Origin of the sequence: Bradyrhizobium sp. th-b2 (assembly GCF_000426785.1) — a bacterium.
Classification (GTDB): Bacteria; Pseudomonadota; Alphaproteobacteria; order Rhizobiales; family Xanthobacteraceae; genus Bradyrhizobium; species Bradyrhizobium septentrionale.
In genome coordinates, this window is the sequence record NZ_AUGA01000003.1 from 226902 (window position 1) to 284572 (window position 57671).

Sequence of the window (57671 nt, forward strand, 5' to 3'; positions counted from 1 at the left end):
CCATGATCACGACTGCTGCGGTCTGCGCGATGTCGACCTCCGCCGGCAGCTCGGACAGGAAATAGAGCTCGGGCGGGAACAGTTGGATGCCGGTCAGCCATGACAGGAATTGGCGGATCGCTTCGACATGGCGGCATACGAAAAGGCCGACCGCGAAGCCGACCAGCGTCCCCACCACGCCGATCGAGGCTCCGGTGATCAGGAAGATCCGCATGATCGCGCCCTGAGAGGCGCCCATCGTCCGCAGGATCGCGATGTCGCTGCCCTTGTCCTTCACCAGCATGATCAGCCCGGACACGATGTTGAGCGCCGCCACCAGCACGATCATGGTCAGGATCACGAACATCACGTTGCGCTGGACCTGAAGCAGGCCAAAGAAGGTCGTGTTGCGCTGACGCCAATCCACCAGGAAGACCGGCCGCTCGGCCGCTTCCGTCACCGTCTTGCGAAACTGGTCGACCCGATCGGGATCGGTGGTGAAAACCTCGATCCCGGTGACGTTCTTGCCGCGGTTGAAATAGGCCTGCGCTTCGATGATCGGCATGAAGATCAGGCCAGAGTCATACTCGGACATGCCGATCTCGAACACGGCCGATATCGGGTACTTTTTGATCCGCGGCATGATGCCCATCGGCGTGGTCGCGCCGCGCTGCGCGACCAGCGTGATGCCGTCGCCGACATGCGCCGAGAGTTGATCGGCGAGCCGGCGGCCGATGACGATCCCCTGGCCCTCGTCAAAATGCTCGATCGATCCCTTGATGGTGTTGCTGACCGAGGGCAGGCGGGAGAGGTCGGCGGCGCGAATACCGCGCACGAGAACACCGGAGGCGTTGGACGACGATGCCAGTGCCATGCCGTCGACCACGGGGACAGCGAGGCGGATGCCCTGCAACTGGCTGATCCGCTCGGCAACGTCCTGCCAGTCGGTCAGGGGCCTTTCCACCGGCTGAATCAGAATATCGCCGTTGAGGCCGAGGATCTTGCCCAGCAGCTCCTTGCGAAAACCGTTCATGACGGCCATGACGATGATCAAGGTGGCGACGCCAAGCATGATGCCCAGAAACGAGAACCCGGCGATCACAGAGATAAAGCCTTCCCTGCGCCGCGCCCGCAGGTAGCGCGCGGACAGCATCCATTCGAACGGTGCGAAGGGCGCAGTTTGCGATGGCTCTGCCAAAGTCCTGCTCATTGACCGGAGGGACCGGCATTCTGTCTGCTTGCCGGGGGATTCGCCAGCGCTCCTGCCGCCGCCTCAGCTCTTGCCGGCCCAGGTGGTGATCGCCGCCGGTGCGATCACACGCCTTGGGGTGTGCGGGTTGATCGTTCCGGCGCTGACGTCCTGCGCCTGATCGAGCAGGGTGCGCGCGAATGCCTTGGCGTCCAGCTCGCTCGCGAAGGTGCGGGTCTGGCGTGGGAAGCGGTGGTGTCCGGCGTCGGAATTTCTCACCGCGAACGAGACGTACCAGATGGCCTTGTCCGTCTTCATCGCGCGTCTCTGACGGCGGTGATCCGCCTGCGCGATCGGGACGTCGTGCCCGGTGCCTGATATGCAAAAAGTGCCAAAGTGAAGGATCCTGAAATTCAACAGATGACGACTAAATGAATCTCTCGGCGGACAGGCAACACGACGGGATCGGCACACATACCGAACACTGACGGGTGTTACCTTTCAACCGGTGGATGAAGTGACAATGCGCCGCACCGACGTTGGTTCCTGCGATCCGACGCCGCGGTTTCCAGTGGAAGACGGAGCCACCATCGGCCGCCCGGCTACGCGTCCGGGAGATCGCCGAACACCTCGACCAGGCGAAAGCGTTCGCACATCAGCATCATGTCTTCGCTGAATCGTCCGAGGCGGCCGAAATAGGCGCGATGCGCATCACGCCAATAAGCCAGGCTTCCGTCGCCTTCGCCCTCGTCACGTGCGAAGCCGGCATCGACCTCGCTGAAGCGCCGATACGTCACCTCGGTGGTTTCGATCACGCAGCGGGGCTCGCCGCGACCATCGAGCACGATCCAGCGCTCCCCGGGCGCCGAGGTGTTCGGCTCGTCTTCCGTGCTGCAGGTCGCGGTCTTGACGCCGTCGGTCACGAGTTCGAGGAGTTGATCGGCGAGGGCGGGATTGTCGCCGAAAGCGAACGCGCGGAGGTGCTGGTACCGTTCGGGGATCGGCTTTGCCATGGGGACAGCGTAGCCGGCCCGGACCGGCGCGCAAGCGTTGCGCGGGACGAACGTCTCTGGCCCGGGCACTGTCAGCTTCGCAACGCAAGAACACGCAGAAGAATGGCGCGGCCGCCACGCGACAGGCGATCGTGAAACAATTCGGAGAGCCGGTCTCCTCGCTTCCGCAGCGAGAGCCGCCTCCGCAACTCGTGGGCGCGAGGCAGCGAGCAAAAGAGAAAGTCCCGGCGGAGCTGGCGAAGGCGCTCGCCATAGCCTCTCACATCGGTGCTCGCATAGGCTTCCATCAAGGTGCGGATCAAATAGTCATCGCTCGGATCTGGATTGGATTCGTAGGCAACGCTCGATGATCGCATGGACACGGGTTCATCGGTCGTCGACAGGAATATGTTCATGCGGATCAGCCCATCTGATACGCCGGTCGCTTCCTTGTTGAAACTTCCGTAGTTCACAGAGGGCAAGGCGGCGAGTTGCCGGCGCAAATTTTCGAGCGTCGCCGCCGGAATCTTCACGCCGTTGCCCGCGCTGGTGTCGAGCCTGTTGGCGCGCAGCGTGGCGTACAAGTCGCCCCAGAACTTGTCCCAGGCGGCTGTGCCGGTGCGGTTAGCCGATGGATTCTTGCGCACGCTATAGGTCGTTTGAGTGAGATAGGCCGCCAATTCGCCCATGTGACGCGTAACGGTGCCATCAGGATCATAGACGTCGATCATGGCGTGGACGCATTCATGCAGCAGCAGCGCCCGATCGCCGTCATTTGCGGGCGGCGACTTCTTCTGTGTCAACAGAACCTCCGCCGTTTGATCGTAGAAAGCGAGATCCTCGGTGCCGCCCTTGACCAGGATATTGCCGGCGCGAATGTGGTCGCGAACTGTCGTCAAGTATTCGCCTTTAATGTGAATCTTATCCACGTAGAACTCGATGCCAAGCGCTACCGGGTCGCTCAGTGTATCCAGGACGTCGCCTTCGGTCAGTGGCATGACCTGCTTCCCTTGCCAGATTGAGCAATGATGGTCCGGCCAATCTCTGGTAAAAGAAAACCCTTCCTCTCAGGAGGAGGATCATCAAACTGCGCCTCTCCGATACCGCTTTTGGGCAGGCTTGGCGGCGTGCGGGGCGTGTCATTTTGATGCGGCAACCTCACCTGAGATTGCGTTTAAATGTGTCTGGCCAGGCGCACCAGGGTTCAAATTGTATGCTGTGCCGTCGTATGAACGTTACCTTTCACAATCACTGAGGACACCGTCATGCCGGAGAAGTCTGCAAAAGGCATCGATCGCCGCGATCTGATAATGGCATCCATTGTCACGGTCGGCTCCGCCGTCGCCGTCAACGCCGGTGCCGCGAATGCCCAGGGCGCAGCGGCACCCCCTGGCAATCCGGCATCAGGAACGGTCTACACCGGTGATGTTATCGAAGGCAAAAAGGTCGTCAGTGCGCTCGACGTCAACGACCTTGAGCCCGGGAAGAAACACCGTTTGTATTTTCAGGGCGTTGAGATGCCAACCGGACAGCACTGGTATGTGTCTGTGACGGTCGCCAAGGGAGCAAAGCCGGGCAAGCGCGGCATCCTGACCAGTGGCGTGCATGGCGACGAGATGAGTTCCGTGCATACGGTCCAGACCGTGATGAACCAACTCGACCCGGCGCAGATGTCGGGCACGGTGATGGCGGTCACGGACGTGTCCCGCCCGGCCCTGGAAAGCATGCAGCGCAGATGGCCCAACCAGGGCAGAGGCATCGATCTGGTAGATATGAATCGGGAGTGGCCCGGGAACGAGAACGGCGCCACCGCACCCAGCCGACACGCCGGGCTTCTGTTCAAGCGGCTGCTGCGGCCGAACGCCGACTTCGCGATCGACTTCCACACAGGGACAACCGGATTCGAAGTTACCGCATTCAATATTGGCGGCATGGATGTGCCCGCGGTCAAGGCGATGGTTGAGCTCTATCCCGTCGGCCAGATCTTCGACAATCATGTGTATCCCGGTGTCCTGCACAACGCGTTTATGGACGTCGGCATCCCGTCCTTCACACCGGAAATCGGCGCTGCGCGCGTCCTGGACCCTGAGATGATCTCGCTCTTCGTGGAAGGCACAATGAACGTCCTCAAGCATCACGGCATCGTTGCCGGGCCAATGGGACGTACAGGCAAGGACGTGACTGTCTTTGTCGGTAACAGCGCGTACCCGATCCTGGCCACCGCGGGCGGTCTCGTTGAGCATCTGGTCAAACTCAACGGCAAGGTCGAAGCCGGACAGAAAGTTGCGATCCAGCGCAATAGCTTCGGCGAGGTGATTGCGGAGTATACAAGCGGCGTGGCCGGAGAGATAACGGGCCAGCGCAGCGATGCAATGTCCGAGCCCGGCAACCCCTTGGTATTTATCCTTTTCAACAAGCCGGGGCCAAAGGACGTTCAGGTCTATCCCGAGTAGTTGCGTCACGCGCGAAGCCGGCATCGACCTCGCTGAAGCGCCGACGTGTCACCTCGGTGGTTTCGATCACGCAGCGGGGCTCGCCGCGCCCATCGAGCACGATCCAGCGCTCCCCGGGCGCCGAGGTGCTCGCCTCGTCTTCCGTGTTGCAAGTCGCGGTCTTGACGCCGTCGATCACGAGTTCGAGGAGTTGATCGGCGAGTGTTGCGCTCAGCTGTTTTCCGAATTTGCAAACGGCAAGATGCGAATGCGCCTGCCGGTCGCCTTGAACATCGCATTGGCCACCGCTGGTCCGATCGGCGGAACGCCGGGTTCGCCGACGCCGGTTGGCGGAGCCGACTTTGACGATGTGAACTTCGACCGATGGCATTTCGTTGATTCTCAATACGTCGTAGCCGTCGAAATTGCCCTGGACGACCCGGCCCTTGTCGAGCGTGATCTGTGATTTCAGGATTGCACCAAGCCCGAATCCGATACCTCCCTCCATCTGTGCGCGAACCTGATCGGGGTTCACGGCTATGCCGCAATCGACGGCGCAGACGACGCGGTGGACCTTGGGCAGTCCCTTGTTGTCGACCGAAATCTCTGCCACTTGCGCGACATAGGAGTGGAACGACTCGGCGACGGCGACGCCGCGAAAGCGTCCCGCAGGGGGCGGGGTGTTCCAACCGGCTTTTTCGGCGGCAAGCTGCAGGACCGCCGCGTGCCGCGGCTTGTCCTTCAATATGGCCAGCCGAAACTCCACCGGATCCTTGCCGACTGCATGCGCGATCTCGTCGATGAAGGCCTCGAGCGCGTACGCTGTGTGCGTGGATCCCACCGCGCGCCACCACAGCACGGACACCGGGGAAGTTGTTGTTGTCAGGTCGACGCGCAGATTTGGAATGGCATAAGGCTGGTTGGCCATCCCCTCCACCGATAGCACGTCCACTCCGTTCTTGACGAGACCCGCCTCCATCACCGTGCCTTTGGAGATGGACTGGCCAACGAGTGTGTCGCGAAGAGCGATCAGATTGCCGTTCTCGTCGAGCCCCGCCCTCATTTTGTGGATGAAAGCTGGACGATAGTGACCGGCGCGCATGTCATCTTCGCGGGTCCACTGAACCTTGACGGGCGCCTTCCATCCGATCGCTTTCGCCGTCGCGACCACCTCGACAATGATGTCGGAATCGACGGAAGCGCGTCGACCGAAACCGCCCCCGGTCTTCATCACGCGCAAGATCACCTTATCCGGTGCAATGCCGGCAACCTTGGCTGCAACCGCCTGATAAAGGTCGGGCATCTGATGGCCGCCCCATACTTCGAGAGTCCCATCAGGATTCATTCTTGCGGCAGCGTTGATCGGCTCCAACGGAGCATGCGCCAAGTACGGGAATTCATACTGCGATTCGATCACCTTCGTTGCTTTCACAAACGCCGTATCGACGTCGCCGACATTGGCTGCAACGACTTCGCCCCCCTTCTGGGCGGCAGCGCGATATTCTGCGGTGATCTCGCTAGAACCTCGCTTCTCGGCGTTGGTATCCTCCCACTCAACGGTGACGACCTCGCGGGCTTTCATGGCCTCCCACATTCCCGTCGCAACGACCGCGACGCCCCGCGGGATTTCGACAACGTCGACAACGCCCTTCATCGCCTTGGCTTTCGATCCCTCGAAGGATTTCAACGTCGCGCCGAAGAGCGGCGGATGGATCACCACCGCCGTGAGGATGCCAGGCTCGCGCAGGTCGATCGTGTACCGCTGCGTGCCGTTGGATTTGGGCCGGGAGTCGTATCGAGGCAGCGCTACGTTGCCGATGTATTTCCATTCGCTGGGCTGCTTCAAGGCGACGCTCGTCGGAACCGGACCACTCGCGGCACTCGCGGCCAGCGCACCATAGGTCGCCGACTTGCCGGACGCGTGGCTCACAACGCCGTTCTCCGCCTTGATCTCGGCGACCGGCACATTCCAGTGTTCCGCGGCAGCCGCGATCAGCATCGTGCGCGCGGTCGCGCCAGCACGGCGATAACGCTCCCAGGACGAGGCGGTCCCGCTGGATCCGCCGGTCATCTGAATCTTCCCGCCAAAGGGAATGTTGCCGTACAGCGCTGTATTCCCGGCCTCGCCGACAACGGTCACTTTCGACCAGTCCGCATCGAGCTCTTCCTGAACCAGAGTGGCAATGCCGTGATAGATACCTTGGCCCATGTCCATTTGCGACGAGTGGATCGTCACAGTGTCGTCTGGCGCGATCTGCACATATCCGACAAATGGGTTCGCGCCCGGCTTGGCGGCATCCGGTACTGCATCAGACTTCGCCGAGAAGCCGACGACGAGGCTCGAACCGAGCGCTGTCGCCCCGATGAGGAACGAACGACGAGATGGCTCCGAGCCGGGCGGGAGCGAAGCAAGAGATGAGTCGTGCATGTCAGGCCTCCAGCAGCTTGGCGGCTTCGTGGACGGCAGCTCTAATGCGATGATAAGTGCTGCAGCGGCAGAGATTACCACTGAGCGCGTCATCGATGTCGGTGTCGGTCGGCTTCCGGTTTGCTGTCAGCAGGGCGATCGTAGCAACCACCTGACCCGACTGACAGTAACCGCACTGCGGGACGTCGAATTTGGTCCAGGTCGTCTGAACGACCTCGGCCACCTTTCCGGAGACGCCCTCGATGGTGACGATGCTTCGGCCTTCAGCATCAGCGATCGTCGTCTGGCAGGCGCGCGCGGGTTGTCCGTCGATGAGAACGGTGCAGGCCCCGCAAAGAGCCTGGCCGCAACCGTATTTGGTGCCAACCAAACCGAGATCATCTCGCAAAACCCAGAGCAGCGGCTTGCCGGCGTCGACGTCAATATCCGTCGTCTGCCCGTTCAAGGTCATTCGCATACTGACTCCTCCCGATTCATTGCCACATCAAGTCCACGTCGGCTCTGGCGCGGTCTACGGCTCCACTTGGTGCTCAACCTTAGCGAAACGCATTGGCGCCCGCGGCTGTGTCCGTGTACTCGTGGAAGGCTCCGATCTGACCGCCGCGAACGGTGAAGACGTGCGCGAAGTCGCTCTCGTAGGTGCGCCCGTTGGCCTTGACCTGCCAAACGTAATGACCGAGCACGACAACCTTGTCGCCCTGTGCAATGAATTCACGTGGCTCGAATGAACGCGCATCCTGTAGGCTGGCGAGGGTCGAAAAAAAACTCGCCGACCGCGCCGCGCCCCTGTCGCTTGCCGGCAAAAGGCACGTTCTCAATCTCTGGCAACGTCCACGTGATGTCCTCTGACATGGATTGTAACAGAGTGGGGATGTCACCTGCTTTGAAGTTGGTGTAAGCCTGCTCGACAAGCTGTCGGTTCTCATGTTCGCTCATCGCGCCCTCCTAAAGCATTTTGGGTGAAATACCGTCATTTCAAAACTTATATGCGAACCTGTCAATGCGCGGCGGTTAGCGGCCATTCCGTCTGTGTGACTTCGACGCCGCTATCATGTTGCGTTCCTATGGACGCCGGGTGCCAAGCCTAATCCTGGATTGCTCATTGCACGGACTCGAATAGCGGTTCGATTAACCGCCGGATTATCGGCAAGGCAACCGGGAGTCAGTCATCAAGGCTTACGCAATGGCATTGCTCGCAGGTGTCACCATCGGAGCCATCGCAGTCCGCAGGTTGTTCAAATTGAGGGTGGCCGCCTCCCAAGAGTGCGGCCATCGTCGAATGAGACAGCATGGATGACGCAGTAGCATTCTACAAGTCGAAGGCCTGGGCGGACCTTGTACCCCAGCGGGACAAGGCAACCGAGGTCGTACGGCGGTACATCGTCGAAACCGAACAGGAGCCTGTTGCGCGAATAACGCTGCTGATTTCCACCGGGCAACGTGCGCCCCGGTATCCGCGTGCGTAACGAGGGAGGAAATGTCGATGACATCAAACTACAAAATTGCGGTGGCTGTAATCGCCAGCTTTTTTCTGGGGGTTGGCGCGGTCAGCGTATTGCACGCGCAGGTCAGGCTACCGGCTTATGTGGTAGCTGAGATCGATGTCAAAGATCAGGATGGTTACGCCAAGGACTTTTTGCCCAAGGCGCAAGCCAACATCAAAGAACACGGCGGCAAATACCTCGCCGGCGGCCTTAACAAAGCGGTCAGCTTGGATGGATCGCCCCCACCAAATCGCGTGGTGCTCTTGCAGTTTGCCGATATGGACGCGGTCAAGGCATTCAATGTCAAACAGAGGCAGCTTGAGGCAGACGTTGGCGACAAATACGCCAGCTTCCGCGCGGTCGGGATCGAAGGCGTCGAGCAGAAGTAACAATGCGGAAGGCGGCGGGCTGCGCTAGCGGCCCGCCGTTAGTCGGCCACCTTGCGGGCCGCGGCAATGGCCTTCTCGACTTCCGCGGCGAGGGCCGCAAGATCCTCGGCAAGCTTGGCAAACAGTTCACGCTTCTGGATGTCCGTGGTCAGGTCGCGGATCAGGGCGCACTCCGCGGCGTCGGTGCGAAGTTTCTCGAGATGCGTCAGCATATCCTGCATTTTTTCTGTCCCGCTGCCGTTTTCGGCGAACGGTAGGCGGCACCGAACCCGGCGACAATAACGTGTGATAGTGCCGGGCATGGGGCCGCGCGCCGGCTGGTGCCTCCGCGAGCGGCCTCGACGACGGGCAACCCGGCATAACCTGCCCATCTCCAGCGAATGAGGGATTTCGCGGTTTCGGAAATTTTTCTTGACGCGGCCCCCAACTCAGCAGTCTAATGCCGCCGTCTCACCCGATCGAGGGGCGCTTCGCGATCGTCACGAACGCGGTGTGGGATGCGGTGGACGCCGAGCGTGTGACTGACGAGAGCACGTGAAGCGGACGGTGAAGTCGTGTGGTCCTGACGCCCTAGCGGCAGGTGTCTCGTCGCAACACGCGAAGGCGTGATGCGGGGGCGGTGACAAGCAAGCCCAGTCTCGCCGGGGAGAGCACGAAGTAAGCCGTAACCCATCGCGCAGGGAAAGCCGGGTTGTTTCCGGTTTCACCTGTGGTCCTACCCCCGAGCTTTCTACCTTTGCTCGGGGCCCATGGGTGCGATCGGCACCCGGCTTTCCCTGCGCCCTCTGCGAGAGGAGGGCGATACGAAGAGCAAGCCTCGGACAAATCATGTCGCGAGAATGCGGATGTATGACCCGGATGTCATGTGGTTCGAAGTGATGCGTGCGTCAGCGCGCCGGATCAAACAGCTTCATCGCCTCGACGACGATGATCTCGCCCGCCTCCTGCACGAAATGCCCGGCGTCTGGCAGTTCGAGCGGCGGCGGACAGTTTCGGATCACCTGCCGCAGCACGCTCATCACCGGCGGACCGAGCACAGGGTCCTTCATGCCAACCGCCATGAAGCTTTGTCCGGTCCAGCGCTGCGACCAGAAGCCCCGCGCGCGCCGCGAAAGCGCTGCGCCTCCAGCGTCCGGCCGATCGGGCACCAGATTGGGAAAGCGCCGGACGCCGGCCTTATATCGCTCGTCCGGATAGGGTGCGGCGTAGGCGGCGGCTTCCTTGTCTGCGAGACCAGGGACCGCTCGCTGCATCAGCGCCGCGATATCCATGTCCGGGCTCCGATTGGAGAAGGCCCGCCACGCGAGAAAGCCTTCGCCGAGCGGCACATCTCCGGTGCCGAGCATCGTATTCATCACAAGCAGTCGATCGAAGCGATCGCTCATGTCCATGGGGATCGTCAGTCCGATCAATCCGCCCCAGTCCTGGCACACTAGCATGATGCGGTGCAGGTCGAGCGCTTCGACCAGGGACATGACCGAGGATCGATGGAAATCGAAAGTATAGATGTCCTCGTCGACGGGCTTGTCGGAACGGCCGAAGCCGAAGAAGTCCGGCGCCACGACGCGGAACCCCGCGGCGACAAGCGCCGGGATCATTTTTCGATAGAGGTAGGTCCAGGTCGGCTGGCCGTGCAGGCAAAGCGCCACCGGCGCGGTCCTCGATCCCTCGTCGAGATAGTGCATTTGCAACGGACCGATCTGCATGTAACGCGCCGCGAAGGCAAACCCGGGCAATCCGGCGAAGCGCTCGTCCGCTGTTCGAAGCGTCTGCATGTCTCTCCCTTTTTCGATTCGTCATTCGGCTGCGCGAGGACGTCGCGCGATGTTTTCCATGCTAGTCTATCACACGACCCGACCCGGGAGAGGAAATGACTGTTATAGCGTCAATGATCGACGACACGCTTCTCGTGACCATCGATCGGCCGCCCGTCAACGCGCTCGACCTCGATGCGATTACGTCGCTCGAACAGTCGTTTGCCGCGGCTGCCGCTGACGCTCCGCCGAACGGCGTCGTGCTCACCGGCGGCGGCCAGGCATTTTCGGCGGGGGTCGATACGCGCGCGTTCGCGAGCTACGCCCGCGAGCAGCGCCATGCCATGGTGCGTGCGATCACGCGGATGCTGGCGCGCTTGCTGGCGATCCCTGTTCCCGTCGTGGCGGCAATCAATGGCCACGCGCTGGGCGGCGGCTTCGTGCTCATGCTCGGATGTGACTATCGCCTCGCGGTCGACAGCACGGCCGTAAAGCTCGGCATGACCGAGGCGCAGGCCGGCATTCCGTTCCCGTCGGGGCCCCTCGAAGTGATGCGCCATGAGCTTTCGCCGGAACTGCTGCGCCGCTTGACGCTGACGAGCGCGGTGCTCAGCCCGCGCGAATGTCTCGACCAGCGAATATTCGATGCGCTTTGCGCGGGTGCAGATCTGCAATCCAAATCGATCGCGGCCGCTAAAAGCCTCGCCGCCCAGCCAGGGTTTCGCGCAGTGAAGCGGCAAATCCGCGGCGGACTTGCCGAACGCCTCGAGGGCCTGGCCTTGACCGGGCACGACGCGTCTCTCGCTCTGTTCGGCTGATCGCGGAAACTAGAATCTGCGAGTTGTTGGCAGTTGAAGCGCACAACAGATTCATTGTCGTCCTGGCGAAAGCCAGGACCCATTACCCCGGATGCGAATTGCTGCGCGACGCTGGGGCCACGATCCATCTACCAACAAACGTCTGTGGTTATGGGTCCTGGCTTTCGCCAGGACGACGGTGAGGATGAGGTGACCGACGTGCCTCTCTCACCGTCCAATCCGCACCACCATCTTACCGAGCGCGGCGCGGGTCTGCATCGTGGTGAATGCGTCCCGAAAATCCTCAAACGCGAACACCTTGCCGACCACCGGCGTCAGTCGGCCGTTGTTCAGCCACGCCGACAATTGCGTCATCACGCGCGCCTGCGCCTCGGGCTCGCGGCGCGCGATCTGGGCGGCGTCGACGCCGATCAAGAGACCGCCTTTCAGGAGCGGCAGATTGAACGGCAGCGCGGGGATGCTGCCTGCCGCAAAGCCGACCACGACATGGCGGCCGTTCCAGGCGATCGAGCGGAACGCCTGCAGCGAGACCTCGCCGCCGACCGGATCGAAGATCACGTCGGGGCCATGGCCGCCGGTCGCGTCCTTTAGCGCGTCGCGCCAATCCGGCCGCGTGTAGTCGACGGCAGCATCGGCGCCGAAGCTTGCGGCGAAGTTGCGCTTCTCCTCGGTCGAGGCCGCGGCGACGACCCGCGCGCCGAGCAGCTTGCCGATCTGGATCGCGGCAATCCCGGTGCCGCCGGCGGCACCGAGCACCAGCAACTGCTCGCCGGATCGCAGCCGGCCGCGCTCGCCGAGCGCATAGAGCGCGGTGAGGTAGTTGGTGCGGAAGGCGGCGGCGGCCTCCATCGTCAGGCCGTCGGGCATGACCTCGACGGCGGCAGGCGGCACCACGATCTGCTCGGCCAGCGCGCCCGAGCGCGCCGCGCCCATCACCCGCATGCCCGGCGCGATGCCGGCGACGTCGCTCGCAACAGCATCGACCACGCCGGCGAATTCCGCGCCGGGCGTAAAGGGCAGGGCATCCTTGGTCTGGTAGCGGCCTTCGACCTTCAGCCCGTCGACGAAGCCGATGCTCGCGGCGTGAACCCGGACGCGGATCTCACCGGGACCAGGTTCGGGAGTGGCGATCTCTTTCAACCCGATCTGATCGATGGGCGCATATTGCTCGACGACGACCGCCTTCATCCTGTCCTGCTCATTGGTTCGTTTCCTCTGAGCCAACCTATCTCATGTCCGTTGTTCTACGGGGAGGCCTTTTCCGCATGCAGCGGCAGCGTCGCATGCGGAAAGCCAGCATCTTCAACGACATCACGAAAAGACCGGCGTTTACCCGTTGTTATCCCTACCAAATTCGGTAACGCGTCCTTAATGGCATTAACGTTAGGGTTTTTCCACGCGGCCCGCCTTGGGCTGCGCGCCGTCCAGGACAGGCGGGTTGCGTTCGCGTTGGAGTTTTTCATGGATATCATGACAGGCGCCGGGCTGTTGGCCGGCATCATCGTCATCGCGGTGATGATGTTCATGGGCGGCGACCTGCACATGTTCATCTCCGAACACGCCATGATTATCATCTTCGGCGGTTCGATCGCGGCGACGATGATCCGCTTTCCGCTCGGCGTGATGCTGCACGGCCTGCCGCTCGGCGCCAAATTTGCCTTCACCATGAGCCGGCTGTCGGCCCGCGACCTCGTCGACGAGCTCGCCCGCATCGCCGAGATCGCCCGCAAGCAGGGCCCGGTCGGCCTCGAAAAGGTCGAGACCGACGAGCCATTCCTCGCCAAGGGCATCCGCTACGTCGCCGACGGCTACGACCTCGAATTCATCCGCGACAACATGGAACGCGACCGCGACAATTTCCTGATGCACCTCGACGAGGGCAGCAAGATCTATCGCGCGATCGGCGACTGCGCGCCGGCGTTCGGCATGATCGGCACGCTGATCGGCATGGTGCAGATGTTCGCCAACATGACCGACCCCTCCAAGCTCGGCCCGTTCATGGCGACCGCGCTGCTCGCGACGCTGTACGGTGCGCTGGTCGCCAACCTGTTCTGCCTGCCAATCGCCGACAAGCTGCACGGCAAGCTGCTCGACGAGGAGACCAACCGCACGCTGATCATTGACGGCATCCTCATGATCCGCGACTCCAAGAGCCCGGCGCTGGTGCGAGAAATGCTCTTGGCCTATTTGCCAGAGAAGCATCGCAACGAGGAAGGCGAGCCGGTTCCGGCCTGATCGGCCGGCGCTTTCGGGAAACGCAGCGATGGCCAAGAAAAAGCGCGGCGACGCTCACGGTGGAGGTCACGGATGGTTCGTGACCTTCGCCGACCTGATGGGCCTGATGATGAGCTTCTTCGTGATGCTCGTCGCGTTCTCCACCATGGACAACAACAAGCTGAAGATCGTCGCAGGCTCGATGCGCGACGCCTTCGGCGTGCAGACCGATGTGCGCTATTCCGGCATCGTCGAGTCCGACGGCCTGCCGACCCGGCCGAAGCTGAAGAATGTCGAGCACATCTCGCCGGAGGAGTCCTCCGCCAATCCGACGCCGGACGAGAAGGAGCGTAGCCAGATCAACGGCGCGCGGCTTAAGATCGACCGCGAATTCGCGCTCGCCTCCGCCTCGCTGCGCCAGGCGCTGCAGGACATGCCGGAGCTGACCGAGATCTCCAAGAACATCATGTTCGAGGAGACCAAGGAGGGGTTGAACCTCGAGATCGTCGACCAGGACGGCCGCTCGATGTTCGCCGACGGTTCCAGGGAGCCCTATGAGCGCACCCGCCGGCTGATCCAGAGGCTCGCAGCTCCCTTGAAGGCGACGCCGCTGCGGGTCGCGATCGTGGGGCATACAGCCGCAGGCTTCGTGCCGGCACGCAGCGACTACGACGCCTTCGACCTGTCTGCGGACCGCGCCAATGCGGTGCGGCAGATCCTGGAGCGGGAAGGGCTGCCGCCGTCCCATATCTTCGCGGTTTCCGGCAAAGCTGACGGCCAGCCGCTGTTTCCCGACGATCCGACCTTGCCGGCCAACCGTCGCGTGACCATCACGTTGATGCGGGAAAATCCGCCGCTGCCGCCGGATCTGAAGCCGTAGCCTAGGTTACCATGCTACCGTCAAGCTCGTAATGTTGCGCGGTTGACACGCGGAGCGGAAGCGTCGATAGCCGCGCGGATCAAAATCAACCGATCGGGCGTTCCAATCTCGCCATGGCTGCCAGCGTCTCATCCACCGAAGCCCAGGAGGGTCAAGGCTCGGGCCAAGGAACGGGCCAAGGCACCTCCGGCTTCTGGGCCCTGACGCTAGGCAGCATCGGGGTTGTGTTCGGCGATATCGGAACGTCGCCACTCTACGCATTCCGCGAGGCGGTCGGCGGCGCCGCGCATGGCCAGCCGGTCACCCGCATCATGGTGCTCGGCGTGCTCAGCCTGATCCTGTGGGCGCTGTTCACCGTCGTCACCGCCAAATACGTGCTGCTGCTGCTGCGCGCCGACAACAATGGCGAGGGCGGCACGCTGTCGCTGATGGCGCTCGGCCAGCGCGCGATCGGACGGCGCAGCTGGCCGCTGCTCGCGCTCGGCGTGGTCGGCGCCTCGATGTTCATCGGTGATTCCATGATCACGCCGGCGATCTCGGTGCTGTCGGCGGTCGAAGGTCTCAAGCTCGCCACGCCGCATCTCGAGCACTATGTGGTGCCGCTGACGATCCTGATCCTCGTCCTGCTGTTCTCGGTGCAGCGCTCCGGCACCGCCCGCGTCGCCTCCGCCTTCGGGCCGGTGATGGTGCTGTGGTTCGCCGTGCTGGCGGTGATGGGGCTGGTCCACATCACGGACGATCCGTCGGTGCTGGCGGCGATCAATCCGTATTACGCGCTCCAGTTCATGCTGACCCACGGCACCATCGGCCTGGTGACCTTGGGCGCGGTGTTCCTCGCGGTGACCGGCGGCGAGGCGCTGTATGCCGATCTCGGGCATTTCGGCCGCAAGCCGATCCAGTCCGGCTGGCTGTTCTTCGTGCTGCCCTCGCTGCTCCTCAACTATTTCGGCCAAGGCGCGCTGGTGCTGTCCGATCCCTCCTCGATCGAGAACTCGTTCTACCGCATGGTGCCCGACGTGTTGCTGCTGCCGCTGGTCGGGCTGGCCACCGCTGCGACTGTGATCGCGAGCCAGGCTGTCATCACAGGCGCCTATTCGCTGATCAGCCAGGCGGTGCAACTCGGGCTGCTGCCGCGCTTCGAGGTCCGCTACACCTCGGAGACCCATGCGGGCCAGATCTATTTGCCGCGCGTCAACCGGCTGTTGTTGATCGGCGTGCTGCTGCTGGTGCTGCTGTTCCGCACCTCGAGCGGGCTCGCCTCGGCCTATGGCATCGCGGTCTCCACCACCATGGTCGCCGACGGCATCATGGGCTTCATCGTGATCTGGAAGTTGTGGAACTGGCGCGTGGCGTCGGCCGCGGCGTTGATCCTGCCGTTCGTGATCGTCGACATGACCTTCTTCAGCGCCAATCTGCTGAAGCTGTTCGAGGGCGCCTGGGTGCCGCTGTTGTTCGGCGCCGTGATGGCGACGATGATCTGGACCTGGCGCCGCGGCGCTGCGATCCTGATCGCCAAGACCCGCCGTATCGAGGTGCCGCTGCGCGATCTGATCCACAGCCTGGAGAAGCGGCCGCCGCACATCGTCAAGGGCACCGCGGTGTTCCTGACCAGCGATCCCAGTTTCGTGCCGACCGCGCTATTGCACAATCTCAAACACAACAAGGTGCTGCACGAGCACAACGTGATCCTGACCATCGAGACCGCACCGACGCCGCGCGTCGACCTGTCGGAGCGCGTCAACATGGAGAAGGTCAGCGACAAGTTCACCGCGGTGCGGCTGCGCTTCGGCTACATGGAATCGCCGAACGTGCCGAAGGCGCTGGCGGTCGCACGCAAGCTCGGCTGGCAGTTCGACATCATGGCGACCTCGTTCTTCGTGTCGCGCCGCTCGCTGAAGCCCTCGGCCCAGTCCGGCATGCCGCAATGGCAGGACCATCTGTTCATCGCGATGAGCCGCTCGGCCAACGATGCCACCGACTATTTCCAGATCCCGACCGGCCGGGTGGTTGAAGTGGGTACCCAGGTAACTATTTGATGCGGCAACGAATTCTACAGTTGAAAAGCCGTGAACTATGCGTGATATGCATGGCGGAGGCCTGAATCCGGGCTAACCTATGCATTCCTGCCGGGAGTATAGCCCTGCGACCCGGCATTGTGCGGTGCGGCAGAAGACAGAGGCGCAGCTTCCCATGTCATCCGAGAGTGCGATCACCGCGGCGGAAGCGCCGGCGGCAAATGGCCATGGCGAGGCGCATTCCACCGCCACCTTCAAGGCGCTGATGCTCGGCAGCATCGGTGTCGTCTACGGCGACATCGGCACCAGCCCGCTCTACGCGCTGCGCGAAGCCATTGTCGCGGCTGCCGGCGGCGAGGGCGGCGTGACGGCGCACGCGGTGCTCGGCGTGCTCTCGCTGATCCTGTGGGCGCTGATCGTCGTCGTCACGCTGAAATACGTCGTGATCCTGCTCCGCGCCGACAACAACGGCGAGGGCGGTACGCTGGCGCTGATGGCGCTGGCGCAGCGCGCGGTCACCAAAGGCGGCGCCGCAATCGTGCTGCTCGGCATTATCAGCGGCGCGCTGTTCTATGGCGACGCCGTCATCACCCCGGCGCTCTCGGTGTTGTCGGCGATCGAAGGCATCAAGCTGGTCACCTCGACCTTCGATCCCTATGTCGTCCCGCTCACAGTGGTGATCCTGGTTGTCCTGTTCGCGGTGCAGTCGCGCGGCACCGCGCGCGTGGCGGCGTTCTTCGGCCCGGTGATGTGCGTGTGGTTCGCCGTGATTGCGATCGCGGCGCTGCCGCAGATCGCGCGGCATCCAGAGGTGCTGTACGCGCTCAACCCGATCCTTGCGGTGTCGTTCATGCTGCATCATGGCGTGATCGGCTTCATCACGCTCGGTGCGGTCTTCCTCGCCGTGACCGGCGCGGAAGCGCTCTATGCCGACCTCGGCCACTTCGGCAAACGCCCGATCCAGACCGCGTGGCTGTTCATCGTGCTGCCATCGCTGGCGCTGAACTATCTGGGGCAGGGCGCGCTCCTGATCGGCGATCCCAAGGGGATCGAGAACCCGTTCTTCCTGATGTTCCCGGACTGGGCGCTGATCCCGATGGTCGCGCTTGCGACCATGGCGACCGTGATTGCGAGCCAGGCCGTCATCACCGGTGCCTATTCGCTGACCCGGCAGGCGATCCAGCTCGGCCTGATGCCGCGGTTCGAGATCCGCCACACCTCGGAGGCGCATTCCGGGCAGATCTACATGCCGCGCATCAACCGCTTCCTGTTCATCGCGGTGATCGTGCTGGTGCTGATGTTCCGCTCATCGAGCGCGCTGGCGTCGGCCTACGGCATCTCCGTGACCGGCACCATGGTGGTGACCGCGATGATGGGCTTTGTGGTGATCTGGCGGGTCTGGAAATGGTCGCCGATCGCCGCCGCCGCGCTGGTTGCGCCGTTCCTGTTCCTCGACATCACCTTCCTTGCCGCCAACCTGCTCAAGGTGTTCGAGGGCGGCTGGGTGCCGCTCGCGCTTGGCGGGGCCATGATCCTGGTGATGTACACTTGGCGGCGCGGCAGCCGGCTGCTGTTCGAGAAGTCGCGCAAGCTGGAATTCCCGCTCGACGATCTCGTGAAAATGCTGGAGAAGCGGCCGCCGCAGCGGGTCTCCGGCACCGCGGTGTTCCTGACCAGCGACCCCGTCAGCGCGCCGACCGCGCTGATGCACAGCCTCAAGCACTACAAGGTGCTGCACGAGAAGAACGTCATCCTGACCATCGAGACCGCGCCGACGCCGCGGATCGATCCGTCCGAGCGGGTGCGGATGGAGCAGCTGAGCGAGACCTTCTCCAAGGTGACGCTGAAGTTCGGCTTCATGGAACAGCCGAACGTGCCGAAGACACTGGCGATCGCCCGCAAGCTCGGCTGGCAGTTCGACATCATGTCGACCTCGTTCTTCCTGTCCCGCCGTGCGCTGAAGCCGGCGGCGCATTCGGGCATGCCGAGCTGGCAGGATCATCTGTTCATTGCGCTGAGCCGTTCGTCGAACGACGCCACCGACTATTTCCAGATCCCGACCGGGCGGGTGGTCGAGGTCGGCACACAAGTCACGATCTAGGGTCCACGATCTGGCGTTTCTGCGCAGCATCTAACCCGTTTCGGACGCTTGATTTTCTCCGCGCAAGAGGCGACTTTGCGGCCCGGAACGGCGAGCCGCGCGACGCTCGCCAACTGATTGTCGGGAGGATTTTTCCGTGGCGGACCACAAGGTGCAAGATTTGTTTCCGGACGAGGTGTCAAAGGGCATAGCGGAAGGCCGCTATCTCCTGGTCGACGTCCGCGAGCCCAATGAGGTTGCTGTCGAGGCCTATCCCGATGGCGTCGTGGTGGCGCTGTCGACGTTCGATCCGGCAGCGATTCCCGATCCGCAGGGCAAGCAGGTGGTGTTCGCCTGCCGCTCCGGCAAGCGCTCGGTGACGGCCTCGCTGGCCGCCCAGGCCGCTGGCCTGCCTTACGACAAGCATCTGGCGGGCGGCATCATCGGCTGGAAGGCGGCGGGACTGCCGACCAAGACGGGCGGCTGATCCCTGACATGACCTCCATGAACAAGGTCTTCGCAGACCTTCCCGTCACGATCTTCGAGGCGATGTCGCAGGCTGCGCGCGACAACAACGCCATCAATCTCGGCCAGGGCTTTCCCGACGATCCCGGACCGGAGGACATCCGCCGCGCTGCCGCGGACGCGTCCGTCAACGGCTACAACCAGTATCCGTCGATGATGGGGATTCCCGAGCTCCGTCAGGCGATCGCATCGCATTACGGCCACTGGCACGGGCTCAAGCTCGATCCGATGACCGAGGTGATGGTCACCTCCGGCGGCACCGAGGCGCTGACCTCCTCGATCCTGGCGGTGGTCGAGCCGGGCGACGAAGTGGTGTGCTTCCAGCCGGTCTATGATTCCTATCTGCCGATCATCCGCCAGGCCGGCGGCATTCCGCGGCTGTTGCGGCTCGAGCCGCCGGAATGGCGGCTCAACGAGGAGATGCTGCGCAGCGTCTTCAACCACAAGACCAAGGCGGTGCTGTTCAACAATCCGCTCAACCCGGCCGCCGTGGTCTATCCGCGCGAGGACCTCGAACTGCTGGCGCGATTCTGCCAGGAGTTTGACGTGGTCGCGATCTGCGACGAGGTCTGGGAGCACGTGGTGTTCGACGGCCGCGAGCACATCCCGCTGATCACGATCCCGGGCATGCGCGACCGCACCATCAAGGTCGGCAGCGCCGGCAAGATCTTCTCGCTGACGGGATGGAAGATCGGCTTCGTCTGCGCCGCACCGCCGCTGCTGCGGGTCGCCGCCAAGGTGCACCAGTTCCTCACCTTCACGACAGCGCCCAACCTGCAGGCGGCGGTGGCGTATGGCCTTGGCAAGCCGGACGATTATTTCCTCGACATGCGCAAGGACATGGCGCGGAGCCGCGACCGCTTGACCAAGGGGTTGGAGAGCATCGGCTTTCCGGTGCTGAAGTCGCAGGGGACCTATTTCCTCACCGTCGATCTGTCGCCGCTCGGGCTCAACGAGACCGATGCTGAGTTCTGCTGGCGAATTGTGCAGGACTACAAGGTCGCGGCTATTCCAGTGTCGGCGTTTTACGAGCAGGATGCCGTGACGTCGGTCGTGCGTTTTTGTTTCGCCAAGAAGGACTCGACGCTCGACACCGCGCTGGAGCGGTTGTCCGACGCAGTGCATCGTCGCAAGAGGTAAGCCAGAATGCAGAAGCAGAACCGTCGTCTCGTCAGCTTCGTCGGTACGGTCGCCACGGTTCTGTTGTTCGCTGCCTCCGCAAGTGCGGAGGAGCGCACGGTCAACTTCTACAACTGGTCAAACTACATGGCGCCGGGAGTCCTCGAGGACTTCACCAAGGAAACCGGCATCAAGGTCGTCTACGATACGTTCGACGCCAATGAGACGCTGGAGACGCGGCTGCTCGCTGGCAAGTCGGGCTACGACGTCGTGGTGCCGACCGGCTATTTCCTGCAGCGCCAGATCACCGCGAAGGTGTTTCTCAAGCTCGACAAGTCGAAGTTGCCGAACCTCGCCAATGCATGGCCCGTGGTGACCGGTCAGCTCGCGACCTACGATCCCGGCAACAATTACGGTGCCAACTACATGTGGGGCACCACCGGCATCGGCTACAACGTCAAGATGGCGGAGAAGATTCTCGGGCCTGACGCGAAGATCGACAGCTGGGACATCGTGTTCAAGCCGGAGAACCTCGCCAAGTTCAAGGATTGCGGCATCCATATGCTGGATTCCGCCGACGACATCCTGCCGGCGGCGCTGAGCTATCTCGGCCTCGATCCGAGCTCGACCAAGCAGGCCGACCTCGACAAGGCCGCCGATCTCGTCATCAAGATCCGGCCCTATGTGCGCAAATTCCATTCGTCCGAATATCTCAGCGCGCTGGCCTCGGGCGAGATCTGCTTCGTGGTCGGATGGTCGGGCGACATCATGCAGGCACGCAGCCGGGCGGCGGAAGCCAACACCGGCGTCGAGATCGGCTACACGATCCCGAAGGAGGGCGCGCAGATGTTCTTCGACAATCTCGCGATCCCCGCGGACGCCAAGAACGTCGCCGAGGCCTACGAGCTGATCAACTACCTCTACCGACCCGAGGTCGCGGCGAAGAACTCGAACTTCCTGTCCTACGCCAACGGCAATCTGGCGAGCCAGAAGCTGATCGATCCGAAGATATTCAACGACAAGAACATCTATCCCGACGAGGCGATGCAGAAGAAGCTGTTCGTGATCACGGCGCACGATCCGGCGACGCAGCGGATCATCAACAGGCTATGGACCCGGGTGAAGACCGGGAAGTGATGTCTCGTTGGAACCGCCGTCATTGCGAGCGGAGCGAAGCAATCCATCAAGCCGCATATGCTGAAGCATGGATTGCTTCGTCGCTTCGCTCCTCGCAATGACGAGGTGGAGTTGCCCCAGCTTACCGCCAGCGCCGGTGCAGCCAGAGCCATTGATCCGGATACTCGCGGACCCAGCCCTCGACGACATCGGTGATCGCCTGCATCGTGCCCTGGATATCGATCTCGCCGGATGCGTCGAACACCGGCTTCACTTCCTCGGAGACTTCGCCGCGGAAACGGCCGTCGGGCAGGCGGATGATCCGCGTGCCGTGGATCGGGCAATCGATCTGCCGGCGCAGGCGCGCCAGCAGCGGGTTCGCCGTGGTCTTGCGGCCGAAGAAGGTGACGGGAACGCCGTTGGTCAGATACTGGTCGACCAGCATCGCAACGTGCTGGCCGTCCTGCAGGGCCTTTGCCAGCTTGAGCGGCGCGTCGCGGCCGGCCGGGACCAGCGTGCCCAAATTGACGGCTCGGATCCGTTCGATGGCGCGGTCGGCGGCTTCGATGTTCGGTCGCCGGAACAAAACGACGGCTTCGAGCCCATGCGCGGCGGCGGCGAGCGGAGAAAGCTCCCAGTTGCCGAGATGTGCGGCAAAGAACAGCGCCGGTTTGCCGTCGTCGCGCAGCTGATCGAACAATTGCTTGCTGCGTCCGGAGAATTCGACACGGCCGGGCTTGTCGGGATGTGCGGGGTCGTGGTCCCAGATGCGATCGAGATGTGCGAACTCGGCGCCGATGCGGCCGAGATTGTGCCAGACCCCGGTGAGAATCGTCTCGATCTCCTCCGGTGACTTTTCCGGGAAGGCCGCCGTGAGATTCTCGCGGCCAATGCGATCCTCGCGCAGCCGGCGGCCGATGAAATGCGCGGCGTTGCCGAAGAAGTTTGCAGTCTTGTCCGGATCGAAATAGCGGGTGGTTCGCAACAGGCCGGTCGTCAGCGCGCCGATTGCAACGCCCGCCACAGGCTTGGCGGCGTCGCGCAGGCGCGCACGGGTACGAAGGAGCAGGCGTTTCATCGGATGAGGCGAGGGCGCCGGCCTAGGCCGGCTCCCGCGTCAGGATCAGCGAGGCGTTCTGCCCGCCGAACCCGAACGAGTTCGACATCACGGCGGTCACCTTGGCGTCGCGCGCCTTGTTGCCGACCACGTCGAACGGGATCGCGGGGTCGGGCACCTCGTAATTGATCGTCGGCGGAATTCGCTGATGCTCAAGCGTCAGCAGCGAGAAGATCGCCTCGACCGCGCCGGCGGCCGAGATGGTGTGGCCAACCATCGATTTGTTCGACGACACCGGAATGTTCGGCGTGTGCTCGCCGAACACGGCTGCGGTCGCCAGATATTCCATCTTGTCGTTTTCAGGCGTCGAGGTGCCGTGCGCGTTGATGTGGTCGATCTGCTGCGGCTCCATGCCGGCATCAGCAAGCGTCTTGCGCACGCAGCCGATCGCCGGCTTGCCGTCGGGCGCCGAGCGGGTGCGGTGGAAGGAGTCGGTCAGCTCGCCGCAGCCGGCAACGACGCCCAGGATGCGTGCGCCGCGCGCCATCGCGGCCTCATAGCTCTCCAGCACCAGCGCGCCGGCGCCTTCGGCCATCACGAAGCCGTCGCGGTTCTTCGAGAACGGCTTTGAGGCGCCCTGGGGCGGATCGTTCTGGGTCGAGAGGGCCGAGAGCAGCGAGAAACGCACCATGGCTTCCGGGTTCACCGAGCCGTCGGTCGCAATGCACAGCGTCGCATCGGCTTCGCCGCGGCGGATCGCCTCGACGCCGAGTTGAATCGCGGTGGCGCCGGACGCGCAAGCCGTCGAGAGCGAGATCGGCGAGCCCTTGGTGCCGAAGGTCTCGGCGAGGTTGAGCGCGACGGAGCCGAAGGTGAAGCGGCGGTGGAAATGCGCAAACTTGCCGCCGCTGCAGGTCGCCAGATAGTCGATGATTCCAAAGTCTTTGGTCGGGACGGAGCGCGCGACCTCGAGCCGCTGCGGCCACTCGGTCTCGATCGGCGCGACTGCCAGAAACAGCGGGCCGGGGAAGTCGCCCTTGCTGCCGATGCCGGATTGCTCCAGCGCTTCCTCGGTCGCAACCTCGGCCAGACGCTGCGACAGGCTGGTCGAGGAGAACGGGTCGACGGTGACGAAATCGACGGCGCCGGCCATCGTCGTCTTCAGGCTGTCGATCGGGAAGCGCGTCACGGTCCTGATGCCGGACTCGCCCGCGGTGAGACGTTTCCAATTGTCGGTCTTGCCGCCGCCGAGCGACGTCACGATTCCCATGCCGGTCACGACAACGATCGGTCGGCCGAATTTATCGCGTGGTGCTGTCATGGTTTCCCCGTCGGTGCTTGCGCCGGACTTAAAGCGCGATGACACTCATCGCGCTTTAGCTATTTGTTTGAGCATGATCTTTTCGGAAAACCGCTTCACACACTTTCCCGGATCATGCTCTAACTGACGGCCTCGACCAGTGCCATGCCCTCGCCCTGCCAGTGGCCGACCCCCAACACGACAATCTGGGTTGGCGCTTCGGTCTTTTCAACCTCCAGCCCGGTCGGATCGTTGGCCGGATAAAGCGCGCCGCGCGAGATCGACAACGCGGCCAGCGCCAGCCCGAGCGGGAACTGCGCCTCCATGGTGTGCCCAAAGGTCGTTCCGGTGGCGCGCACGGCGAGACCGGGGTGCTGACCGAGGAATGCGCGCTCCTCAGTGGTCGCGGGCTCGGCGCCGGTCGCGCCCGTGATCAGCATGGCCTTGTCGTCGTTGACGCCGAGCTTCGGCCACATCGCCTGCAGCGATTTCGTCACGGCGCCGGGCTCCTTGCGCTTGGCAAGATCGGCGACCACCCTGGTCAGCCTGGCGTAGGGCTTGGCGCCGCGGACCTCGGCGTGCTCGCGCGACTCCATCACCAGGAAAGCGCCGGCCGAGCCGATGGCGAAGCCCGGGTTGTTCCTGCGCCCCCATACCGCGCTATGCCGATCCTTGAGGGCGAAGTCGCCGAACGTGTAGAGCATCAAGAGGTCGCCGCGATCGCCATTATGCGCCGCGCCGACCAGCGCGATGTCGCTCTGTCCGGCGCCGATGCGCGCGACTGCGATCCGCGCAGCGTCAATGCTCGAGGCTTCCTCGCCCATGAAGGTGCGCGACGTCCCGCACACGCCGTGAACGATTGCGATGTTGCCGGCGAGCAAGTTGGAAAGCTGTGCCAGGAACAGCGTCGGGCGCAGTTCGTTCATCAGCTTTTCGTTGAGCAGGGCGGGCGGCAGCTTGCCCTGCGCATCGGCGTTCATGATCGCCAGGTCGACATTGAGGTCACGCTCGCCGCCACCGGCTGCGATGATCATGTCCATCCGCGACAGGATTTCCTGATTGCCTTTGACGCCGGCGGAATCGAGCGCCAGCCCGGCGGCATAGGTGCCGATGCGCTGCCACAGCTCCATCTGGCGCTGGTCGCCCTTCTTCGGGATCTGGGCGTCGAAGCTGACCGGGGCGATCGGATGGATCACGTAGGGCGCGAGACGCTTCTCGTCGGCATTGACGCGCCGTTCGCCAAGCGCCTGCCAATGCGCGTCCAGCCCTTCGCCGAGCGAGGAGAGCAGGCCGACGCCGGTGATCCAGACTTCCTTCTCAGCCATTGGTCATTGCCTGCATCGGAAAGCCGATCTTGTTGGCCATCGCATCCATGTGCACACGCAAGTCCGGGTGAGGGAAGGGGATGTGGCGGAAGGTCAGCTCGGCATTGCACTTGAGCTCTTTGCCGACGCGAACCCTCGCTGAGGTCACGGCGAAGCCTGAACCTTCGTGTTCGATCTTGGCTTCGATCCTCAGGACCGAGCCGGGGCTGACGAAGCCGCGCATCTTGGCTTCCTTGACCATGGCGAGGAAAGGCATGCGCTCGAACTTGGTCAGACCGAGGATCAGCCAGCCCGAGCTCTGGGCCATTGCTTCGGTCAGCAACACGCCGGGCATGATCGGGTAGCCCGGGAAGTGCCCCGCGAATACGGAGTGGCTCTCGGGCGGGACATCCGCCTCGACGACAATGGTTCTTGCGTCGAGGTCGAGGTCGACGATCCGGTCGATCAGCTGAAAAATTTCGAGCTGCATGATGGGCGATTACGAGCCCGTGCCCGTGCCCGCGTTCTTGGCCGCAACCAACTCGTCGATGCGGTCGGCGAGATTCTTCAGCACGAAGTACTGCTCCGTCGTTGCCTTGCCGTCGTTGACCTCCTGGGTCCACTTCTCGAGCGGCATCTTGATGCCAAAGGCCTTGTCGATGGCAAAGGCGATGTCGAGGAAGTCGAGGCTGTCGATTCCCAGATCGTCGATCGCATGGCTCTCCGGCTTGATCGTGTCGCGCGGGATGTCGCAGGTCTCCGCGATAATGTTGGCGATCTGCTCGAATGTGGAGGACATCATTAAGCCTTTGATATATTGAAGGTAATTTCGGGACTCTCGGAGGAGGCGGGCGCGTTGCCCCGGAATGCCCTTATTGCTGCTGCCGGAGTCGTGTGCCCGTATATCGGAGCAGGGCCGTTAGTTCAATGGAGCTTGGCCGGCCCGGCAAGGGCGGTTTTTGGGCAGGGTTCCGGCCAGCCTAGTTGCGCGGCATCACCGTAATCTTCGCGCAATCGCGGCGGCCCATCAGCACGCAGTCCTGGGTCTTGCGCAAATCGGCGATGCTCATGGCCAGCCAGATACCGATTGCGGTCAGCGCCACGGTGAAGGCGAAGGCGGCGATGTTGGCGAGCATGCGCTGGCGGAAATCGTCCGGCTCCTCGCGCGGCTTCTCATAGCGAGAGAGATCGTTGGCAACGGAAGCGGGACGGGGCGATCGGATCGCCTGCTCGCGCTTGCCGGGCGGCTGCGCCGAGGTGCGCGGCCGGAATTTGAGCACCACGTGCTCGTCATCCGAGGAAATTGGCCGCTGCGTCTTCACTGTTGTCAGTCCGGTCGCGTCGCCGCTTATCTCTAGCATGTTCGCCGCGCTTCACATCTAAAATCTTGGTGCGCGCAGAGGTGGTATTCATCCTTCGATCGTCTCGTGGAACCGACTGTAATCGATCCTGAGACGGCCGTCGTCGGTCGCGCGCAAAATTTCCGCATAGCGATGGCCGAAGCGGATGTCGGAATGTTCGTACGATTTTCGCGCATGCACAGTTTGCGCTGCAACGACGTCATAGCCGGATACGATGAGGCCGAGCCCGGCATTGACGGCTTCCAGGTCCGCGGCGCCGAGGCCGTGGAGCGGGCTGTCCTGGTCGATCACATGAAACACGGTCCAGCTCAGCGCCAGCGCCGGGCTTTCGCTGCGCACCAGTAGCAGCTCGTAGAACCGGCGATAGGCCATGCCTTCCTTGCTGACGCCGCTCTTGAACAGCCACAGCCGCGCGGTGGCATTGGCGATGATGTTGTGCCGCTCGTTGGCGAGACGGATCATCAGCGTCAGCTGTCCCTCATGGTTTGAGATCACCGGACTGTCGGCGAACAGCAGCCGCGCGCTCGGCCGCGAGAAGCGGGCGAAGATCAGCCCGGTCATCAGCGACATCGAGAAGATGCCGGTGAAGAGTTCGATGGTGGCGATGAAGTGCCCGTAATGCGTCTGCGGGTGCATGTCGCCGTAACCGGCGGTCGAAAGTGTTTCGATGCTGAAATAGAGGTAGTCGATGTATTGGCCGTTGGGCACGTTGGCGATCGGATGATCGCCGAGCCAATAGAACAAGGCGAACACGGCGTTGAATACGACGAACACCAATGCTGCACCGCCGATAAAGGCGGGCCAGGATGCCGTCATGCAGCGATGGCTTATGTCTGCCCAGAAACTGAGCTCCAACCCCTCGGTCACGACCTCGCGGTTGCCGAGGCGGACCGTGCGGGCCTTCACGCGATCGTTTGCTCTCAAAGCCATCCCGCCGAACCGGCTGTTTCACCTGTCTGCGACATCATGACATAATGGAACCTATTCCGGAGTGCCGGTCAAACGGGAGCATGCATCATGGCCCATACGCGCGAGCCCTACGTCAAACCGGTCCCGATCATGTCGCTGCGACCGACCCAGATGACGGTCGGCATGCATGAGGTAGAGGAGAAACGGAAGCGCTGGCGCGAGCACAAGTCCGACAAGAAGCGTGCCGAGCTTCTGGGCAAGCACATGATCCCGGTCGTCCATGGTCCCGACGATCGCTATTACGTGGTCGATCACCATCACATGGCGCGGGCGCTGCACGAGGAGGGCGTCAAGGACATCCTGGTCACCGTGATCGGCGATCTCACGATGGTCGAGCGTGACGTGTTCTGGGGCGTGATGGACAACAAGCGCTGGGTCTATCCTTACGACTCCAAGGGCGAGCGCCGGCACTTCAGGGACATTCCGAGATCGATCAAGGATCTCAAGGACGATCCGTTCCGCAGCCTTGCCGGCGAGATGCGCCGGGCCGGCGGTTTCGCCAAGGACACGACGCCGTTCAGCGAATTCCTCTGGGCCGATTTTCTGCGCCGCCACATCCCGCGCAAGACGGTGGAGAACAATTTCGCCAAGGCGCTGGAGAAGGGGCTGGCGCTCGGCCGCAGCGGGGGAGCGGTCTATCTGCCCGGCTGGTGCGGCCCGGCGTCCGACGACTGACCGGGCGCGGCCTCCGGCTTGTGCTGGTCCTCCTTGCCGCCGAGCGCGTGGTGCAGCCAGCGCTCGGTCCGCTTGCCGAAGGTAAGCAGCAGGAATGCCAGCACGAGCGCGGTTGCGACGATCGGCCAATGTCCGGCGCCGCAGACGATCCCGATGCATGCGGCGAAGAACGCGCATGCGGCGCTGGTCAGGCCGCGGACCTGAAAGCGGTCGCCCTGCCGCACGATGACGCCGGCGCCGAGAAATCCGATTCCCGTGAGCACGCCCTGGATCACGCGGCTCACCGCATCGGTGAACTGGCCGGGCGCGGCGGCTTGCAAGGCCAGCAGCACGACCGTGGCGGTCGAGAGGCTGACGAGACCCAGCGTCTTCAGGCCGATCGGCTTGCCGCGCAGGTCGCGGTCGAGCCCGATCGCGCTGCCGGCAAGGGTCGCAACGCCGAGGCGCAGGATGATCTCGCTCCAGTCCGTCACCGCGCCCTCTATTTCGGCTGCCGGCCGAGCATGTAGAATTCGGCGTTCGGCCGCATGCCGGTGACGTTTGCGAGCCGGTTCGACAGCGCGAAGAAGGCCGCAACCGCGGCGATGTCCCAGACGTCGTCGTCGCTGAAGCCGTGGGCGGCGAGCGCCGCGAAGTCGGTCTCCGCGACCTCCTCGGCCGTGCGGCTCACCTTCATGGCGAAGTCGAGCATCGCGCGCTGCCGCGGCGTGATGTCGGCCTTGCGGTAGTTGACCGCGATCTGGTCGGCGATCTCGGGATTCTTGGCGCGGATGCGCAGGATCGCGCCGTGGGCGATCACGCAATACTGGCACTGGTTGGTGGCGCTGGTCGCCACCACGATCATCTCGCGCTCGGCCTTGGAGAGGCCGGAGTCCTTTTCCATCAGCGCGTCGTGATAGGCAAAGAACGCACGAAACTCGTCGGGGCGATAGGCCAAAGTGAGGAACACGTTCGGCACGAAGCCGGACTTCTCCTGCACCGCCAGGATGCGGGTGCGGATATCCTCGGGGAGCTTGTCGAGAGCGGGTGTCGGGAAGCGCTTTGCGGTCGGCGGCGTCATGAGATGGTTCCGGCATGCCGCAGGCTGCGGCGTCAGGCGAAACCATAGTGGATGACGGGTCCGGCGCAAGGCGCATCGGCGCCTTGCGCGATCCCGCTAGCGCAGCGGCTTCTTCAGCAGTGAGAAGCGATCCGGATCGAGGCCCAGCGATGGCTGCAGCATTGGCGCCTCGGCCGGCGCCATCGTGCGCGGCGGCGCGGGCGAGTTGAGGTTGGAGGTGAGGCTGGAGTTGAGGCCGGGGTCGTTCGGCGCGGTATCGCGATGCGAGGTGGCGCCGCGCCAGCGTTCCAGCACGGCGCTGACGAAATGCAAATCATGCCCGGCGGTGACCGATGGCACGGTTGCTATGGTGGCCTCGCCGCGCGGCAGCTGGTGCGGTGGCACCTCCTTGAAGCGCAGCCGGGTCGGCAACGCCACGCCTTCGCCGAACGCCAGCACTTCGCGGGTGCCGAGCGAGGGCACGAACGACAGCAAATTGGCGGCCGCGTCCGAGACCGCGGAGCGCAGCAGCGCCTGGTCGCGGTCGTTTGCAAGGCGCATCGTGAACAGCGTGTTGCACTGGGAGATGATGGTCGCGTCTAGCTCGGCCGGACGCTGGGTGATCAGGCCGAGATAGACGCCATATTTGCGGCCTTCCTTGGCGATGCGCGACACCGCCTTGCGGGTCGGCCCGAAGCCGATATTGCGGTCGGCGGAGGCGTAGCGGTGCGCTTCCTCGCAGACGAACAGCATCGGCGAGACGCCGTCGCTCCACAGCCCGAAATCGAACGCCATGCGGCACAACACCGACACCACGGAATCGACGACCTCGGCGGGGAAGCCCGCGAGCTGCATGATGGTCATCGGCTTGCCGTTGGCGGGCAGGCGGAACAGATGGCTGATCACTTCGGCCATGGTGTCGCCGCCGACGTTGGCATTGTCGAACATGAAGGCGTAGCGCGGATCGTTGCGCACTGCGTCGATGCGCGAGATCAGCTTGTGATAGATGATGCGCGAGGAGCGGTTCTCCAGCTTGCCCATGCGCTCGTCGATCAGCGAGATCAGGTCGACGAGGCGATACGGCACCGGCGTATCGACGGTGTAGCCGACCTGCTTGGGGTCGACGCGCTTCAGCCCGAGACCGACCCGGTCGGAGTTCTGGTACTGGGTGTAAAGGCCCTTCGCCATCGGAATCACTTCGGCGAGGATGTCGAGCTCTTCGGGCACGCCGGGGCGGCCGCCGAACAGCACGTCGACGATCTCCTCGAAGTTGAACAGCCAGAACGGCAGCTTGAGGTTTCGCGGGTTGAGCACCTGGGCGCGCTCGCCGAAGCAGCGGCCGTATTCATTGTGCACGTCGAGCAGGAAGATGCGCAGGTTCGGCCGCGATTTCAGGATCTCGTTGAGCAGCAGCGAGACGCCGGTGGACTTGCCGACGCCGGTCGAGCCGAGCACCGCGAAGTGCTTGGAGAGCATTTCCTCGACGTCGACATAGGCGATGACCGAACGATCCTGCTGCAGCGTGCCGACATTGATCTGGTCCGAGCCGCTCGGCGCATAGACCGTGCGCAGCTCCTGGTTCGTGATCAGGTCGGTGCTGTCGCCGATGGTCGGATAATGGGTGACGCCGCGCTGGAATTTCGGGCGGTCGCCGCCAAGGATTTCGCCGAGCAGGTCGACGGAAGCGGTCGCCATGTACTGGTCGGACGGCGGCAGGTGCTCGCACGACACTTCGGTGATCATGGCGACGATGATCGAGCTCGCGCAGCGGATGCTGACGAACCGGCCGACAGTTGCGCGCATTTCTGAAAGTTGCATCTGTCCGCCGGCCAAGAGCCCAACCCGGGCCTGCGAGCCGCGCACAGAGATCACACGTCCGAAGGATGTCACAGTTCTCGCCTGGCTCGTTCTCGAAATCTAAATGTCCGGATCAATATGCCAGCCCGGGGCTGGAAAAACCGTTAAGTCGCCGGGGTTGCGTATCGGCTAAATCTACACGTTCGCGGTGACGATTTGTTTCTGTCGTGTCGTGAGATCGCGCCCTGTCGCGCGCCCCGGCGGCGAAATCGTCGCTTTCCGGCACAGCCGCGATTGTTTCGCGGTTTTGCCGTTAACGCCGCATTCACCATCTCCGAGGAGTGAGCGGCGGCTCGGTAGGTTTACGGAGACTGCGGCGCGATTTGCCGCGCGCCGTGTCATGGTATCGTGTAACCGATTGCTAACTGCGACTTGTAACGTCCTTTCCATTTGTGCCGCGTAACGATGCCGCGCTCGGGGAGAGATCAGCGTGCGCATCGAACACCGCAATGCAAAATCAGGAAATGCCGACGACGGCTCGACCAAGGGGCTGGCGTTCTGTGCCGGCATGCTCGTGGGCAGCCTGCTCGGAAGCGCGACCGCGCAGTGGAGCGAGCGCGAAGGCCTCTTGATGGCGGCATTTGCGATCATGGCCGTGATCGTCTTCCTGTTGCTGAAGCGGCACCAGATCTCGGACGACCGGCTCGCCGCCGAACGGCGCAATCTCACGACCGCCGTGAACAACATTCCGCAGGGGCTCGTGCTGTACGATGCGTCGGCGCGCATCATCATCTGCAACCGCCCCTATATCGAGATGTTCGGGCTCTCGCCCGATATCGCGAAGCCGGGCTGCACCATGCAGCGGCTGATCGCGCACCGTCAGGAGACCGGCTCGTTCGATGGCGACGTCGAGGATTTCTGCGATGCCATCATCGGCAACGTGAAGCTTGGCCGGGCCACGCGTCAGCTCACGCGCGCGCCGGGCGGGCGCGCGATCGAGATCGTCAACAAGCCGCTGCCCGGAGGCGGCTGGGTCGCGACCATCGAGGATGTCACGGAGCGCACGCGCACCGAGAACAGGATCGCCTACATGGCGCATTATGATGCGCTGACCGATCTGCCGAACCGTGTGCTGTTCCGCGAGCGCCTGGAGCGGGCGCTGAAAGCGCTCCGGCCCGACGAGCAGCTCGCGGTCATGTACATCGACGTCGACGAATTCAAGAGCGTCAACGACGCGCTCGGCCATCAGATCGGCGACGAACTGCTCAGGGCGATCGCCGATCGCCTGCGCTCCTGTCTCGCGGAGGGCGATGTCGCAGCGCGGCTCGGCGGCGACGAGTTTGCCGTGATCCAGACCGCCATCCGCGACCAGACCCAGACGATGCAGCTGCTGGCCGCGATCTATCAGGCGATCCGCCAGCCGGTCGACTGCAGCGGGCATCTGATCACCACCGACGCAAGCATCGGCATCGCGGTCGCGCCCGCCGATGGCCTCGACCTCGATCAATTGCTGCGCAACGCCGACCTCGCGCTCTATGGCGCGAAGAGCGACGGCCGCCGCACCTACCGGTTCTTCGAGACCGGCATGGATGCGCGCGCCAAGGCGCGGCGCAGTCTTGAGCTCGAGCTACGCCAGGCGATCGCCGACGGCAGCTTCGAACTGCATTATCAGCCGCTGCTTCATCTCGAGGACAGCCGGGTCAGCTGCTGCGAGGCGCTGCTGCGCTGGCGTCATCCCGAACGCGGCATGATCTCGCCGGCGGATTTCATCCCGGTCGCCGAGGATACCGGTCTGATCAACGACATTGGCCGCTGGGTGCTCAACACCGCGTGCCGGGAAGCGGTGAACTGGCCGGAACATATCCACGTCGCGGTCAACGTGTCTCCGATCCAGTTCAAGAGCCAGACGCTGGCGCTGAACGTCGCCGCCGCGCTGGCGGCGTCCGGGCTCGCGCCCTCGCGGCTCGAACTCGAAATCACCGAGGCCGTGCTGATCCGCGACGACGAGGCCGCGCTCGATATCCTGCATCAGCTGCGCGAGCTCGGCGTCCGCATCGCGCTCGACGATTTCGGCACCGGTTATTCGTCGCTGAGCTACCTGCAGCGCTTCCCCTTCGACAAGATCAAGATCGATCGGGCGTTCATCAAGGATCTCGCCGGGGCCGGCGCGTCGTCCACGATCGTCCAGGCCGTCGTGAACATTGCCACCGCCAGCGACATGACCACGACCGCGGAGGGCGTCGAGACCGAGCAGCAGCGCAACATGCTGCGCATCCTCGGCTGCACCGAGATGCAGGGCTATCTGTTCAGCCGGCCGGTGCCGGCCGCTGACGTCCGCAAGCTGCTGTCGTCGCATCGCGAGAAGGCCGTTTCGGTCGCCTGACCGCCGGCCTCGATCGCTTTCACTCTGTGATTCCGGCCGCAGACTGCAGCGCGGGCGCCGGCCATCTCGTCGATACGCACGCTGAATAATTTGTTGACGAGACCTAATCCTTTGTACACTAGTACAAATCGACGCGCCGCCGCCCGCCCGAGCGAAAAGACGTCGATCCGGCCGTCGCGGAAGGAGACCGCCCCATGCAGCCGGAACCGATCTTCGATCTCGCTCATCTCGGGCACATGGAGCTGCTGACGCCGAAGCCGGACGAGAGCCTGAAATTCTTCGTCGACGTGATGGGCATGACGGTCAGCGGCCGCAACGGCGAGTCGGTCTATCTGCGCGGGTGGGACGATTATGAGCGCTATTCGCTGAAGCTCACCGCGTCGAACAATTCGGGGATGGAGCACATGGCGCTGCGGACCCGCAGTCCGCAGGCGCTGGAGCGCCGCGTCGCCGCGCTGAAAGGCTCGGGCTTCGATATCGGCTGGATCGATGGCGACATGGGGCAGGGACCGGCATTCCGCTGCCGCGATCCCGACGGCCACGTCATCGAGCTCTATTACGAGACCGAGTGGTACGAGGCGCCGGCCGAGCTGAAGCCCGCGTTGAAGAACCAGGCGCAGCGCTTTCCGGCGCGTGGCGTCAATGTCCGCCGGCTCGACCATCTCAATTGTCTTGCGGTCGACATCAAGGCCAATCGCCTGTTCTTCGAGAACTACCTGGGCTGCCGCACCACCGAGCAGATCGTGCTCAACGACGGCACCGAAGCGGCGATGTGGATGGCGATGTCGAACAAGAGCTACGACTTCGCCTACACGCGCGACCATTACGGCAAGATGAGACGCTTCCACCATGTCACCTACGCGCTCGACAGCCGCGAGGAGATCCTGCGCGCCGCCGACATCTTCCTCGAGCACGGCGTGCATATCGAGACCGGGCCGCACAAGCACGCGATCCAGCAGACCTTCTTCCTCTATGTCTATGAACCCGGCGGCAACCGCGTCGAGGTTGCCAACGCCGGAGCGCGCCTGATCCTCGCGCCGGACTGGAAGCCGATCGTGTGGACCGAGGAGGAGCGCAAGAAGGGGCAGGCGTGGGGGTTGAAGACGATCGAGTCGTTCCACACCCACGGCACGCCGCCGGTCGCGAGCTGAGCCGACGATCTCGGTATCGGGGTGCGGTCTCGGCAATTTGAAGCCAAGGCTGCCTCGGACGGCGTTGCACGCAGAGCGTGCCACACCATGTTCCGGCGGCCCCGGGGGCGACACCGCATGAGGTGATGCAATGGCATCGCAACCAGATTTTTCCAGCGAAACATTCAATCGAGATCCTGCCGCCGGCATCGCCGCGCTGCGTGCCCGTGGGCAGGTCGTCGAGGTCAAGTTTCCGATCGTCGGTCGGGTCTGGCTGACGACCACCTACGACACGGCTTCCGCAGTGCTGAAGGACAGCACGACCTTCACGCTCCGCAAGGAAAACGGCGAGGTCGCCGGCTTGCGCTGGTGGATGCCGAAGTCGATCGCGATCGTCGCCAACAACATGCTGACGATGGACGAGCCCGATCATACGCGGCTGCGCAGTATTGTGGACGAAGCCTTCCGACGCCGTGCCGTGCTCGAGATGGAGCCCCACATCCGCAGCATCGCCGATCGTCTGGCAGATGAATTGTTCGCAGCCGGAAGCCCGGCCGACCTGATCCAGCGCTTGCGCGTGTCCTGCCGGTATCGGTGATCTGCGAACTGCTCGGCCTGCCGCCCGCCGACCGGCCAAAATTCATCGCCTGGGCCAATGCGATGACGCAGCTCAGGGGACCGATCAGCTTCCTGCGCATGATGGGTTCGCTGTCGAAGATGCGGAAATACCTCGCGCAGCAATTGCAGCTCGTCCGGGAGCGGGGCGGCGACGGGTTGATGGCGGAACTGGTGCAGGTTGAGAAGGAAGGCGGTCGCATCACACCGGACGAAATGGTTTCGATGGTGTTCCTGCTGCTCGGCGCGGGCTCGGAGACCACGACCCATCTGATCGGCGGATCGGTCTTCGAATTGCTCAAGGATCCCGCGCGACGGGACTGGCTCGCGGCGGACTGGAGTCGCGTCGGCCTCGCGGTCGAGGAATTGCTTCGCTTCGTATCGGCGGTGCAGTTCACCAAGCCACGCTATGTCAGGCGCGACGTCGAGCTGGGTGGTGTCCATCTCAAGAAGGGCGAGCGTGTGATGGCTATGATCGCAGCCGCCAATGTCGATTCCTGCGCGCACGTCCATCCTGATCGAATGGACCTTGAGCGCAAGCCGAACCGGCATGTTTCGTTCGGGACCGGAATCCATTTCTGCCTCGGCCATCAGCTTGCGCGAATCGAGACGACTTGTGCACTGCAGGCGCTGTTCACGCGCTGGCCGCGCCTGCAGCTTGCGGTCCGACCGGAGCAGGTCCGCTGGCGTGGACGTCCCGGCATCCGCTCGATCGACAAATTGCCGGTCGTCGCTGGTAGTTGATGCAGCACTGCGCATTGCAGCCTTGCCTCGCCTCGGCCGTTTGGTGCTAGGCTGCACCTCGTAACGTCAGAGGAAAACGTCGATGAGCGAACACACGACGGACAAGCGCGTGCGAGAGGCGTCTCGCAGGCAATTCCTTCAGGCGGGTGCAGCACTGGCCGGTGGCTCCGCGATGGCGGCAGTTGCCGGTTCTACCGCGCTCGCCGATCAGGGGAATAATCTTCCGCCCAATGTGCCGGAATGGATGAAAGCGCCCGGCGATCCAATGGGAAGCCAGCCCTATGGCACGCCGTCGGTTCACGAGAAGGGCGTCGTCAAGAACATCTCGAAGACATTGCCGCAATATATCTCCGCCTCGGGCCGCACGCCGTTGCAGGAGCTCGACGGCATCATCACGCCGAACGGTCTGTTCTACGAACGCCACCATGGCGGCGTGCCGACGATCGATCCGGCCGAGCACCGGCTGATGCTGCACGGCATGGTCGATCGCCCGCTGCTGTTCACGATGGAGGACATCCGCCGCTTTCCGTCGCAGTCGCGCATCCACTTCATCGAATGCTCCGGCAATCCGGTCTACACCAAGCCCTACGGCAAGACGGCCTCCGACCTCGTTGGCCTCGTGAGCTGCGCGGAATGGACCGGCGTGCCGCTTAAGACGGTGCTCGACGAAGCCGGCCTGCAGGCCGGCGCCAAATGGATCGTGGCGGAAGGCGCCGACGCCGCCGCATTGACGCGCTCGATCCCGATCGAGAAATGCCTCGACGATGCCATGCTGGTCTACAGCCAGAACGGCGAGCGGCTGCGTCCGCAGCAGGGCTATCCGTTGCGGCTGTTGCTGCCTGGCTTCGAGGGCAACATGAATGTGAAGTGGCTGCGCCGGCTCAAGGTGGTCGCCGAGCCGGCCTATTCGCGCGAGGAGACCTCGAAATACACCGACCCGATGCCGGACGGCACGTCGCGCGAATTCACCTTCTATATGGAAGCCAAATCGATCATCACGCGGCCGTCCGGCGGCCAGAAGCTGACCACGCAAGGCTTTCACGAGATCACCGGGCTTGCCTGGAGCGGGCACGGCAAGATCAAAAGCGTGGAGGTCTCACTCGACGAGGGCAAGAGTTGGCAGCAGGCGGAACTCCAGGAGCCGGTGCTGACGCGCGCGCTCACGCGCTTCCGGCTGCCCTGGCACTGGGACGGCAGCCCCGCCGTGATCCAGAGCCGCGCCATCGACGAGACCGGCTACGTGCAGCCGACGCTGGCCGAATTGGTAGCGGTGCGTGGTCTCAACTCCTTCTACCACAACAACGCGATCTGGCCCTGGCGCATCGCTGCAAATGGCGAGGTGAGCAATGGCCAGGCGTAATGTAAAGGTCGCCGCTTGGGTGAGCGCGATCGCGATGTTCGGCATCGCCGCGCATGCCGAGGAGCGCTACGGCATAGGCCGGGCGGCGACGCCGGCGGAGATCGCCGGCTGGAACATCGATATCGGCCGCGACGGCGCGGCGTTGCCGCCGGGCAGCGGCAGCGTCGAGCGCGGCCGCATCGTGTTCAGCGAGCAATGCGCGGCCTGCCATGGCGACAGCGGGCAGGGCGGCGTTGGCGATCGCCTGGTCGGGGGGCAGGGCACGCTGGCGAGCCCCAAGCCGATCCGCACCGTCGGTAGCTATTGGCCCTATGCCTCGACCTTGTTCGACTACATCCGCCGCGCGATGCCGCAGAGCGCGCCGCAGTCGCTGAGCAATGAGGACGTCTACGCGGTGTCCGCCTACATCCTCAGCCTCAACGGCGTCGTCCCCACCAACGCCGTGCTCGACGCGAAATCGCTCGCCGCCGTCAAGATGCCGAACCGCGACGGGTTCGTCTCCGACCCGCGGCCTGACGTGCATAATCGCTGAAGGGCGGGCGGACGTCCCTCGCGAACCGCGGTTGGCGTGCCACGCAGACGGCTGCCTCGCGGCATTGTGACTTGCTGGTCCCTGTGTCCGGACGGTGGTCGTCACCACATCGATTGCGGGCACAGGGACGGCGCTGCTGCCCCTGAACAGTCTATTGGACTATTTTCAATCGATGCATCGGAGAGATCCTATGGCCGGACTCAAGGCCGTTGCAGCCGCTGTGCTGCTGGTGGGAATGACGTTCACGCCGGTCTTGGCTCAGATGTCGGAGCCGGCACTTTTCGACGCGCAGAATCCGGGGCGTAGCGCGATCAATGGCGGCGCCCTGACGCCGTGGGGCGAGGCCCAGCTGGCCGCGCAACAGGGCGGCAACCCGGCCAACGCCTATGGGGCGATACTGGCGGCACCGTCCTCCTCCTGCGCTCGCTACCATTCGTTCGATCCTGCGTCCGGCACCTTCCTTGGCCGCGACGGCCGCCGCCATCCCTGCCAATAAGGCCCCGCACCGCTTGGCCGTAGTTCTTGGCCGTAGTTCTTGGTGGTGGATAAGCGCGCCGGCTGTCGCCCGGCGCCCGAACGACTGCGCGCTAGGCGCGTTATAGTCCGACGATCGTGTCGGGTCCCCCGGACCCGAGCGGCGGAGGGCACCTGACGTGACCGACACCTTGGCCGGTTTCTGGGACCGAAAGTCGACCTCGGACCTGTTGCGCGAGGCGGCGCGCGCGGACGGCGATGCCGAGACGCCGATCTTCAAGCGTTCGCTGTCGGCGTTGCAACTGGTCACGCTCGGCATCGGCGGCATCATCGGCGCCGGCATCTTCGTGCTGACGGGCCACGCGGCCGCCGCCAATGCCGGTCCCGCGGTCACGCTCTCCTTCATGCTTGGCGCCGTCGCCTGCGCGTTCGCCGGCCTGTGCTATGCCGAGATGTCGTCGACCGTGCCGATCTGCGGCAGCGCGTACACCTATGCTTACGCGACGCTCGGCGAACTGATCGCCTGGATCATCGGCTGGGACCTGATCCTCGAATACGCGGTCGGTGCGATCGCGGTCTCGGTCGGATGGTCCGGCTATTTCGTCAGCTTCATGCGCGATTTCGGCATCAACCTGCCGCAGCAATTCACCTCGGCGCCGCTCGCCTATGACGTCAACAGCGGTGCGTGGTCGGCGACCGGCGCCGTCATCAACATCCCGGCGATGGCGATCATCGCCTTCGTCACCGCGCTGCTGGTGGTCGGCATTCGCGAGTCCGCGCGCTTCACCGGCTTCGTCGTGGTGGTGAAGCTCGTCGTCATCGCATTGTTTCTCGCAACCGCGGCTTCGTCGGTCTCGCTGGCGAACTGGGTGACGGCGGGCAATCCGGACGGCGCGCTGATCCCGCCGAATGCCGGCCCGGGCGCATTCGGCTGGTCCGGCGTGATCCGCGGCGCGGCGGTGGTGTTCTTCGCCTATATCGGCTTCGACGCGGTATCGACTGCGGCGCAGGAAGCGAAGACGCCGGAGCGCGACATGCCGATCGGCATTCTCGGCTCGCTCGTGATCTGCGCCACGCTCTATGTCGCGGTCGGCTTCGTGCTGACCGGCATCGTGCCATACGACAAGCTCAGCGTGCCCGATCCGATCGCGGTCGGCATCGATGTGATCGGCATCGGCTGGCTCGGTCCGTTCATCAAGCTCGGCATCCTGTTCGGGTTGACATCGGTGATCCTCATCATGCTGCTGGCGCAGCCGCGGATCTTTCGCGCCATGGCGCATGACGGGCTGCTGCCGGGCTTTGCGGCCAAGATCCATCCGCGCTTCCGGACCCCGTATGTCTCGACCATCTTCTCCGGCACCGTCGCCGCTGTTCTCGGCGGGCTGCTGCCGATCGGGCTGGTCGGCGAACTCGTCTCGATCGGCACGCTGTTCGCATTCACCGTGGTCTCGATCGGCACGCTGGTGCTGCGGCTGCGCGATCCGGAATTGCCACGCCCATTCAGGGCGCCGGCGATCTGGCTGGTGGCCCCGGCTGCCGCTGGGACGTCGCTGTTCCTGATGTTCGGCCTGCCGCTCGACACCTGGATCAGGCTCGCAGTGTGGCTCGTGATCGGGCTGGTGATCTATGCCGCCTACGGCAGGCGCCACAGCCGGCTGCGGGCGAGGGGTGGGGGCAGCGCAGGCCTATAGTGCGCGCGCGTGCGGCCTGCTAGATTTACGCGTTGAGATAGCACCGCAAGCCGTGACAGTCGGCACAGTTCCCGGGAGGCTTCCATGCAAAATCTAACGACGCGAGGGCGATGCGTGATCGCGGCCATTGTCGCGATCGGCCTCACAGCTTCAGTCCCTGGCCGCGCCGCGTCGGTTGCGCCGGTCGCCGCCGAGAACGGAATGGTCGTATCGGCGCAGCATCTCGCGACGCAGGTCGGCATCGAGGTACTGAAGCGGGGCGGCAATGCGGTCGACGCCGCGGTCGCGGTCGGTTACGCGCTTGCGGTGGTTTATCCGGCCGCCGGCAATCTCGGCGGCGGCGGCTTCATGACCATCCAGCTCGCCGACGGCCGCAAGACCTTCCTGGATTTCCGCGAGACCGCGCCGAAGGGCGCCACCGCTAACATGTATCTCGACAAGGACGGCAACGTCGTCAACGGCCTGTCGACCAAGGGGCATCTCGCCGTCGGCGTGCCGGGCTCGGTGTCCGGCATGGAATATGCGCGCGAGAAATACGGCACCATGAAGCGCGCGGACGTGATCGCGCCGGCGCTGCAACTCGCCGAGGACGGTTTTGTGCTGGACCAGGGCGACGTCAGCATGCTGGAGACCACGACCAAGGATTTTCAGGACGACCCGCCTTCGGCCGCGATCTTTCTCAACAATGGAAAGCCGTTCCAGGTCGGCGAGCGGCTGACGCAGCACGAACTCGCCGAAACGCTGCGCGAGATCAGCAAGCGCGGCACAGACGGCTTCTACAAGGGCTGGGTCGGGGCTGCGATCGTGGCCGCGAGCCAGGCCGGCAAGGGCCTGCTGACGCAGGAGGATCTCGACAACTACAAAGTCCGCGAGCTCGCGCCGGTCGAATGCGACTATCGCGGCTATCACGTGGTCTCCGCGCCGCCGCCAAGCTCGGGCGGCGTGGTGATCTGCGAGATCCTGAACATCCTGGAGGGCTACCAGCTCAAGGAACTCGGCTACCATTCCGCGCAGGCGGTGCACTACCAGATCGAGGCGATGCGCCACGCCTATGTCGATCGCAACAGCTATCTCGGCGACCCCGACTTCGTGAAGAATCCGCTCGCGCGTCTGCTCGACAAGGACTACGCGGCGAAGATCCGCGCCGTGATCGACCCGGCCAGGGCCGGCGTCTCCAAGGAGATCAAGCCCGGCGTTCCGCCGCATGAGGGCAGCAACACCACGCATTATTCGATCGCCGACAAGGACGGCAACGCGGTGTCGGTCACCTATACGCTGAACGACTGGTTCGGCGCCAAGGTGACCGCGGCCAAGACCGGCGTGCTGCTGAACGACGAGATGGACGACTTCACCGCCAAGGTCGGCGTGCCGAACCTCTATGGCCTGGTGCAGGGGGAGGCCAATGCGATCGCCCCGGGCAAGCGTCCGCTGTCCTCGATGAGCCCGACCATCGTTTCCAAGGACGGCAAGCCGGTCATGGTGGTGGGCACGCCGGGTGGCAGCCGCATCATTACGGCCGTGCTGCTGACGATGATCAACGCCATCGACTATGGCATGAACGCGCAGGAAGCCGTGGACATGCCGCGCTTCCACCAGCAGTGGCTTCCCGAAGCCACCAATGTTGAGGATTTTGCGCTGTCGCCGGACACGCGGAAGATCCTGGAAGGCTTCGGCCACAAATTCGGCCCGCCGCAGCCGGCCAACCATCTCGCGGTCATCATCGTCGGCGCGCCGTCGCTCGGCGGCAAGCCGGTCGGCAGCAACCGCTTCTATGGCGCGAACGATCCGCGCCGCAATTCGGGGCTCGCTGCCGGCTATTGATTGTCGCTGTGCGATTGTGTGGTGGCGGCTGGGCAGGGCCGCCGCGCGCGATATCGATCGCGCGTCAGGCGACCGCCGTCGACCTGCCGTCGCCGTCCTGGCCGCCGATAAGCAGCAAGCGCCGGCGGATCGCGTCCTCGACCAGCGCCAGCGATTGCCGGGCTTCGCGCGCTTCGGCTTCGGCGGCCCGGGCGCGAAATTCGGCGGCATCGAGCTGCTCCTGCTGGGACTCGATGCGCCGTCGGGCCTCCTCGAGCGCCCGGGAGGCGTCCCTTAGCTTGCGCTCGGTGGCGGCGATGATTTCGAGCTGCGCCTGTTCGGCGGCCTCGGCGCGCGCTTCGCCGGCGCGGGCCCGGTCCTCGATGCTGCGGAACAAATCCGCCGCCTGATAGACGAGGTCCAGGGCTTCCGTGCCCACAGCCGATGTGGGGGGTCTTGGAAATCCAAGGACATTCGGGTCGGCCACAAAAGGCCCCCTAAATCCGCGCAGTGCCATGTAATTCAGCCCGTCGCGAGTCAGCGTATGCCAACAACTTGCAGTAGTTATAGTTAGCGGATCGTTAATGTGACGCAGTCACGGATCCTGTCCACCGGTTTCTGATGACGCAGCACCCGAAACGGCAGCCGGGTAGTGCAGGCGTGCGTTCGGCCCGCGCTTTTCTTTCGTAACTTGTCCCTCGCGCAAGCGCCTCGATTGAGGCCCGGAGCAGGAGACGGCGGAGCGCGCGCGAATCGAGGCGCGGTGCGCCGGAGATCGATGCAGCGCCCGCAGAGCACCGCAAGGCGGGGGAGCTGCTGATTTGGCCGAGAGCGCGAGTCGGGGCTCTATGGCATAAGTTTGACGCCTGGCTCGCTTTAATTCTCCAGCGTCGAATTGCAGGTCGTTGGGGCGACCGATATACCGGGCAACCTATGTGGCACGCAGCGCGCTCAGAACGAGCGACGCACTCGCCACGGAAAATCTGGTCGATGAAATTTCTGTTGCGGTTCTTCGGGTTCCTGTTCACTGCAGGAACCATCCTGTTCCTGGCTGGTCTGGCCGCGGTCGCAGGGCTGTTCTGGCATTTTTCCAAGGACCTGCCCGACTATTCGCAGCTGCAGAACTACGAGCCGCCGGTGATGACCCGCGTGCACGCGGCCGATGGCTCGCTGCTCGGTGAGTTTGCCAAGGAGCGCCGGCTTTATCTGCCGATCCAGGCGGTGCCGAAGCTCGTGATCAACGCGTTCCTCGCCGCCGAGGACAAGAATTTCTATGAGCACGGCGGCATCGACTATACCGGCATGGCACGTGCCGGCGTCTCCTATGTCCAGAACTTCGGTTCCAACCGCCGTCCGCAGGGCGCCTCCACGATCACCCAGCAGGTCGCCAAGAACTTCCTTCTGACCAACGAGGTCTCGTTCGGCCGCAAGATCAAGGAAGCCCTGCTGGCGATGCGAATCGAGCGGGCCTATTCCAAGGACAAGATCCTCGAGCTGTATCTCAACGAGATCTATCTCGGGCTCGGCGCCTATGGCATCGCGGCGGCCTCGCTGGTCTATTTCGACAAGTCGGTGAACGAGCTCACGGTCGCCGAAGCGGCCTATCTGGCGGCGCTGCCGAAAATGCCGGCCAGCCTGCATCCGGTGCGCAACCGCGCGCGCGCCATCGAGCGGCGCAACTACGTGATCGACCGCCTGCAGGAGAACGGCTGGATCACCACCGCCGACGCCGACAAGGCGCGCAAGGACCCGCTCGTCGTCACCAGCCGTTCCAATGGCGCGCACACCTTCGCCGGCGAATATTTCTCGGAAGAGGTCCGCCGCGACATCTTCGAGCGCTACGGCGAGAAGAAGCTCTATGAGGGCGGCCTGTCGGTGCGCACCACGCTCGATCCCAAGGTCCAGGTGATGGCGCGCAAGGCCATGGTGGCGGGGCTCGTGAACTATGACGAGCAGCAGGGCTATCGCGGCGCGATCCAGAAGCTCGATCTGACCAGCGACTGGGGCGTGCCGCTCGCCGAGATCAAGTCGCTCTCGGACATCTCGCCGTGGCGGATGGCCGTGGTGCTGGAGAGCAACGACCAGTCGGCGCGGATCGGCTTCCAGCCGGGCCGTGAGCTCGGCGGCGCCGTCAGCAAGCAGCGCGAGACCGGCATCGTCACGATGGACGGCGTGCGCTGGGCCAAGAGCAAGGGCAAGACGCCGACCTCGGTGGCGCAGGTGCTGCAGCCCGGCGACGTGATCTACGCCGACCCGCTGTTCAAGGACGGTCGCGCCGTCGAAGGCCAGTACCGGCTGCGCCAGATCCCCGAACTGTCGGGCGCGATGGTGGCGATGGACCCGCACACCGGGCGCGTGCTCGCGATGGTCGGCGGCTTCTCGTTCGACCAGAGCCAGTTCAACCGCGCGACCCAAGCCTATCGGCAGCCCGGCTCGACCTTCAAGCCGATCGTTTATTCGACGGCGCTCGACAATGGCTACACCGGATCGACCGTGATGATCGACGCGCCGATCGAGATCGACCAGGGGCAGGGTAATGTCTGGCGGCCGGAGAACTTCTCCACCGGCAAGTATCAGGGCCAGGTGACGCTACGCAACGCGCTCCGGCTGTCGCTCAACACCGTGACGGTGCGGCTGGCGCAGGAAATCGGCATGCCTGTCATCGGCGAATACGCCAAGCGCTTCGGCGTCTATGACGAGCTGCCGAACTATCTCGCCTATGCGCTCGGCGCCGGCGAGACCACGGTGATGCGGATGGCCACGGCCTATTCGATGATCGCCAATGGCGGCGTCCGCGTGAAGCCGACCCTGATCGACCGTATCCAGGACCGCTACGGCCACACCATCTTCAGGCACGACCAGCGCGAATGCCGCGGCTGCGACGCGCCGGAGGGCTGGAAGAGCCAGGCGGAGCCGCAGCTCGTCGACCGCCGCGAGCGGGTGCTCGACGCGATGTCCGCCTACCAGATCACCTCGCTGATGGAGGGCGTGATTCAGGCCGGCACTGGCACCGCGCTGAAGGAGGTCGGCAAGCCGATCGCCGGCAAGACCGGCACCTCCAACGAGGCCAAGGACCTCTGGTTCGTTGGCTTCTCGCCGGACCTCGTGGTCGGACTCTATGTCGGCTACGACAAGCCGCGCTCGCTCGGCCGCAACGCGCAGGCCGGCCACACGGCAGCGCCGATCGCGCGCGACTTCATGAAGCTCGCGCTGGCCGACAAGCCCGCCACCCCGTTCAAGCAGCCGGTCGGCATCAGGCTGGTGCTGGTCGATTCCAAGACCGGCCTGCGCGCCTCGTCCGGTCAGAACCGGGGCGTGGTGCTCGAAGCCTTCAAGCCGGGCCAGGCGCCGCCGTTCTATGATCCGACGATGGTCGCCGGTACCGATGTGATCGACGGGACCCAGCAGCCGATCTCACCCGACGCGGGCCGCGCGGTGATGCAGTCCAGCCCGAGCGGGCTGTATTGAGGGCGATTTTCACGCCCATTCCCCGCCAACAATGCTTGCCAAGCGTGGGACCAAGCAGGTAGAAGGTCGCACTCGCGCGGGCGCTGATTTGGCAAGCGAAGGCGCTGCACCGAGATGTCCAGTCATCCAGCTAAGCTGTTGATACCACGGACAATTCTTGGGGAATGGTGTAACGGTAGCACAACAGACTCTGACTCTGTTTGTCTTGGTTCGAATCCAGGTTCCCCAGCCAATCTGCCTTAATGGCGCGAGCAACCCTCAAAATCCCGACGCGACTGCGCGGCACAGCCTGCTCCTGATGGAGGACCGGTCGTCACCCAGCGTGCCCTCACGGCATCGAGGGTGGATTAGCCCGGCGTAATCCACCATGGTCGCGCGCGCGGCTCCGGCCGCTCGGATGTTGCGACAGAGGTTAAGGTGATGGACGAAATTCTCTATGCCCGCGAAGCGTCGATCGGCATCGACGAGTTCATCGAGGTGCTGCGCCAGTCGAGCCTCGGCGAGCGGCGTCCGCTCGCGGATACCGACCGGATGGAGCGCATGATCGCCAATGCAAATCTGATCGTGACGGCGCGGCAGGAGCACACGCTGATCGGCGTCTCGCGCGCGCTGACGGATTTCGCCTATTGCTGCTACCTGGCCGATCTTGCGGTCGATCGTCGGCACCAGGGGCACGGCATCGGCAAGCGGCTGATCGCGGAAACGCGGCGCCACGCCGGACCTGAATCGATGTGCCTGTTGCTGTCGGCGCCCGACTCGATCGGGTTCTACAAGTCGATCGGCATGCCGCAGCCGGACAACGCGTTCCTCTACAAGCGGGAGCGATAGCGCGGGCGGCTGCCTGCGCTGACCTACTTGATCTTGTCGTACACCGTCGCGAAGTCGGCGAGCGGCATCGGGATAGAGATGGTTTCCTTGGCGAGATTCTGGAACGACACCTTGAGCTGCTTGCCCGATTTCAGCTGGCTCAGGACGTCGGCCGCGATCGGCGCATTGATGTAGCAGCCACGCGCCTCGCAGGTCTGGATCGGCACGTCGACGGCCTTGCCGTCGTCGACCTGCAGCTTGGCGCCGATGGGCAGGTTCAGCCCGAGCGGAAGCTGGATCAGCGCGACCGGCGTGCGGGTGTCGCCGGGAACGCGGATGTTGACCAGCACGATGAGCTGGCCGGTCTTGGTGAGCACCGCGGTCTGCTCCATCACGCATTCGAGCGGGGCGTCGCGGCTTGCGCTGGTACAGCGCGCGACCCAGCCGGTGTTGTTGGGGGCTGCGGCGTCGCCTTGCGGAGCTGCGGGAGCGGCGGCCGGAGCCGGCGCGGCGGCATTCTTGGCCTTGGGCGTCTGGGCGTGGCCAAGGCCGGCCATGCCGAACGCGGTCAACAGGACGACAAGCGACTTTGCGACAATCTGCACGGTACCTGCTCCGAAACGAACATCTTTCGGATGTGCCGGTATGAAGGCAAAGTCAAGTCACTCGGCGGCCTGCTTGACCGATCCGTCCTCGCCGTCGTCGGCGTCGTGATCGGCGCGCGGCGAGCGGCCCCAATTCGCGAACGCGTTGGAGAGCTTGTCGAGATAGAGATAGACGACGGGCGTCGTGAACAGCGTCAGCGCCTGGCTGACGATCAGGCCGCCGACCATGGCATAGCCGAGCGGCTGGCGGATTTCCGAGCCGGTGCCGGTGCCGAGCATCAGCGGCACGCCGCCGAGCAATGCCGCCATCGTCGTCATCATGATCGGGCGGAAGCGGAGCAGGGCGGCCTGACGGATCGCAGCCTCCGGCTCCATATGCTGGTCGCGTTCGGCGGCGATCGCGAAGTCGACCATCATGATGCCGTTCTTCTTCACGATGCCGATCAGCAGGATGATGCCGATCAGCGCGATCAGCGAGAAGTCGAAACCGGCCGCCATCAGGATCGCCAGCGCGCCGACGCCGGCCGAAGGCAGCGTCGACAGAATGGTGATCGGGTGGATGTAGCTTTCGTAGAGAATGCCGAGGATCAGGTAGACGACGACGAGCGCGGCCAGGATCAACAGCGGCACGGTCGACAGTGATTGCTGGAACGCCTGCGCCGTGCCCTGGAAGCTCGAGCTCAGGGTCGCCGGCGCGCCGAGGTCGACCATCGCCTTCTGCACCGCTTCCGTCGCTTGGCCGAGTGCGACACCCTGCGCCAGGTTGAAGGAGATGGTGATCGCCGGGAACTGGCCCTGGTGGCTGATCGACAGCGGCCGCACCGGCACGCTGGTCCACTTCGCAATGGTCGAGATCGGCACCTGCTCGCCGGTCAGCGGCGACTTGATGTAGATGTTGTTCAGCGTGTCGATCGCGCCCTGCAGTTCGGGCAGCACCTCGAGGATCACGTGGTAGCTGTTGAGCTGGGTGAAGTACTGCGTCACCTGGCGCTGGCCGAACGCGTCATAGAGCGTGTCGTCGATCAGCTGCGGCTGGATGCCGTAGCGCGAGGCGGTGTCGCGGTTGATCTTCAGCTCGACCGTGGTGCCGTTGGTCTGCTGGTCGGTGGCGACGTCGCGCAGCTGCGGCAGCGTCTGCATCTTGCTGAGGATTTTCGGCGCCCACTGGTTCAGTTCGCTGAGATCGGCATCCTGCAGCGTGAACTCGAACTGGGTGCGGGTCGGGCGGCCGCCGAGGCGGACGTCCTGCGCCGCCTGCATGAACAGCCGGGCTCCCTCGATCTTCTCCAGCTTCGGCCGCAGCCGGGCGATCACCTGCTGCGCGTTGGCGTCGCGATCCCTGAGCGGCTTGAGCGTGATGTACATTGCGCCGTTGTTGCCGGCACGGCCGCTGCCGCCGATCGCCATCGCCACCGTCGCGACGGCCGGATCAGTCATCACGATCTTGCCGAGCTCTTCCTGTCTCCGCTTCATCTCGGCGAAGGAGATGTCCTGGTTGGCTTCCGACGTCGCCGTGATCAGGCCGACGTCCTGCTGCGGGAAGAAGCCCTTCGGAATGACGACGAACAGGTAGACCGACAGCGCCAGCGTCCCGAAGAAGATCATCAGCGTCGTGAACTTCCAGCGCAGCGCGAGGTCGAGCCCGCTCTGATAGCCGCGCAGCATCGCATCGAAGCCGCGCTCGCTGAGCTGGTAGAAGCGGCCGTGCCGCTCCTCATTATGGGCGCGCAGGAACCGCGAGGCCATCATCGGGGTCAGCGTCAGCGACACGAACATCGAGACGAAGATCGTCATCGCCAGCACGACAGCGAATTCGCGGAACAGGCGGCCGATGATGCCGCCCATCAGCAAGAGAGGGATCAGCACCGCGACCAGCGAGATGCTGATCGAAACGATGGTGAAGCCGATTTCCTGCGAGCCCTTGAAGGCGGCCGCCATCGGCTTCTCGCCCTCTTCGATGTAGCGGCTGATGTTCTCCAGCATCACGATGGCGTCGTCGACCACGAAGCCGACCGCGATCGTCAGCGCCATCAGCGACAGATTGTCGAGCGTGTAGCCGAACACCCACATCAGCGCGCAGGCGCCGAGCAGCGCCAGCGGCACCGTGACGGTCGGGATCACGGTGGCCCAGAAACTGCGCAGGAAGACGAAGATCACCATCACGACCAGGAAGATGGTCAGGAGCAGGGTGAACTGGACGTCCTCCACCGCGGCGCGGATCGTGGTGGTGCGGTCCGAGATGACATCGATCTTGATCGCCGGCGGGATCGCCGCGACCAGCCGGGGCAGCGCTGCCTTGATCTTGTCGACGGTGTCGATGACGTTGGCGCCGGGCTGCTTGAAAACGACGAGGAACACGCCGCGCTTGCCGTTGGCCCAGGCGGCCTGCTTGGCGTCTTCCGGCCCGGTGACGGCCTGGCCGATGTCGCGGATGCGCAGCGGCCCGCCATTGCGGTAGGCGATGATGACGTCGTTCCACGGATCGGCCGTGAGCAACTGGTCGTTGGCATAGATGGTGTAGGCGCGGGTGGCGCCGTCGATATTGCCCTTCGGGCTGTCGACGGTGGCGATGTTGATCGCGGCGCGGACGTCTTCCAGCGACAGGCCTTTGGCGACCAGCTTGGCCGGGTCGATCTGGACGCGAACCGACGGCTTCTGCTGACCGCCGATGATGACCTGCGCGACGCCGGAAATCTGGCTGATCTGCTGGGCAAGTTGCGCATCGACGCTGTCGCTGACCGTGGTCAGCGGCAGCGTGTCCGACGTCGCCGACAGCAGCATGATCGGCGAGTCGGCCGGGTTGACCTTGCGGTAGGTCGGCGGCGAGGGGAGGGTCTTCGGCAGCTGGCCACTGGCGGCGTTGATGGCGGCCTGCACGTCGTTGGCGGCGCCGTCGATGGAGCGGTTGAGATCGAACTGGATGGTGACCGCCGCGGTGCCCAGATAGCTCGTCGAGGTCATCTGGGCGATGCCCGGGATCTGCGCGAACTGGCGTTCAAGCGGCTGGGCGACCGAAGTCGCCATCGTCTCCGGGCTTCCGCCCGGCAGCGTCGCGGTGATCTGGATGGTCGGGAAGTCGACCTGCGGCAGCGGCGCCACCGGCAACAGCGGATAGGCGACGAGACCTATGAACAGGATGCCCGCCATCAGCAGCGAGGTGCCGATGGGGAAGCGAATGAATGGTGCGGAAATTCCGGCGCTCATTCCTGCGTGACCTTCGACTGGGATTGATCCGAGCTCGCCACCGCCGTCGTCACCAGGGTCCCCGGCGAGACCTTGTACTGGCCCGCGGTGATCACCTGCTGTCCCGGCGACAGGCCTTCCTCGATCACCGACTTGCCGTCGATCGACTGGCTGACCTTTATCTTGCGAAGCTCGGCCTTGTTCTCCTGATTGACTGAATACGCGTAGAGGCCTTCGGTGCCATGCTGCACCGCGTCATCCGGGACGACGGTGGCATCCTTCAAGGTCCTGACCAAGAGCCGGGTCGAGACCGACTGGCCCGGCCACAGCGCATGGTCCTTGTTATCAAACACCGCCTTCAGCCGGACAGTCCCGCTTGACGTGTCGACCTGGTTGTTGATCAGCGCCAGGGTTCCGGTGGACAGCACCCGCTTGCCGTCGGTGGTCAGAGCAATGGTCTTGGGCGGTGCCACGGCCAGCGCCGCCTTGATGTCGGGCAGCTGGTCTTCCGGTGCAGTGAAGATCACCGTGATCGGCTCGATCTGCGTGATCGTCACGATGCCGGTCTGGGCCGAGGCGTTGACGATGTTGCCGATATCGACCAGTCGCAGGCCGACGATGCCGTCGATCGGCGACTTCACGGTGGTGTAGTCGACCTGGGTCTGGGCGTTGAAGATGGCGGCCTCGTCGGCGGCGATCTGGGCCGTGAGCTGGGCCACGGTGGAGCGCTGGGTGTCGAGCTGCTGGCGCGTCGCGAACTCGCCGAGCTTGGTGTAGCGCTGCAGGTCGAGATTGGCGTTGGCGATATTGGCCTCGTCCTGGGCCTTCTTGGCCTTGGCCTGGTCGAGCGTCGCCTGATAGGGCCGCGGATCGATCTCGACCACTGTGTCGCCGGCCTTGACGAATTGGCCTTCCTTGAAGGCGATCCTGGTGATCTGGCCGTCGACCCGGGTGCGGACCTGGACGGTGTTGAAGGCCTGCACGGTGCCGAGCCCGGTGAGATAGACCGGGAAGTCAGCCTTCTCGACCGGCGAGATCTTGACCGGAACGGCCGGGCGCTGGGCAGCCCGCTTCTGCGCAGCCGCGATCGCCTGCTGGTTGTCGGTGTATTTCTGCCAGCCGAAATAACCGGCCGCGCCGACCGCTGCGATCACTAAAACCCAACCGATGGTGCGTGACTTTGACATGCGGACTCTTGGGCTCGACGTAACAATAAAGGGTGATCGAAACGGTTCACAGAGCTTGCGGATATAATATGCGTGCACTTAATGTGTAAACACACCAAGGCTTGAGAATCCTAAACATTTGGAAAGGTTTAGGTCAGAAACGATCAGAAACATTCCGTCTGGGAAATGCACCGAGGACCCCTATGTCGCTCGATCTCAAACGCCAGTTCATTGCGCAACTCGTGGAGAGTTCCAGGCTGCTGCGCAATTATATCGATCATCGCGCCAAGGCGCGAGGCACCACGCGTGCACAATGGATTGTGCTGTTCCGCCTGCGCGAGCAGGAGGGACTGTCCCAGGTCGATCTCGCCGACGTGCTCGAACTGCAGCCGATCTCGCTGGTGCGGCTGCTTGATCGCCTGGTCGAGCATGGCCTGCTCGAACGCCGGCCTGACCCGAGGGATCGCCGCGCCAATCGCCTGTTCCTGACCAGGACCGGGCGCCGCCTCGTCGATGATCTCGACAGTCTGCGCGATGCCATCGCCGGCGACGTGCTGCGCGACGTATCCGACAAGCATGTCGAAAGCGGCCTCAACACGCTTCGCGAGGTCAAGGATCGCATCAAGGCGCTCGGCGAGGAGGCGGAGCACATCGCCGCGAAATAGCGCGCATCTCGTCGCGCGCAGATCTGCTTTCTTGTCCGTTCACCTGCTGCAGCTTGCGCGACGTGGTTGAAACGCCGCGCGATGTCGTTCATATCGCGCAGCGACGATGCGAGAGGATGAGGGCAGCGATGGATGAGTTGAACGGGCGCATGATGGCATGCCAGATCCTGGTCATCGGACTGATCGCGCGCGTCGCCAACGAGCAGCGCGACCCGCTGCGCTTCCTCACGGATTTCCGCGACGAGATCAAAGCTGTCGTCAACGGCGTCAATATCACGGGCCTGGAGAACAGCGACAGCGTGCGGCAGGTCGCGCAGCGGACCATCGACGAACTGTTTTCGCTGATGAAGCCACCGAGCGCCGAGTGATCGGGACGACGTATAGATCAGCGCCTTGCAAGGCGGTGGCCGGCGACGCTTGGTGTCACTTTAGAACAGTTATTAGAACGCTTAAAAACTAGAGTTTAGAACGATTTGAAAGCGCAGATTAGAATCGCTTTGAATTGGGGCGATTCAAGCCAACTGTTGCGCTGATCGCATTGATAAAAAAACTCACGCTCGATAACCGATGAAGACAGTTCGTCGCAGCTTCATTTCGCGAACGAACTGGATTTATCTGGGGCACGCAAAAAATGAGCAATGTGAAGGCGCCGAGATCGCTGCGCTTCGATGCAGCGAACGGTTCGGCTGATGATACGGGGTATTCCGCGACGAAGGTCTCCGCGGTCGCTGGTCTGATCGCGGTGGCGTCGTTTTCGGGGGCGGAAGCGCAGCAATCCAACCTCCCGCCGGTGAATGTCGATGCGCCGGTCGCCCGACCCAAGCCCGTCACGTCAAAGCCGACCTCGGATCAGGTCCGCGCCCGCAATGCGCTGCGCCGTGCCGCGCGCCGCAACAATCAGCAGGCGCAGCAGGCACCGGTGCCGTTTCCCAACGCCGGCGGTCTTGCCGCCGACCGTGACCCCTATGCGGATCCGGCCGCGCCGTACAAGGGCGACCGCTTGCAGGCATCCGGCAAGTTTCCCGAGCCGATCCTGAACACGCCGAGGTCGGTCACCGTGCTGACCAAGGACGTGCTCGAAGACAAGAATGCGACCTCGCTGAAATCGGCTATCCTGTCGACGGCGGGTGTCACACTCGGTACGGGCGAGGGCGGCAACGCTTTCGGCGACCGCTTCTTCATCCGCGGCTTCGACGCACGCAACGATATCTTCATCGACGGTGTCCGCGACGCCGGCGTCAGCGTCCGCGAGAACTTCTTCACCGAGCAGGTCGAGATCCTGCGCGGCCCGGGCTCGTCCTTCGCGGGCCGCGGCACCACCGGCGGCGCGATCAACATCGTCACCAAGCAGGCGACGACGGAGAAGAGCTTCTACAACATGGACACCACGTTCGGCACCGATCGCACCAAGCGAGTGGTGCTCGATGTCAACCAGGTGATCAGCCCGACGCTGGCGATCCGCGCCGGCGGTCTGTTCCAGGATGCCGGCGTCGCCGGCCGCAGCTACGTCACCGACAATCGCGATGGCGGCTTCGTCGCGGTGAACTGGAAGCCGGTCGATGCGGTCAAGATCACCGGCAACTACATCCACACCGAACTCACCGGCATTCCGGATTTTGGCGTGCCGTATTATCGGCCGAGCACCGCGAGCACGGCCGGCGGCCCGTTCCCGGACTTCGGCGTCAACCGCAACAATTTCTACGGCTTCGTCAATCGCGACTTCTTCAGGACCGGGCAGGACATCGGCACGATCAACGCCGAGGTCCAGATTACGCCGGACCTGACGATCAGCAACAAGATCCGGGAATCGCGTTCGACCCAGAACTACATCGGCACGCTGCCTGAATCGCCGACGCTGGCCGCTGGTGCGCCGTTCAGCGCGTACACGCTGACTGCGAATCCGCAGAGCCGATACCAGGTCACCGACGTGTTCGCCAACCAGACCGAGGCGACCTACAAGTCGGTCGACGGGCTCGGCTTCAAGCACACGACGACGGCCGGCATCGAATACGACAACGAGCGGTCTTCGATCGACGGCTACACCGGCCTGAGCTCCGAAATCACCACCGGCACATCGTCGTTCACGGGCAGCGGTTCGCTCTCCGGCGTCAGCGTCTTCAACCCGCAATTCACAAATCAGCCGTTCGGGATACCGTCGCTCCTGGGAAGACCGACCAAGATCGGTATCGACACCGTCAGCGGATACGTGATGGATTCCGCCAACTACAACGACTTCGTCATCCTCAATGGCGGCGTCCGTTACGACGACTACAAGATCAACACGTCCGCATTCGCGACCAATGGTACCCTCGGCCAGCAGTCGGCCGAGTTCGGGATGCCGAACTTCAACCTCGGCCTCACCCTGAAGCCGCTCCCGAACGGCAGCGTCTATGCAGCCTACGCGACCTCGTCCAACCCTGTCGGCGCCGAGTTCGACGGCACCAGCACCGCCTATGGCGGCATCAATCCCAACCTTCCCGGCGGCAACACCCAGATCTTCGGGCCGGAAAAGAACAAGGCCATCGAGGTCGGCACCAAGTGGGAGCTGTTTGATCGCCACTTGCTGGTGACGGCGGCGCTGTTCCAGACCGAGAAGGAAAACGCGCGCGAAGCGCAGAATGTCAACAACGCAACCGCGGCTTCAGCGCTTGGATGCACCTATCCAGCCGGAACGACCGGCAACATCTCCTGTATCACGGCGGGCGCCGCCTACCGTATCCGCGGTATCGATCTCGGCGTCGGCGGCAAGATCACCGACAAATGGAGCGTGTTCGGCGGACTGGTGCTGATGCAGTCGGTCGTGACGAAGTCGCTGGCGCCGCCGGCCAACACGATCCTGTACTCCAGCAACGTCGGATTGCCGCTCGCCAACGTCGCGCCTCAGTCGTTCAGCTTGCTGACGAAGTACCAACTCACCGACATGTGGGAGCTCGGCGGGCAGGCGGTGTACCGTTCGAAGGTGTATGGCGGCACGCTGCTCGCGGCGAACCAGGGCACCTCGATCCCGAGCTACTGGCGCTTCGACGCCTTCGCCGAGGCGAAGATCGACAAGAACTGGACCATGAAACTGTTCGTCAACAACATCTTCGACAAGCGCTACTACGACGCGCTGTACCAGAGCGCTGCACCGTTCGTGCTCGAAGCACCCGGACGCGCCGCGTATCTGGTTGTTTCTGCGCGTTACTGACGGAGGCTTCGCGGCGGAAGATGCTGGTCTGTGTTCCCAACGTATTGAGCAAGGCTGATGTGGCGGACTTCCGCCGCATCATGGATGCCAGCGGATGGGAGGACGGCCGCTCGACCGCCGGTGCCGCTTCCGCGCTGGTCAAGCGCAACGAGCAGTTGCCGCCCGACAGCGAGGTCGCGCGGCAGCTTGGCAACCGGATCCTGAGCGCGCTGTCGGCAAGCCCGCGCTTCATCTCGGCGGCGATCCCGCTTAGAATCTTTCCACCCTTGTTCAACCGCTATGCCGCAAGCGACGGGCACCATTTCGGCCTGCATGTCGACAATGCGGTGCGCGGCGACAAGCTGACGGGCCTGCGGATCCGCACCGACCTCTCGGTCACGCTGTTTTTATCGGAGCCGGAGGACTACGATGGCGGCGAGCTTGTGATCGAGGACCTCTACGGATCCCATGAAATCAAGCTGCCGGCGGGCGATCTGGTAGTTTATCCTGCTTCCAGCTTGCATCTGGTCACGCCGGTGACCCGGGGCACCCGGGTTGCGTCTTTTTTCTGGCTGCAGAGCATGGTACGGGATGCACACACGCGCAGCCTGATCTTTGATCTCGATACGGCGATCCAGGCTCTGGTGGAGCGGCTGGGGCGCGATGACCCTGAAACGGTCAAATTGACCGGCATCTATCACAACCTGATCCGTCACTGGGCTGAAGTGTAACTGATGATGACATTCAAGTTCCCCGCTGCATCCGTCGTGATCGCCTCGCTGGCGATGCTGATGCTGGCCGCGCCGTCTTCGGCGCAGCAGCAAACGGCGCCTGCCGCGAAACCAGCGCCCGTGACCCAGTCTCAGTTGCCCGTGGCCCAAGCGCCCGCGGCCCAACTGGCGCCCGCGGCCCAACAAGCGCCTGCGGCCCAGCAGGCGCCGGCGGCCCCATCCCCAGTGGCTGCCCAGGCTGCGCCGGTGGCCCCAGCGGCACCGCAGGCCCAGGCCGCCCCGGTACCTGCCGCGCAGGCCTCAGTACCGACCGCGATCGATGCGTCGTCGGTCGCGCCCGCAGGTGGCGATGGCAAGTCGCTGAAGTCGACCGGCACCGGGCTGCGCGAATTGTCGCCGTGGAATATGTTCCTGAACGCCGACATCATCGTGAAGGCGGTGATGCTTGGCCTTGCCTTCGCGTCGCTCGTCACCTGGACGGTGTTCATCGCCAAGATGGTCGAGCTGACCGTGGCGCAGAGCAAGCTGCGCGGTGCGCTGGCCAAGATTGCTGAATCGCGCTCGCTGGCGGAAGCGCAGTTCGCGCTCGGCGCCAAGGGCAGCGTGCTATCGTCGTTCATTGCGGCTGCGATGCGCGAGGGACGTCTGTCGGCGGGGATCTCCAGCGACAGCGGCATCAAGGAGCGCGCCGCGTCGAGCTTTGCCGAGATCGTGCGCGCCGAAGCCCGCAAGATCCGCATCGGCATGGGCCTGCTCGCGACCATCGGCGCGACGTCGCCCTTCGTCGGTCTGTTCGGCACCGTCTGGGGCATCATGAACAGCTTCATCGGCATCTCGAAGTCGCAGACCACGAATCTTGCCGTGGTGGCGCCGGGCATCGCGGAAGCGCTGCTGGCAACCGCGATCGGCCTCGTCGCGGCGATCCCCGCCGTCATCATCTACAACCATTTCTCGCGCGTCACGAAGGTCTACCTCGAGCTCGTCAACCGCGCCTCGGGCGCGGCCGGACGTCTGTTGTCGCGCGATCTCGATCGCACCCATGGCAGCGTTCCGCTCGGCACGCATGCGCGCGCCGCGGCGGCGGAGTAGGCGATGGCAGTCTCGATCTCCGAGAACGATGGCGACGACGATTTCGCGGAATCCCACGAGATCAACGTCACGCCGTTCATCGACGTGATGCTGGTGCTGCTGATCATCTTCATGGTGGCGGCGCCGCTCTCGACCGTCGACCTGCCGATCGATCTGCCGACTTCCAGCGCGACGCCGCAGAAGAAGCCGGACAAGCCGACCTATGTCAGCATCAAGCCGGACCTGACGCTTGCGATCGGGGAGAATTCGGTGAAGCGCGTCGACCTGGTCAATGCGCTGGATGCGGTGCCCGAGATGAGCAGGGACAAGTATGTGTTCGTGCGTGCCGACCGTGTCGTGCCCTACGGCGAATTGATGGGCGTGATGGAGTTGCTGCGCGCCGGCGGCTACACGCGGGTCAAGCTCGTCACGCTCGAGGGCGTTCCGGGAGCGCCCGCGGCACCGCAGGCCGAGCCGGCCAAACCCTGACGGCGAACAACGATGTCCACCAACCCCGATCTCGATCTGCGGGCGTCCAAGCGGCTCTGGGTGATCGCCGCGGTGACGGCGGTCGGGCTGCATCTGGGCGGCGCGGCGCTGGCGCTGACCAATTTGCGCGGCGACGACGGCGACGAAGGCCTTGGCGCTGCCGGCGCGGAATATGCCGTCGAGCTTGCCTCCCCGGATGTGCCTGAGGAAGCCGCACCGCCCGGAGCGCCGGCCGACGAGCAGCAGGCCGTGCAGGAGATGACCCAGCAGAAGGCGGAGGTCAAGGATACCGACCTGCCGCAGGCCCAGCCGATGGAGGCCGACGACCCCGATCGCATCGTCACCGAGGACAACAGCAAGAAGCAGAAGGAGGAGGAGGCCAAGGTCGCCAAGGTCGAGACCAACGCGCAGGAGGCTCAGCAGGCTTCGGAGGCGGCGGCGCCGACCAAGCTGGAAGACGCTTCGCGCCAGTCGGAGACCACGAAGGCCCCCAATCCCGGGATCGGCAAGGACAAGCTCGCGCTGACCGCCAAGTGGGGCAAGAAGATCAGCGCCTATCTCGACCTGCACAAGAAATTCCCGGAGAACAAGATCAAGGATGCCAAGGTCAAGGTGGCCCTTGTGCTCAACCGCGTCGGCAAGGTGCTGTCGGTCGCTGTGATGGAATCGTCGGGTGAC

At 63.9% G+C, this 57671-nt stretch carries 52 protein-coding genes, 1 tRNA gene and 2 pseudogenes (2 of these 55 cut by a window edge); 29 read left to right on the top strand and 26 right to left on the bottom strand.

Annotated features, from left to right (window positions below):
* The 4 genes from K359_RS0106280 to K359_RS0106295 all read right to left on the bottom strand — a co-directional run.
* On the bottom strand, positions 1-1189 hold the 5' portion of the coding sequence (locus K359_RS0106280; protein WP_029078579.1) for a lipoprotein-releasing ABC transporter permease subunit. 80 nt of this gene lie to the left of the window's left edge; the window shows 1189 of its 1269 coding nt (coding positions 1-1189); it begins with the start codon at positions 1187-1189; its stop codon lies off the left edge, out of view.
* Positions 1190-1252: 63 nt separating this feature from the next.
* The gene (locus K359_RS0106285; protein WP_029078580.1) at positions 1253-1486 is read right to left on the bottom strand and encodes a hypothetical protein; all 234 of its coding nucleotides are present in this window, start codon (positions 1484-1486) and stop codon (positions 1253-1255) included.
* A 284-nt stretch (positions 1487-1770) separates the two neighbouring features.
* Positions 1771-2181 (bottom strand): ASCH domain-containing protein, encoded by a 411-nt coding sequence (locus tag K359_RS0106290; RefSeq protein ID WP_029078581.1) that lies wholly within the window; start codon positions 2179-2181, stop codon positions 1771-1773.
* A gap of 71 nt (positions 2182-2252) precedes the next feature.
* Positions 2253-3158 carry a hypothetical protein gene (locus K359_RS0106295; RefSeq protein WP_029078582.1) on the bottom strand — a complete coding sequence of 302 codons (906 nt, stop codon included), beginning with the start codon at positions 3156-3158 and terminating at the stop codon, positions 2253-2255.
* Positions 3159-3425: 267 nt separating this feature from the next.
* On the opposite strand from K359_RS0106295, the gene K359_RS0106300 reads away from it, so the two are divergent.
* A complete protein-coding gene (locus K359_RS0106300; RefSeq protein ID WP_029078583.1) occupies positions 3426-4613 on the top strand; it encodes a succinylglutamate desuccinylase/aspartoacylase family protein in 1188 nt (395 codons plus the stop codon).
* Here the strand turns inward: K359_RS0106300 and K359_RS58620 are convergent.
* The 5 genes and pseudogenes from K359_RS58620 to K359_RS63155 form a co-directional block, all read right to left on the bottom strand.
* Positions 4570-4827, bottom strand: coding sequence for an ASCH domain-containing protein (locus tag K359_RS58620; RefSeq protein ID WP_084518309.1), 258 nt, complete (start codon positions 4825-4827; stop codon positions 4570-4572). The genes K359_RS0106300 and K359_RS58620 overlap by 44 nt on opposite strands.
* Positions 4824-7020, bottom strand: a pseudogene (locus tag K359_RS51275) (molybdopterin cofactor-binding domain-containing protein). The gene K359_RS58620 and the pseudogene K359_RS51275 overlap by 4 nt, the downstream one beginning before the upstream one ends.
* Before the next feature lies 1 nt (position 7021).
* A complete protein-coding gene (locus tag K359_RS0106310; RefSeq protein ID WP_029078584.1) occupies positions 7022-7477 on the bottom strand; it encodes a (2Fe-2S)-binding protein in 456 nt (151 codons plus the stop codon).
* A gap of 79 nt (positions 7478-7556) precedes the next feature.
* Positions 7557-7838: a nuclear transport factor 2 family protein gene (locus K359_RS51280; RefSeq protein WP_245284526.1), complete on the bottom strand. Its 282-nt coding sequence runs from the start codon at positions 7836-7838 to the stop codon at positions 7557-7559.
* Positions 7732-7956, bottom strand: coding sequence for a nuclear transport factor 2 family protein (locus tag K359_RS63155; RefSeq protein ID WP_198031124.1), 225 nt, complete (start codon positions 7954-7956; stop codon positions 7732-7734). The genes K359_RS51280 and K359_RS63155 overlap by 107 nt, the downstream gene beginning before the upstream one ends.
* Before the next feature lie 547 nt (positions 7957-8503).
* Between K359_RS63155 and K359_RS0106325 the strand changes: the two genes are divergently transcribed.
* Entirely contained in the window at positions 8504-8893 is a 390-nt protein-coding gene (locus tag K359_RS0106325; protein ID WP_165123206.1) for a DUF1330 domain-containing protein, read from the top strand.
* Between the two features lie 38 nt (positions 8894-8931).
* Here the strand turns inward: K359_RS0106325 and K359_RS51285 are convergent, their stop codons facing one another.
* The gene (locus K359_RS51285; RefSeq protein ID WP_035976211.1) at positions 8932-9114 is read right to left on the bottom strand and encodes a hypothetical protein; all 183 of its coding nucleotides are present in this window, start codon (positions 9112-9114) and stop codon (positions 8932-8934) included.
* 666 nt (positions 9115-9780) lie between these two features.
* Positions 9781-10668, bottom strand: coding sequence for a haloalkane dehalogenase (locus K359_RS0106340; protein ID WP_029078586.1), 888 nt, complete (start codon positions 10666-10668; stop codon positions 9781-9783).
* A 95-nt stretch (positions 10669-10763) separates the two neighbouring features.
* Here K359_RS0106340 and K359_RS51290 point away from each other — a divergent pair, with 95 nt between their 5' ends.
* Complete coding sequence (locus tag K359_RS51290; protein WP_084518290.1) at positions 10764-11465, top strand: enoyl-CoA hydratase/isomerase family protein; 702 nt, start codon at positions 10764-10766, stop codon at positions 11463-11465.
* 207 nt (positions 11466-11672) lie between these two features.
* Here the strand turns inward: K359_RS51290 and K359_RS0106350 are convergent, their stop codons facing one another.
* The gene (locus K359_RS0106350) at positions 11673-12653 is read right to left on the bottom strand and encodes an NADPH:quinone oxidoreductase family protein (RefSeq protein ID WP_029078587.1); all 981 of its coding nucleotides are present in this window, start codon (positions 12651-12653) and stop codon (positions 11673-11675) included.
* Between the two features lie 273 nt (positions 12654-12926).
* Here K359_RS0106350 and K359_RS0106355 point away from each other — a divergent pair, with 273 nt between their 5' ends.
* From K359_RS0106355 to K359_RS0106385, 7 genes are all read left to right on the top strand, one after another.
* Positions 12927-13700, top strand: coding sequence for a motility protein A (locus K359_RS0106355; RefSeq protein WP_029078588.1), 774 nt, complete (start codon positions 12927-12929; stop codon positions 13698-13700).
* 28 nt (positions 13701-13728) lie between these two features.
* On the top strand, positions 13729-14559 hold the full coding sequence (locus tag K359_RS0106360; RefSeq protein WP_029078589.1) for a flagellar motor protein MotB: 831 nt from the start codon (positions 13729-13731) through the stop codon (positions 14557-14559).
* A 113-nt stretch (positions 14560-14672) separates the two neighbouring features.
* Positions 14673-16595: a potassium transporter Kup gene (locus tag K359_RS0106365; RefSeq protein ID WP_029078590.1), complete on the top strand. Its 1923-nt coding sequence runs from the start codon at positions 14673-14675 to the stop codon at positions 16593-16595.
* A gap of 154 nt (positions 16596-16749) precedes the next feature.
* Complete coding sequence (locus K359_RS0106370; protein ID WP_029078591.1) at positions 16750-18675, top strand: potassium transporter Kup; 1926 nt, start codon at positions 16750-16752, stop codon at positions 18673-18675.
* Between the two features lie 136 nt (positions 18676-18811).
* Positions 18812-19141, top strand: a complete 330-nt coding sequence (locus tag K359_RS0106375) for a rhodanese-like domain-containing protein (RefSeq protein WP_029078592.1) — start codon at positions 18812-18814, stop codon at positions 19139-19141.
* 8 nt (positions 19142-19149) lie between these two features.
* The gene (locus K359_RS0106380; protein WP_029078593.1) at positions 19150-20319 is read left to right on the top strand and encodes an aminotransferase; all 1170 of its coding nucleotides are present in this window, start codon (positions 19150-19152) and stop codon (positions 20317-20319) included.
* Between the two features lie 6 nt (positions 20320-20325).
* Entirely contained in the window at positions 20326-21435 is a 1110-nt protein-coding gene (locus tag K359_RS0106385) for a polyamine ABC transporter substrate-binding protein (RefSeq protein ID WP_029078594.1), read from the top strand.
* Positions 21436-21556: 121 nt separating this feature from the next.
* Here K359_RS0106385 and K359_RS0106390 read toward each other — a convergent pair whose 3' ends face one another.
* The 7 genes from K359_RS0106390 to K359_RS0106420 form a co-directional block, all read right to left on the bottom strand.
* A complete protein-coding gene (locus tag K359_RS0106390; RefSeq protein WP_029078595.1) occupies positions 21557-22492 on the bottom strand; it encodes a lipid A biosynthesis lauroyl acyltransferase in 936 nt (311 codons plus the stop codon).
* A gap of 22 nt (positions 22493-22514) precedes the next feature.
* The gene (locus K359_RS0106395) at positions 22515-23792 is read right to left on the bottom strand and encodes a beta-ketoacyl-ACP synthase (protein WP_029078596.1); all 1278 of its coding nucleotides are present in this window, start codon (positions 23790-23792) and stop codon (positions 22515-22517) included.
* A gap of 119 nt (positions 23793-23911) precedes the next feature.
* On the bottom strand, positions 23912-25096 hold the full coding sequence (locus K359_RS0106400; RefSeq protein WP_029078597.1) for a beta-ketoacyl-ACP synthase: 1185 nt from the start codon (positions 25094-25096) through the stop codon (positions 23912-23914).
* Complete coding sequence (locus tag K359_RS0106405) at positions 25089-25565, bottom strand: 3-hydroxyacyl-ACP dehydratase FabZ family protein (protein WP_029078598.1); 477 nt, start codon at positions 25563-25565, stop codon at positions 25089-25091. The genes K359_RS0106400 and K359_RS0106405 overlap by 8 nt, the downstream gene beginning before the upstream one ends.
* A 9-nt stretch (positions 25566-25574) precedes the next feature.
* Positions 25575-25874, bottom strand: a complete 300-nt coding sequence (locus tag K359_RS0106410) for an acyl carrier protein (RefSeq protein WP_024582229.1) — start codon at positions 25872-25874, stop codon at positions 25575-25577.
* A gap of 181 nt (positions 25875-26055) precedes the next feature.
* Positions 26056-26397: a hypothetical protein gene (locus K359_RS0106415; RefSeq protein WP_029078599.1), complete on the bottom strand. Its 342-nt coding sequence runs from the start codon at positions 26395-26397 to the stop codon at positions 26056-26058.
* 87 nt (positions 26398-26484) lie between these two features.
* Positions 26485-27366 (bottom strand): ion channel, encoded by an 882-nt coding sequence (locus K359_RS0106420; RefSeq protein WP_029078600.1) that lies wholly within the window; start codon positions 27364-27366, stop codon positions 26485-26487.
* 87 nt (positions 27367-27453) lie between these two features.
* Between K359_RS0106420 and K359_RS0106425 the strand changes: the two genes are divergently transcribed.
* Positions 27454-28080, top strand: coding sequence for a ParB-like protein (locus K359_RS0106425; RefSeq protein WP_029078601.1), 627 nt, complete (start codon positions 27454-27456; stop codon positions 28078-28080).
* Here the strand turns inward: K359_RS0106425 and K359_RS0106430 are convergent.
* From K359_RS0106430 to K359_RS0106440, 3 genes are all read right to left on the bottom strand, one after another.
* Positions 28041-28553, bottom strand: a complete 513-nt coding sequence (locus tag K359_RS0106430; RefSeq protein WP_029078602.1) for an MgtC/SapB family protein — start codon at positions 28551-28553, stop codon at positions 28041-28043. The genes K359_RS0106425 and K359_RS0106430 overlap by 40 nt on opposite strands.
* 8 nt (positions 28554-28561) lie before the next feature.
* Positions 28562-29140, bottom strand: a complete 579-nt coding sequence (locus K359_RS0106435) for a peroxidase-related enzyme (protein ID WP_029078603.1) — start codon at positions 29138-29140, stop codon at positions 28562-28564.
* A gap of 96 nt (positions 29141-29236) precedes the next feature.
* Positions 29237-31009, bottom strand: a complete 1773-nt coding sequence (locus K359_RS0106440; protein WP_029078604.1) for an ATP-binding protein — start codon at positions 31007-31009, stop codon at positions 29237-29239.
* 397 nt (positions 31010-31406) lie between these two features.
* Here K359_RS0106440 and K359_RS51295 point away from each other — a divergent pair, with 397 nt between their 5' ends.
* The 8 genes and pseudogenes from K359_RS51295 to ggt all read left to right on the top strand — a co-directional run bounded on the left by K359_RS51295 (position 31407) and on the right by ggt (position 41666).
* Complete coding sequence (locus K359_RS51295; RefSeq protein WP_051346025.1) at positions 31407-33299, top strand: EAL domain-containing protein; 1893 nt, start codon at positions 31407-31409, stop codon at positions 33297-33299.
* A 194-nt stretch (positions 33300-33493) separates the two neighbouring features.
* Positions 33494-34450: a catechol 2,3-dioxygenase gene (locus K359_RS0106450; RefSeq protein ID WP_029078605.1), complete on the top strand. Its 957-nt coding sequence runs from the start codon at positions 33494-33496 to the stop codon at positions 34448-34450.
* A 130-nt stretch (positions 34451-34580) separates the two neighbouring features.
* Positions 34581-35788: pseudogene (locus tag K359_RS51300) on the top strand (cytochrome P450).
* A gap of 82 nt (positions 35789-35870) precedes the next feature.
* Positions 35871-37148, top strand: a complete 1278-nt coding sequence (gene soxC, locus K359_RS0106460; RefSeq protein WP_029078606.1) for a sulfite dehydrogenase — start codon at positions 35871-35873, stop codon at positions 37146-37148.
* Positions 37149-37182: 34 nt separating this feature from the next.
* A complete protein-coding gene (locus K359_RS0106465) occupies positions 37183-37680 on the top strand; it encodes a c-type cytochrome (protein WP_051346042.1) in 498 nt (165 codons plus the stop codon).
* Positions 37681-37870: 190 nt separating this feature from the next.
* Positions 37871-38176, top strand: a complete 306-nt coding sequence (locus K359_RS0106470) for a BA14K family protein (RefSeq protein WP_029078608.1) — start codon at positions 37871-37873, stop codon at positions 38174-38176.
* A 169-nt stretch (positions 38177-38345) separates the two neighbouring features.
* Positions 38346-39845 carry an amino acid permease gene (locus K359_RS0106475; protein WP_029078609.1) on the top strand — a complete coding sequence of 500 codons (1500 nt, stop codon included), beginning with the start codon at positions 38346-38348 and terminating at the stop codon, positions 39843-39845.
* Between the two features lie 84 nt (positions 39846-39929).
* Complete coding sequence (ggt, locus tag K359_RS0106480) at positions 39930-41666, top strand: gamma-glutamyltransferase (RefSeq protein WP_029078610.1); 1737 nt, start codon at positions 39930-39932, stop codon at positions 41664-41666.
* A 64-nt stretch (positions 41667-41730) separates the two neighbouring features.
* Here ggt and K359_RS0106485 read toward each other — a convergent pair whose 3' ends face one another.
* Entirely contained in the window at positions 41731-42084 is a 354-nt protein-coding gene (locus tag K359_RS0106485; protein ID WP_029078611.1) for a hypothetical protein, read from the bottom strand.
* A 551-nt stretch (positions 42085-42635) separates the two neighbouring features.
* Here K359_RS0106485 and K359_RS0106490 point away from each other — a divergent pair.
* The 3 genes from K359_RS0106490 to K359_RS0106500 all read left to right on the top strand — a co-directional run bounded on the left by K359_RS0106490 (position 42636) and on the right by K359_RS0106500 (position 45941).
* Complete coding sequence (locus K359_RS0106490) at positions 42636-45113, top strand: penicillin-binding protein 1A (RefSeq protein WP_029078612.1); 2478 nt, start codon at positions 42636-42638, stop codon at positions 45111-45113.
* A 158-nt stretch (positions 45114-45271) separates the two neighbouring features.
* Positions 45272-45345: transfer RNA gene (locus tag K359_RS0106495), tRNA-Gln, on the top strand.
* A 188-nt stretch (positions 45346-45533) separates the two neighbouring features.
* Positions 45534-45941: a GNAT family N-acetyltransferase gene (locus tag K359_RS0106500; RefSeq protein ID WP_029078613.1), complete on the top strand. Its 408-nt coding sequence runs from the start codon at positions 45534-45536 to the stop codon at positions 45939-45941.
* A gap of 23 nt (positions 45942-45964) precedes the next feature.
* Here the strand turns inward: K359_RS0106500 and K359_RS0106505 are convergent, their stop codons facing one another.
* The 3 genes from K359_RS0106505 to K359_RS0106515 all read right to left on the bottom strand — a co-directional run bounded on the left by K359_RS0106505 (position 45965) and on the right by K359_RS0106515 (position 50895).
* The gene (locus tag K359_RS0106505) at positions 45965-46477 is read right to left on the bottom strand and encodes an invasion associated locus B family protein (RefSeq protein WP_051346043.1); all 513 of its coding nucleotides are present in this window, start codon (positions 46475-46477) and stop codon (positions 45965-45967) included.
* Between the two features lie 105 nt (positions 46478-46582).
* Entirely contained in the window at positions 46583-49729 is a 3147-nt protein-coding gene (locus tag K359_RS0106510) for a multidrug efflux RND transporter permease subunit (RefSeq protein ID WP_029078615.1), read from the bottom strand.
* Entirely contained in the window at positions 49726-50895 is a 1170-nt protein-coding gene (locus K359_RS0106515) for an efflux RND transporter periplasmic adaptor subunit (protein WP_029078616.1), read from the bottom strand. Before K359_RS0106515 ends, K359_RS0106510 begins: the two co-directional genes overlap by 4 nt.
* A 182-nt stretch (positions 50896-51077) precedes the next feature.
* Between K359_RS0106515 and K359_RS0106520 the strand changes: the two genes are divergently transcribed.
* The 7 genes from K359_RS0106520 to K359_RS0106550 all read left to right on the top strand — a co-directional run.
* Positions 51078-51539, top strand: coding sequence for a MarR family winged helix-turn-helix transcriptional regulator (locus K359_RS0106520; RefSeq protein ID WP_029078617.1), 462 nt, complete (start codon positions 51078-51080; stop codon positions 51537-51539).
* A gap of 128 nt (positions 51540-51667) precedes the next feature.
* Positions 51668-51907, top strand: coding sequence for a hypothetical protein (locus tag K359_RS0106525; RefSeq protein WP_029078618.1), 240 nt, complete (start codon positions 51668-51670; stop codon positions 51905-51907).
* 263 nt (positions 51908-52170) lie between these two features.
* Positions 52171-54726, top strand: coding sequence for a TonB-dependent siderophore receptor (locus tag K359_RS0106530; RefSeq protein WP_029078619.1), 2556 nt, complete (start codon positions 52171-52173; stop codon positions 54724-54726).
* 20 nt (positions 54727-54746) lie between these two features.
* On the top strand, positions 54747-55436 hold the full coding sequence (locus K359_RS0106535) for a Fe2+-dependent dioxygenase (RefSeq protein WP_029078620.1): 690 nt from the start codon (positions 54747-54749) through the stop codon (positions 55434-55436).
* A 3-nt stretch (positions 55437-55439) separates the two neighbouring features.
* Entirely contained in the window at positions 55440-56525 is a 1086-nt protein-coding gene (gene exbB, locus K359_RS0106540; protein WP_029078621.1) for a tonB-system energizer ExbB, read from the top strand.
* Positions 56526-56528: 3 nt separating this feature from the next.
* Entirely contained in the window at positions 56529-56993 is a 465-nt protein-coding gene (gene exbD, locus K359_RS0106545) for a TonB system transport protein ExbD (RefSeq protein WP_029078622.1), read from the top strand.
* A 12-nt stretch (positions 56994-57005) separates the two neighbouring features.
* A protein-coding gene (locus tag K359_RS0106550) for a TonB family protein (protein ID WP_029078623.1) crosses the window boundary here: on the top strand, positions 57006-57671 show its 5' portion. The gene runs 129 nt beyond the window's last position; the window shows 666 of its 795 coding nt (coding positions 1-666); the start codon lies at positions 57006-57008; the stop codon falls past the right edge of the window.

Bases quoted from the DNA above. Each gene is read 5' to 3' on its own strand.
- K359_RS63155 (WP_198031124.1), bottom strand. From the start codon at position 7,956: ATGAGCGAACATGAGAACCGACAGCTTGTCGAGCAGGCTTACACCAAC.
- K359_RS0106470 (WP_029078608.1), top strand. From the start codon at position 37,871: ATGGCCGGACTCAAGGCCGTTGCAGCCGCTGTGCTGCTGGTGGGAATG.
- K359_RS0106385 (WP_029078594.1), top strand. From the start codon at position 20,326: ATGCAGAAGCAGAACCGTCGTCTCGTCAGCTTCGTCGGTACGGTCGCC.
- K359_RS0106300 (WP_029078583.1), top strand. From the start codon at position 3,426: ATGCCGGAGAAGTCTGCAAAAGGCATCGATCGCCGCGATCTGATAATG.
- K359_RS0106500 (WP_029078613.1), top strand. From the start codon at position 45,534: ATGGACGAAATTCTCTATGCCCGCGAAGCGTCGATCGGCATCGACGAG.
- K359_RS0106370 (WP_029078591.1), top strand. From the start codon at position 16,750: ATGTCATCCGAGAGTGCGATCACCGCGGCGGAAGCGCCGGCGGCAAAT.
- exbB (WP_029078621.1), top strand. From the start codon at position 55,440: ATGATGACATTCAAGTTCCCCGCTGCATCCGTCGTGATCGCCTCGCTG.
- K359_RS0106405 (WP_029078598.1), bottom strand. From the start codon at position 25,565: ATGCAGCTCGAAATTTTTCAGCTGATCGACCGGATCGTCGACCTCGAC.
- K359_RS0106355 (WP_029078588.1), top strand. From the start codon at position 12,927: ATGGATATCATGACAGGCGCCGGGCTGTTGGCCGGCATCATCGTCATC.
- K359_RS0106530 (WP_029078619.1), top strand. From the start codon at position 52,171: ATGAGCAATGTGAAGGCGCCGAGATCGCTGCGCTTCGATGCAGCGAAC.
- K359_RS0106310 (WP_029078584.1), bottom strand. From the start codon at position 7,477: ATGCGAATGACCTTGAACGGGCAGACGACGGATATTGACGTCGACGCC.
- K359_RS0106290 (WP_029078581.1), bottom strand. From the start codon at position 2,181: ATGGCAAAGCCGATCCCCGAACGGTACCAGCACCTCCGCGCGTTCGCT.
- K359_RS0106325 (WP_165123206.1), top strand. From the start codon at position 8,504: ATGACATCAAACTACAAAATTGCGGTGGCTGTAATCGCCAGCTTTTTT.
- K359_RS0106285 (WP_029078580.1), bottom strand. From the start codon at position 1,486: ATGAAGACGGACAAGGCCATCTGGTACGTCTCGTTCGCGGTGAGAAAT.
- soxC (WP_029078606.1), top strand. From the start codon at position 35,871: ATGAGCGAACACACGACGGACAAGCGCGTGCGAGAGGCGTCTCGCAGG.
- K359_RS0106410 (WP_024582229.1), bottom strand. From the start codon at position 25,874: ATGTCCTCCACATTCGAGCAGATCGCCAACATTATCGCGGAGACCTGC.
- K359_RS0106380 (WP_029078593.1), top strand. From the start codon at position 19,150: ATGACCTCCATGAACAAGGTCTTCGCAGACCTTCCCGTCACGATCTTC.
- K359_RS0106340 (WP_029078586.1), bottom strand. From the start codon at position 10,668: ATGCAGACGCTTCGAACAGCGGACGAGCGCTTCGCCGGATTGCCCGGG.
- K359_RS51290 (WP_084518290.1), top strand. From the start codon at position 10,764: ATGACTGTTATAGCGTCAATGATCGACGACACGCTTCTCGTGACCATC.
- K359_RS0106525 (WP_029078618.1), top strand. From the start codon at position 51,668: ATGGATGAGTTGAACGGGCGCATGATGGCATGCCAGATCCTGGTCATC.
- K359_RS0106505 (WP_051346043.1), bottom strand. From the start codon at position 46,477: ATGGCCGGCCTTGGCCACGCCCAGACGCCCAAGGCCAAGAATGCCGCC.
- K359_RS0106395 (WP_029078596.1), bottom strand. From the start codon at position 23,792: ATGACAGCACCACGCGATAAATTCGGCCGACCGATCGTTGTCGTGACC.
- K359_RS0106510 (WP_029078615.1), bottom strand. From the start codon at position 49,729: ATGAGCGCCGGAATTTCCGCACCATTCATTCGCTTCCCCATCGGCACC.
- K359_RS0106365 (WP_029078590.1), top strand. From the start codon at position 14,673: ATGGCTGCCAGCGTCTCATCCACCGAAGCCCAGGAGGGTCAAGGCTCG.
- K359_RS0106520 (WP_029078617.1), top strand. From the start codon at position 51,078: ATGTCGCTCGATCTCAAACGCCAGTTCATTGCGCAACTCGTGGAGAGT.
- K359_RS0106350 (WP_029078587.1), bottom strand. From the start codon at position 12,653: ATGAAGGCGGTCGTCGTCGAGCAATATGCGCCCATCGATCAGATCGGG.
- K359_RS0106515 (WP_029078616.1), bottom strand. From the start codon at position 50,895: ATGTCAAAGTCACGCACCATCGGTTGGGTTTTAGTGATCGCAGCGGTC.
- K359_RS0106490 (WP_029078612.1), top strand. From the start codon at position 42,636: ATGAAATTTCTGTTGCGGTTCTTCGGGTTCCTGTTCACTGCAGGAACC.
- K359_RS0106420 (WP_029078600.1), bottom strand. From the start codon at position 27,366: ATGGCTTTGAGAGCAAACGATCGCGTGAAGGCCCGCACGGTCCGCCTC.
- exbD (WP_029078622.1), top strand. From the start codon at position 56,529: ATGGCAGTCTCGATCTCCGAGAACGATGGCGACGACGATTTCGCGGAA.
- K359_RS0106465 (WP_051346042.1), top strand. From the start codon at position 37,183: ATGTTCGGCATCGCCGCGCATGCCGAGGAGCGCTACGGCATAGGCCGG.
- K359_RS0106425 (WP_029078601.1), top strand. From the start codon at position 27,454: ATGGCCCATACGCGCGAGCCCTACGTCAAACCGGTCCCGATCATGTCG.
- K359_RS0106360 (WP_029078589.1), top strand. From the start codon at position 13,729: ATGGCCAAGAAAAAGCGCGGCGACGCTCACGGTGGAGGTCACGGATGG.
- K359_RS0106390 (WP_029078595.1), bottom strand. From the start codon at position 22,492: ATGAAACGCCTGCTCCTTCGTACCCGTGCGCGCCTGCGCGACGCCGCC.
- K359_RS0106450 (WP_029078605.1), top strand. From the start codon at position 33,494: ATGCAGCCGGAACCGATCTTCGATCTCGCTCATCTCGGGCACATGGAG.
- K359_RS0106435 (WP_029078603.1), bottom strand. From the start codon at position 29,140: ATGACGCCGCCGACCGCAAAGCGCTTCCCGACACCCGCTCTCGACAAG.
- ggt (WP_029078610.1), top strand. From the start codon at position 39,930: ATGCAAAATCTAACGACGCGAGGGCGATGCGTGATCGCGGCCATTGTC.
- K359_RS0106295 (WP_029078582.1), bottom strand. From the start codon at position 3,158: ATGCCACTGACCGAAGGCGACGTCCTGGATACACTGAGCGACCCGGTA.
- K359_RS0106400 (WP_029078597.1), bottom strand. From the start codon at position 25,096: ATGGCTGAGAAGGAAGTCTGGATCACCGGCGTCGGCCTGCTCTCCTCG.
- K359_RS51285 (WP_035976211.1), bottom strand. From the start codon at position 9,114: ATGCAGGATATGCTGACGCATCTCGAGAAACTTCGCACCGACGCCGCG.
- K359_RS0106535 (WP_029078620.1), top strand. From the start codon at position 54,747: ATGCTGGTCTGTGTTCCCAACGTATTGAGCAAGGCTGATGTGGCGGAC.